The 57671-nt window shown below is 37.9% G+C and carries 51 protein-coding genes, 1 tRNA gene and 4 pseudogenes (1 of these 56 running past the window's edge); 33 read left to right on the forward strand and 23 right to left on the reverse strand.

Annotated elements, in window-relative coordinates; translation table 11 throughout:
• A pseudogene (locus QT74_RS08500) lies at positions 1–549 on the reverse strand (DUF3519 domain-containing protein); the annotation flags it as partial.
• Here QT74_RS08500 and QT74_RS08830 point away from each other — a divergent pair.
• Positions 518–718, forward strand: a complete 201-nt coding sequence (locus tag QT74_RS08830) for a hypothetical protein (protein WP_033764324.1) — start codon at positions 518–520, stop codon at positions 716–718. The pseudogene QT74_RS08500 and the gene QT74_RS08830 overlap by 32 nt on opposite strands.
• 230 nt (positions 719–948) lie before the next feature.
• Here the strand turns inward: QT74_RS08830 and hofD are convergent.
• Positions 949–2344: pseudogene (gene hofD / locus QT74_RS02240) on the reverse strand (outer membrane beta-barrel protein HofD).
• A 71-nt stretch (positions 2345–2415) separates the two neighbouring features.
• Positions 2416–4002, reverse strand: coding sequence for an outer membrane beta-barrel protein HofC (gene hofC, locus QT74_RS02245; RefSeq protein WP_033764327.1), 1587 nt, complete (start codon positions 4000–4002; stop codon positions 2416–2418).
• A 287-nt stretch (positions 4003–4289) separates the two neighbouring features.
• Here hofC and QT74_RS02250 point away from each other — a divergent pair, with 287 nt between their 5' ends.
• Positions 4290–5234: a catalase family peroxidase gene (locus tag QT74_RS02250; RefSeq protein ID WP_033764330.1), complete on the forward strand. Its 945-nt coding sequence runs from the start codon at positions 4290–4292 to the stop codon at positions 5232–5234.
• 233 nt (positions 5235–5467) lie between these two features.
• On the opposite strand, the pseudogene QT74_RS02255 reads toward QT74_RS02250, so the two are convergent.
• The 6 genes and pseudogenes from QT74_RS02255 to hopJ all read right to left on the reverse strand — a co-directional run bounded on the left by QT74_RS02255 (position 5468) and on the right by hopJ (position 12667).
• Positions 5468–6221, reverse strand: a pseudogene (locus QT74_RS02255) (restriction endonuclease).
• 1 nt (position 6222) lies between these two features.
• On the reverse strand, positions 6223–7269 hold the full coding sequence (locus tag QT74_RS02260) for a DNA cytosine methyltransferase (RefSeq protein WP_033764332.1): 1047 nt from the start codon (positions 7267–7269) through the stop codon (positions 6223–6225).
• 5 nt (positions 7270–7274) lie between these two features.
• Entirely contained in the window at positions 7275–9074 is a 1800-nt protein-coding gene (gene typA / locus QT74_RS02265; protein ID WP_000790220.1) for a translational GTPase TypA, read from the reverse strand.
• 45 nt (positions 9075–9119) lie between these two features.
• Positions 9120–9962 (reverse strand): glycosyltransferase family 9 protein, encoded by an 843-nt coding sequence (locus QT74_RS02270; protein ID WP_033764335.1) that lies wholly within the window; start codon positions 9960–9962, stop codon positions 9120–9122.
• Positions 9928–11564 (reverse strand): annotated as a pseudogene (locus tag QT74_RS02275) (class I SAM-dependent methyltransferase). The gene QT74_RS02270 and the pseudogene QT74_RS02275 overlap by 35 nt, the downstream one beginning before the upstream one ends.
• An 8-nt stretch (positions 11565–11572) precedes the next feature.
• On the reverse strand, positions 11573–12667 hold the full coding sequence (hopJ, locus tag QT74_RS02280) for a Hop family outer membrane protein HopJ/HopK (protein ID WP_033764338.1): 1095 nt from the start codon (positions 12665–12667) through the stop codon (positions 11573–11575).
• A gap of 116 nt (positions 12668–12783) precedes the next feature.
• Between hopJ and gltX the strand changes: the two genes are divergently transcribed.
• Positions 12784–14175, forward strand: coding sequence for a glutamate--tRNA ligase (gene gltX, locus QT74_RS02285; protein WP_033764340.1), 1392 nt, complete (start codon positions 12784–12786; stop codon positions 14173–14175).
• 116 nt (positions 14176–14291) lie between these two features.
• On the opposite strand, the gene QT74_RS02290 is transcribed toward gltX, so the two are convergent.
• From QT74_RS02290 to modA, 3 genes are read right to left on the reverse strand one after another with little or no spacing between them, the layout of a single operon-like run.
• A complete protein-coding gene (locus tag QT74_RS02290) occupies positions 14292–15089 on the reverse strand; it encodes an ATP-binding cassette domain-containing protein (protein WP_033764342.1) in 798 nt (265 codons plus the stop codon).
• A complete protein-coding gene (gene modB / locus QT74_RS02295; RefSeq protein ID WP_033764344.1) occupies positions 15086–15760 on the reverse strand; it encodes a molybdate ABC transporter permease subunit in 675 nt (224 codons plus the stop codon). The genes QT74_RS02290 and modB overlap by 4 nt, the downstream gene beginning before the upstream one ends.
• Before the next feature lie 21 nt (positions 15761–15781).
• Positions 15782–16522 carry a molybdate ABC transporter substrate-binding protein gene (gene modA, locus QT74_RS02300; RefSeq protein ID WP_033764346.1) on the reverse strand — a complete coding sequence of 247 codons (741 nt, stop codon included), beginning with the start codon at positions 16520–16522 and terminating at the stop codon, positions 15782–15784.
• Between the two features lie 18 nt (positions 16523–16540).
• Between modA and QT74_RS08655 the strand changes: the two genes are divergently transcribed.
• The 26 genes from QT74_RS08655 to QT74_RS02425 all read left to right on the forward strand — a co-directional run bounded on the left by QT74_RS08655 (position 16541) and on the right by QT74_RS02425 (position 46027).
• The gene (locus QT74_RS08655; protein ID WP_033764348.1) at positions 16541–16702 is read left to right on the forward strand and encodes a hypothetical protein; all 162 of its coding nucleotides are present in this window, start codon (positions 16541–16543) and stop codon (positions 16700–16702) included.
• Positions 16703–16745: 43 nt separating this feature from the next.
• The gene (locus tag QT74_RS02310) at positions 16746–17306 is read left to right on the forward strand and encodes an outer membrane beta-barrel protein (RefSeq protein WP_000595776.1); all 561 of its coding nucleotides are present in this window, start codon (positions 16746–16748) and stop codon (positions 17304–17306) included.
• Positions 17290–17472 (forward strand): hypothetical protein, encoded by a 183-nt coding sequence (locus QT74_RS08660; RefSeq protein ID WP_080247149.1) that lies wholly within the window; start codon positions 17290–17292, stop codon positions 17470–17472. Before QT74_RS02310 ends, QT74_RS08660 begins: the two co-directional genes overlap by 17 nt.
• Positions 17473–17624: 152 nt before the next feature.
• On the forward strand, positions 17625–18875 hold the full coding sequence (locus QT74_RS02315; RefSeq protein WP_033764351.1) for a cation:proton antiporter: 1251 nt from the start codon (positions 17625–17627) through the stop codon (positions 18873–18875).
• Between the two features lie 97 nt (positions 18876–18972).
• Complete coding sequence (locus QT74_RS02320) at positions 18973–20709, forward strand: M3 family oligoendopeptidase (RefSeq protein ID WP_033764353.1); 1737 nt, start codon at positions 18973–18975, stop codon at positions 20707–20709.
• Positions 20694–21182, forward strand: coding sequence for a hypothetical protein (locus QT74_RS02325; protein ID WP_033764355.1), 489 nt, complete (start codon positions 20694–20696; stop codon positions 21180–21182). The genes QT74_RS02320 and QT74_RS02325 overlap by 16 nt, the downstream gene beginning before the upstream one ends.
• An 11-nt stretch (positions 21183–21193) precedes the next feature.
• A complete protein-coding gene (locus QT74_RS02330) occupies positions 21194–22681 on the forward strand; it encodes a DUF5644 domain-containing protein (RefSeq protein ID WP_033764357.1) in 1488 nt (495 codons plus the stop codon).
• 1 nt (position 22682) lies between these two features.
• The gene (locus QT74_RS02335) at positions 22683–22997 is read left to right on the forward strand and encodes a hypothetical protein (protein ID WP_033764462.1); all 315 of its coding nucleotides are present in this window, start codon (positions 22683–22685) and stop codon (positions 22995–22997) included.
• A gap of 9 nt (positions 22998–23006) precedes the next feature.
• Positions 23007–23774, forward strand: a complete 768-nt coding sequence (locus QT74_RS02340; protein WP_033764359.1) for a TerB family tellurite resistance protein — start codon at positions 23007–23009, stop codon at positions 23772–23774.
• A 25-nt stretch (positions 23775–23799) separates the two neighbouring features.
• Positions 23800–25695 carry a motility associated factor glycosyltransferase family protein gene (locus QT74_RS02345; protein ID WP_033764361.1) on the forward strand — a complete coding sequence of 632 codons (1896 nt, stop codon included), beginning with the start codon at positions 23800–23802 and terminating at the stop codon, positions 25693–25695.
• A gap of 47 nt (positions 25696–25742) precedes the next feature.
• On the forward strand, positions 25743–28871 hold the full coding sequence (locus QT74_RS02350; protein ID WP_033764364.1) for a type I restriction endonuclease: 3129 nt from the start codon (positions 25743–25745) through the stop codon (positions 28869–28871).
• On the forward strand, positions 28861–30492 hold the full coding sequence (locus QT74_RS02355) for an N-6 DNA methylase (RefSeq protein WP_033764366.1): 1632 nt from the start codon (positions 28861–28863) through the stop codon (positions 30490–30492). The genes QT74_RS02350 and QT74_RS02355 overlap by 11 nt, the downstream gene beginning before the upstream one ends.
• Positions 30485–31678 (forward strand): restriction endonuclease subunit S, encoded by a 1194-nt coding sequence (locus QT74_RS02360; RefSeq protein ID WP_033764368.1) that lies wholly within the window; start codon positions 30485–30487, stop codon positions 31676–31678. Before QT74_RS02355 ends, QT74_RS02360 begins: the two co-directional genes overlap by 8 nt.
• Positions 31679–32175: 497 nt before the next feature.
• Positions 32176–32253: transfer RNA gene (locus QT74_RS02365), tRNA-Pro, on the forward strand.
• Between the two features lie 92 nt (positions 32254–32345).
• Positions 32346–34373: an RNA degradosome polyphosphate kinase gene (locus QT74_RS02370; protein WP_033764370.1), complete on the forward strand. Its 2028-nt coding sequence runs from the start codon at positions 32346–32348 to the stop codon at positions 34371–34373.
• A gap of 36 nt (positions 34374–34409) precedes the next feature.
• Complete coding sequence (locus QT74_RS02375) at positions 34410–35465, forward strand: quinone-dependent dihydroorotate dehydrogenase (protein ID WP_033764372.1); 1056 nt, start codon at positions 34410–34412, stop codon at positions 35463–35465.
• The gene (gene pqqE / locus QT74_RS02380) at positions 35462–36796 is read left to right on the forward strand and encodes a zinc protease PqqE (protein WP_033764374.1); all 1335 of its coding nucleotides are present in this window, start codon (positions 35462–35464) and stop codon (positions 36794–36796) included. The genes QT74_RS02375 and pqqE overlap by 4 nt, the downstream gene beginning before the upstream one ends.
• 14 nt (positions 36797–36810) lie before the next feature.
• Positions 36811–37713 carry a 4-hydroxy-tetrahydrodipicolinate synthase gene (gene dapA, locus QT74_RS02385; RefSeq protein WP_033584842.1) on the forward strand — a complete coding sequence of 301 codons (903 nt, stop codon included), beginning with the start codon at positions 36811–36813 and terminating at the stop codon, positions 37711–37713.
• A complete protein-coding gene (locus QT74_RS02390) occupies positions 37710–38498 on the forward strand; it encodes an enoyl-ACP reductase (protein WP_033764376.1) in 789 nt (262 codons plus the stop codon). Before dapA ends, QT74_RS02390 begins: the two co-directional genes overlap by 4 nt.
• Before the next feature lie 9 nt (positions 38499–38507).
• Positions 38508–39116 carry a hypothetical protein gene (locus QT74_RS02395; RefSeq protein ID WP_033764378.1) on the forward strand — a complete coding sequence of 203 codons (609 nt, stop codon included), beginning with the start codon at positions 38508–38510 and terminating at the stop codon, positions 39114–39116.
• Positions 39113–39652 carry a CDP-diacylglycerol--glycerol-3-phosphate 3-phosphatidyltransferase gene (gene pgsA / locus QT74_RS02400; RefSeq protein WP_033764380.1) on the forward strand — a complete coding sequence of 180 codons (540 nt, stop codon included), beginning with the start codon at positions 39113–39115 and terminating at the stop codon, positions 39650–39652. The genes QT74_RS02395 and pgsA overlap by 4 nt, the downstream gene beginning before the upstream one ends.
• A 196-nt stretch (positions 39653–39848) precedes the next feature.
• Positions 39849–41291: an amino acid permease gene (locus QT74_RS02405; RefSeq protein WP_033764382.1), complete on the forward strand. Its 1443-nt coding sequence runs from the start codon at positions 39849–39851 to the stop codon at positions 41289–41291.
• A gap of 44 nt (positions 41292–41335) precedes the next feature.
• Positions 41336–42766 (forward strand): Do family serine endopeptidase, encoded by a 1431-nt coding sequence (locus QT74_RS02410; RefSeq protein WP_000976619.1) that lies wholly within the window; start codon positions 41336–41338, stop codon positions 42764–42766.
• Positions 42767–42787: 21 nt separating this feature from the next.
• On the forward strand, positions 42788–44008 hold the full coding sequence (locus QT74_RS02415; protein ID WP_033764383.1) for a bifunctional 2-C-methyl-D-erythritol 4-phosphate cytidylyltransferase/2-C-methyl-D-erythritol 2,4-cyclodiphosphate synthase: 1221 nt from the start codon (positions 42788–42790) through the stop codon (positions 44006–44008).
• A gap of 31 nt (positions 44009–44039) precedes the next feature.
• Entirely contained in the window at positions 44040–44936 is an 897-nt protein-coding gene (locus QT74_RS02420; RefSeq protein WP_000697567.1) for an OriC activity response regulator, read from the forward strand.
• A 224-nt stretch (positions 44937–45160) separates the two neighbouring features.
• A complete protein-coding gene (locus tag QT74_RS02425) occupies positions 45161–46027 on the forward strand; it encodes a 5'-3' exonuclease (protein WP_080247141.1) in 867 nt (288 codons plus the stop codon).
• A 105-nt stretch (positions 46028–46132) separates the two neighbouring features.
• On the opposite strand, the gene QT74_RS02430 is transcribed toward QT74_RS02425, so the two are convergent.
• On the reverse strand, positions 46133–47383 hold the full coding sequence (locus tag QT74_RS02430) for a hypothetical protein (protein ID WP_033741820.1): 1251 nt from the start codon (positions 47381–47383) through the stop codon (positions 46133–46135).
• Positions 47384–47551: 168 nt separating this feature from the next.
• On the opposite strand from QT74_RS02430, the gene QT74_RS02435 reads away from it, so the two are divergent.
• The 4 genes from QT74_RS02435 to fur all read left to right on the forward strand — a co-directional run bounded on the left by QT74_RS02435 (position 47552) and on the right by fur (position 50583).
• Positions 47552–48418: a DnaJ family protein gene (locus QT74_RS02435; RefSeq protein ID WP_033764384.1), complete on the forward strand. Its 867-nt coding sequence runs from the start codon at positions 47552–47554 to the stop codon at positions 48416–48418.
• Between the two features lie 9 nt (positions 48419–48427).
• Complete coding sequence (locus QT74_RS02440) at positions 48428–48799, forward strand: heat shock protein transcriptional repressor HspR (protein ID WP_000332997.1); 372 nt, start codon at positions 48428–48430, stop codon at positions 48797–48799.
• Positions 48796–49971 (forward strand): replication-associated recombination protein A, encoded by a 1176-nt coding sequence (locus QT74_RS02445; protein ID WP_033764387.1) that lies wholly within the window; start codon positions 48796–48798, stop codon positions 49969–49971. Before QT74_RS02440 ends, QT74_RS02445 begins: the two co-directional genes overlap by 4 nt.
• Positions 49972–50130: 159 nt before the next feature.
• Positions 50131–50583: a ferric iron uptake transcriptional regulator gene (gene fur, locus QT74_RS02450; protein WP_000824996.1), complete on the forward strand. Its 453-nt coding sequence runs from the start codon at positions 50131–50133 to the stop codon at positions 50581–50583.
• Between the two features lie 19 nt (positions 50584–50602).
• Here the strand turns inward: fur and QT74_RS02455 are convergent, their stop codons facing one another.
• The 10 genes in view from QT74_RS02455 to QT74_RS02500 are tightly spaced (at most 28 nt apart) and all read right to left on the reverse strand, a layout consistent with a single transcriptional unit that may run on beyond the window.
• Complete coding sequence (locus QT74_RS02455; protein ID WP_033741828.1) at positions 50603–51100, reverse strand: DUF2147 domain-containing protein; 498 nt, start codon at positions 51098–51100, stop codon at positions 50603–50605.
• Positions 51097–51633, reverse strand: a complete 537-nt coding sequence (locus QT74_RS02460) for a YhcH/YjgK/YiaL family protein (protein WP_033741830.1) — start codon at positions 51631–51633, stop codon at positions 51097–51099. The genes QT74_RS02455 and QT74_RS02460 overlap by 4 nt, the downstream gene beginning before the upstream one ends.
• A 28-nt stretch (positions 51634–51661) precedes the next feature.
• Positions 51662–52525, reverse strand: coding sequence for a flagellar motor switch protein FliY (gene fliY, locus QT74_RS02465; protein WP_033764389.1), 864 nt, complete (start codon positions 52523–52525; stop codon positions 51662–51664).
• Positions 52526–52528: 3 nt separating this feature from the next.
• A complete protein-coding gene (fliM, locus tag QT74_RS02470) occupies positions 52529–53593 on the reverse strand; it encodes a flagellar motor switch protein FliM (protein ID WP_000763575.1) in 1065 nt (354 codons plus the stop codon).
• A complete protein-coding gene (locus QT74_RS02475) occupies positions 53586–54353 on the reverse strand; it encodes an RNA polymerase sigma factor FliA (protein ID WP_033764392.1) in 768 nt (255 codons plus the stop codon). Before QT74_RS02475 ends, fliM begins: the two co-directional genes overlap by 8 nt.
• Positions 54331–54645 (reverse strand): hypothetical protein, encoded by a 315-nt coding sequence (locus QT74_RS02480; RefSeq protein ID WP_001265941.1) that lies wholly within the window; start codon positions 54643–54645, stop codon positions 54331–54333. The genes QT74_RS02475 and QT74_RS02480 overlap by 23 nt, the downstream gene beginning before the upstream one ends.
• A 4-nt stretch (positions 54646–54649) precedes the next feature.
• The gene (gene ylxH / locus QT74_RS02485) at positions 54650–55534 is read right to left on the reverse strand and encodes a flagellum site-determining protein YlxH (protein ID WP_033764394.1); all 885 of its coding nucleotides are present in this window, start codon (positions 55532–55534) and stop codon (positions 54650–54652) included.
• Complete coding sequence (gene flhF, locus QT74_RS02490; protein ID WP_033764396.1) at positions 55531–56904, reverse strand: flagellar biosynthesis protein FlhF; 1374 nt, start codon at positions 56902–56904, stop codon at positions 55531–55533. Before flhF ends, ylxH begins: the two co-directional genes overlap by 4 nt.
• Positions 56901–57389, reverse strand: a complete 489-nt coding sequence (gene folK, locus QT74_RS02495) for a 2-amino-4-hydroxy-6-hydroxymethyldihydropteridine diphosphokinase (RefSeq protein WP_033764398.1) — start codon at positions 57387–57389, stop codon at positions 56901–56903. The genes flhF and folK overlap by 4 nt, the downstream gene beginning before the upstream one ends.
• Positions 57389–57671, reverse strand: partial view of an aminopeptidase gene (locus tag QT74_RS02500; RefSeq protein ID WP_033764400.1) — the 3' end only. 791 nt of this gene lie beyond the right edge of the window; 283 of the gene's 1074 nt are visible here — the last part of the coding sequence; its start codon lies off the right edge, out of view; it ends in the stop codon at positions 57389–57391. Before QT74_RS02500 ends, folK begins: the two co-directional genes overlap by 1 nt.

The raw sequence follows: 57671 nt of genomic DNA on the forward strand, positions 1-57671 counted from the left end.
ATTCTCCCATTCGTAAGCGTATCTAAAGCCGTTTTTAAGGCTTTCAAAACTTTCTAATAACACGCTTCCGTTTTTGATCACTTCGCTCATGTTGATTAGCTCGTCGTTAGTTAGTCCTCCGGTGCTATCTTCTCCGTAATGTTTAATGAGTATCTTTTTAGCGCCTGCATTCCTTGATCCTTGTTCTAAAATATAAAGGTCGTTTAAGTCTATGCCTTTGATTTCTGCTTGATCTAGCTCGCCTTTAAACACTTTTAAAACTTGTTGCTGTTCTTTAGTAAGCTTGCTTTCATCAATCTTTTGTAATTCTTGTAAGGCTTTTTCGTATTTAGTCGCTTTCTCTTTGATTTCTTCGCTCGCTTGTTTAACGCCGTTATTAAGCTCTTCAATGATTTTAAGCGTGTTGTTTGAAAATTTAGCGTTTTTGGCGCTTAATTCTAAATTCTTACTAAAATCGCTTATTGAGTGGCTTCTCTCAAGCGCTCTTTTAATGTGATACTTTAAGGCCGCTCCTGCGGTGGCTTCGTTTAGCGCTTTGGGTAACTTCACTCCTAAAATACGATCGGGCGCGTTGCGGTATAAAGTCCCTAGCGTGAATTTAGTCCACTGGTATTTTAACGCTCCGCTTAAAGTGGTCGCTAAACCTTGGCTTAAATTTTTCGTTGTGGCTGGCTTTAGGCTTAAAGCGATCTTAGCGTCGTTTTTAAAAAGCTTATGAAAACCGCTCGCTATGTCAATGTATTCTTTAGCCTTAGGGGTTGTAAAAACATCATCTTTAAACTCGTTTAGCTTGTTGAAAAACTGCGTAGGGTGTGGTGTTTTGTTTTAGTGTATTAAATGTTGAATAATAAAGTCAAATAAGGCTTTTTGAGTATTAATATTTGATTGGAGCAGAGCCTTTTAATATTTTAAAAAGGCTAATCAAAAATATCCATTAAGGATAAAATGCTAGTAAATCCTAAAACCATAAGTAATGTTAAACATTATATGGCTTCGGTCAGAATACACATTGTGCGTTAAAGGCTGTGTCCCAGGCCCGTTAGGATCGGTTGGAACATACATGCCACAATACCCAATACAATAGCCTTTTTTGGTGATATTGCCATAATATTCTAGTTTCAAATCCATTCTAATATTATACTTATTAGAAAAATAACTCAAAAAGAGCGCGAGACTCCTTTCATCAGCCCTTGGGCTATCCGTCCAACGGCCTAAAATTTTCCAACTAAACCCTCTATATTGTGAGCCTACATATAAAAACCCGTTGATAACATCAGCGCCAACAATATTGTTAATTTCTGCGTCATAAATACTATTCGTCCAAATGTTATACCCCAAAGGATCCCCATAAATACCTATATCACCATTAGCGTTACCGATATTTTTATAGACACTGCCCCCAAATTGCCACTTATTATAGTAAAAACGGGTGCGGAAGAAATAAGTTTGCCCGCTCTTTCCTAACGGCACTTGTTGGAAGAGGATAATATCATTTTGATTAGCCGGAGTGGCAAAAATGGGGAAAAACCCCACGAAAGTGCCTACAAAACGAAAACCCTTATTGTTGAAATTAGGGTTGGTGTCATAAGTGATATTAATGCCTGGCGCATACATTCTTTGAAAGATCGCATAAAAATAAGGGTTGATTTTTAGGTTGTCTTTTTCATATTTCAAATCCGCTATCATTAGAGCCTTACCGCTTGTATAGTAGCGCCCAAAATACCAAAACCAGTCGCTTGACGCTGAAGCCCTAGCGTCTGAATACATCACCCTTAACCTAGTGTCTTTATATTTGACAAAGCCTTCAACCCCTTGAGTGTAAGAAGTGAACCAATCATACTCTTCAGCATCATAGCGCCCCCCTTTCACGCCAAAACTGAATTTGTCTTTTTTGTAGTTGTAGCTCAAAAAAGCGTTATGCACCATGGCTAAACGAGGTTTTTGCACTTGCAAACCACTATGCCCCGCATACCAACCAATATATTGCCAAAAGATACCCGCCCCAAAAGGATCCGTCCTAGAGCCGGGCTGGCCGTTAGGGATATTGTTGCCTTGATAGGCGGTAGAGTCATAGGGGAGCGCTGCCATCATCGCCCCTACTTCTGCCCTCAAGCCCTTGTATAACCCCATGCTCAAATTCAATTCGCCGAGCAAAGAAGTGTAGCTACCTGTAGGATAAATGTCTTTAGAAGGCTGGTATCTTTGGTTGTTAAAGCCAAACTTGGTATAGCTGCTCACCTTTCCAACAATGCTCATGTTGAATTTATAAGCTTGAAGTTTGGATAAAAAAAGACTAGAAAAAAGCAAAAAAATAGAGCATAAAAAAATATTTCTTAATTTCCAAAGCCCTAACTCCCAAAGATATTAAAATAAAAATACAAAAGAAGGCATATCTAAGAGAATAGGGAAACTCCCTTAGAAACTATAACTGATGTGTGTCATCAAATGGCTTCTATCTTGGGTAATACTCTTTTTAATGCCACCCATGTCTTGAGGACCTTGCGCGAATGCAGAAGATTCAAACAAACCATTATTCAAGTTGAGCGGCTGACCGTTTGGCCCAAGGAAACCGGTTCCAGGGTTGTAACCCGCACGAATTTGGAACTCTAACCATACGAGTTTGAGACCCGCTTTAACATGTTTGCTGAACTGATAGTCTAGATACATACCAATACCATATTCCAATGCCCTTGGAGCGGTAGTGAAGCGTTGGTAGAGACTCCAACTGAACTTACCATGCTTGCCTCCACCTTTAACATACTCAGTGAACGCGTCAGCATCGGTAATGTTGTCAATCCCTGCAAACCCTAAGCTATAGATACTGCCGACCCATTGTTCGATACCATCCACAGCGATGATGTTACCCCAAGTACCTAAGTTCATGTTAGGGTTACCAATGTTGAGATAAGCACCACCAACCACAAAGTAGTTGTTAATGTCTATATGGTGGCGTAAAAAGAGCGTCGCACCACCAGGACCTTGCAAGCCACGCCACTTACCATTGTCCAAGAACGGATCCCAAGTGTTATAACGAGCGGGTGCGTAACGACCGTATTCAGCGTTATTCCAACGATAGTCATACAACACATAAAAAGTCGTTCTGTTCCTCATGCCCATACCGCTAAACTCAGGATTGGTATCGTATTCTATTTTAGCACCAGGCAACGTACCTACCTCTGGGATGAGATACACATAAGGGTGAATCATTAGATTCTTTGTAGGGCGATAAATAATACCGGCTTTATGAATACCCCAAGGCTTTTCACGATAAATGGGGAATAACCATTGACCATCAGCGATACCACGACCCCAAGAGCTAAAGAGCAAGAATTTCATCTTATTCGTAAGCTTGAAAGTCCCATAAAAACCTTGGAACAATTGGTAAACCCAATCCATTTGCTCCTGCTCGGTAACATCAAAGCGCCCCATTACCATATGGACTCTGTCGCTATCATAGGTAAGATTCGCTTTATAAACTTCATAGCGCCTTGAACCCCCAGGCAAGTAGGCGTTAGCCGGATAGTAGTTAGGGAACAAGCCGTTCCACTCACCCATATACTCCCAACCAATACCTCTAGGGTTAATGACGCCACCTGGCCCTGATTGCTCCCACATTTTAGTCGCATTCATACAAAGGCTCATAGAATCAGTGCCGCAAGAAGTTTTATCCCAATAGCTTGGGGGAGTAAAATCCTTTGCCCACCTATCATACCTAGTGCTATCATAAACTTGTCCGCCCAAAACACCACCTAAATTCACGGTCCATCCCCTACCCAAATGTATAGACCCCTCTAGCTTACCTGTAAGGTTAACAAAAGTCTCTGTAGGATAGATACCTTTAACAGGGTTAATGGGCGAGTGGTTAAAACCCACCTTGGAGAAGTTAATAAAGTCCCCATGCACTTCATAAGTAACCGCCCCTAATGACCCTGTCGTGAACAATAGTGGCAAGGTAAAACGCTTTAGCAATGTAGCCGCAACTTTTCGTTTCTTTAATTTCATTCCTCTTCCTTACTCTACCTGAGAATAGATAAATTACTCTGTAAAAGTAATTCTAGCATAAAAGAATATAGATTTAGTTTAAAATCAAGCTAGTTTTTCTCAAAATTTACAAAATTTAAATTTTCAAACGCCAGTTTGCTAGTGAAAAAGCTTCTATTTTACATAGTTTTACATAGTCGCTTTAAAAACTATCTGCATTGATAGTGATATAATATGATAATATTTTAAAGCTAAAAATGGTTTTTACATCAATACATAGATTAAAAAAATGACAATAAGGAGCAAAAATGAAAAAAATTGGTTTGAGCTTGTGTTTGGTTTTGAGTTTGGGTTTTTTAAAAGCCCATGAAGTGAGTGCTGAAGAGATCGCTGACATTTTCTACAAACTCAACGCCAAAGAGCCTAAAATGAAAATCAACCACACGAAGGGGTTTTGCACTAAAGGCGTGTTCCTCCCTAACCCGCAAGCAAGAGAGGATTTAGAGGTGCCATTACTCAATGAAAAAGAAATCCCTGCGTCTGTAAGGTATTCTTTAGGGGGCGTAGCGATGGACGATAAAAGCAAGGTTAGGGGAATGGCGTTAAAACTAGAAAATCAAAACGCTAGTTGGACAATGGTGATGCTCAATACAGAAATCAATTTTGCCAAAAACCCTAAAGAATTCGCTCAATTTTTTGAGATGAGGATTCCTAAAAATGGCAAGGTAGATGAAGCAAGAATCAAAAAGCTTTATGAAGAAGTCCCCTCTTATAGGAATTTTGCCGCCTATATGAAAACGATAGGGATTAGCTCAAGCGTGGCTAACACGCCTTATTATAGCGTGCATGCGTTCAAGTTTAAAGATAAGGGAGAGAAATTATTGCCTGCGAGGTGGAAATTTGTGCCTAAAGACGGCGTTAAATACTTAAATCCTCAAGAGTTAAAGCAAAAAGATTCAAATTATCTGCTTTCTTCATTCCAACAACACCTTAAAACTAAGCCCATAGAATACCAAATGTATCTAATCTTTGCGAATCAAAATGATGCCACCAACGACACGACCGCGCTTTGGAAAGGCAAACATAGAGAATTATTGGTGGGGACATTGAAAGTTGAAAAATACGAAGGAATGGGTTGCAATAAAGACGTGTATTTCCCAGCTGATCTCCCTAAAGGCGTAGAAGCCCCTACTGATCCCTTGTTTCAAATCAGGAATGAAGTTTATGGGATCACTTTTAGCAGAAGGCAATAAAAAAGATAGGGTGGATCAATATAAGTTGGTTGAGAAAGATGCGTTTTTATGGGTTTAGGGAAGTAAAATTTTTGTTTAAAACTTTTAAGCGTGCCCACTAAAATCACTCGCTCTCTCATTTGAGGCGCACACACTCATGCTGAATGTCAGGCAAAAAATAACAAGCATTCAATCCATCTACCACCTTTTTAATGCTCTTATCTTGTGTTTTATTTAGGTTGTATTATGGGTTTTTATGAAAGCGACTTATTAGGTATTTCTGTAATTTTGTAATCAAAAAAGTTTTGCGAAATATTAAAAACGCTCTGCCCTTCCATTTGTTGGCGGGTTATCCAAATTCAAATCATTGTCTTTGATTTTAGAAATTTCTACGCACGCCACTTGCCCGTTAAACAGATCAAAATGCACCACAATAGTAGGAATTTTATCTGTTATCAAACGCCTTTTAGCTTCTAAAACTTTATGTTCTTTAATATCATTGATTCCTTGAAAGTCGCTTTGAACTTCTAGCAATAAATGATTGTCCAACAAAAAATCGGCTTTAGGACTTCTTTTAAAGCTTTCTATGCTCTCAAAATTATCCCCACCAAAAAATTTGATGGTTTCTTTTTGTGCGCCAAAAAGACAAGCGATAAAATCCTTAAAAAACTCCGCTACTAAAAACCCACGCATCCAAGAAAAACAAACTTCTTCAGGTCTTCTGCCTTGATTATTCAGCTTATAAATAATATGAGTATCCACTATCTTTGAAAACACTCGCTCTATGGAATTTTTAAAAAAGCATTCCAATTCATACTCATTATATTTAAAACAATAAATACTATTGATAGCGCTAAAAATTTCAATAAGCCTTTTTTTGAGCGCGTTTAAATAATTGAAATCAACGCAAGGTTGTATGTCTTTAGCGCCTAAAAATTCCTTAAACGCATTTTGCGAACCAAAACCCAGTAATTTTCTGTAATCCTTAAAGTCATTATTGTTAAACATCTTACCCCTTTAAAAAGTCAAAAACCGCCTGTGCGAGCGCTACACTCAATAAAGGCGGCACGGCATTGCCAATTTGCAATCTTTTAGCGCTACCACTCCCATAGAATTTATAATTATCAGGAAAGCTTTGCAATCTTGCCCCCTCTCTAATGCTTAACGCTCTAGAGTCCCTTGGATGGATACACCTAGAACTGCTTGGGGTAGAAAAATTTCTCGTAATGGTGGGGGCTGGTTTTTCCCACCACATTTTGGCATAGGTATTGGTATAACCACTTTTGGGGCACAGACTTTCTGGCAAATCGTCTTTACTCTGTCCGTCTTTTAGCGTTTGCATGATTTTTATCAGTTTTTCATTGTTTTTAGGGCTGCTATGCTCGCTTAATTCTTTAGAATTTCGCACAAATTCCAAAAAAACATTATCCGCATTTTTAAGATAATCTAAAGCATCACCATTTTCACCGCTTTGAATGGGCGGTAAATCCCCTAAAGCGTCTTTTAAAGAAAAATATGTTTTTATGGGTTTAGGGAAGTAAAATTTTTGTTTAAAGCGTTTAAGCACGCCCACTAAAATCACTCGCTCTCTTATTTGAGGCACACCATAATCTAGGGCGTTTAAAATGGCATGCTCTAAAATATAACCTCTCTCTTTAAAAGCGTTACAAATTTGTTGGAACAATTGCCCTTTTTGCATAGACATTAAACCCACCACATTTTCAAAAACAAATATTTTTGGTTTCACTAAGTCTAAAAGCCGCAAATATTCTCTAAACAGATTCGCTTTTTCATCCATTTTTCTTTTGCCAAGCGTGGAGTAGCTCTGGCATGGTGGTCCGCCTAGTAGAATGTCAATTGGAACGCATGGCAAGTTGTGGCAATGAAGTTGCATAATATCGCATAAAATGGTTTGCGCCTCTTTATGATTGGCTTGATAGCTTAAAATGGCGTCCTTGTCTATATCGTTAGCCCATATCAATTCAAAATAAGGGTGCTTAGAAAAGCCATAGCTCAATCCTCCAGCACCACAAAAAATATCTGCTACCTTATACAAATTACCTATTTTTTCGCCCTTTTTCTCATGTTAGGGTCTAAAATCTTTTTTCTGATCCTTAAATTCAAGGGGGTAACTTCTAAAATCTCATCTTCTTCAATCCATTCTAACGCTCTTTCTAACACCATAGTCCTAGGTGGGGTGAGTTTGATCGCATCATCGCTCCCGCTCGCTCTCATGTTGGTTAAGTGCTTGGATTTGATAGGATTGACATCTAAATCATTATCCCGGCTGTGCTCGCCAATGACCATACCCACATAAACCTTCGTTTGGGGGTTGATAAAAAGCGCGCCTCTTTCTTGGATATTGAAAAGGGAAAAAGCGGTCGCTTCGCCATTTTCCATGCTAATGAGCGCCCCATTTTTACGCGATTCCACGCTCCCGCTAAAAGGGCGGAATTCTAAAAAGCTATGATTCATCACGCCTTCGCCCTTAGTGTCGGTTAAAAACTCGCTCCTATAACCGATAAGCCCTCTTGCAGGAATTTCAAATTCTAATCTTGTATAGCCGTCGCTCATGGGATTCATCGCTTTCATCTCGGCTTTTCTTTTGCCCAATCTCTCAATGATAGCCCCGCTAAAATCTTGGGGCGTGTCAATCACTAAATGCTCAAAAGGCTCGCATTTAACGCCATTTTCTTCTTTAATGATGACTTCAGGGCGTGAAATGCTAAATTCAAACCCTTCACGGCGTAAATTTTCAGCTAAAATAGTGATTTGCAATTCCCCACGCCCGCTCACTTTAAACTTACCTTCGCCCATTTCTTCGCATTTCATAGCGATATTGGTTTGCATTTCTTTTAAGAGCCTGTCTTTCAACTTATTAGCAGTAACATGCTTTCCTTCTAACCCGGCTAAGGGCGAATCATTGACAGCAAAATACACGCTCATCGTAGGCTCTTCTAAATGCATGGGATCTAAAGGCATGGGGTTAGCAGGATCAACGACGCTATCGCCCACATCCATCGCATTAAACCCAGCAATCGCTACAATATCGCCCGCATAAGCGTTTTCAATCTCAGTCCTAGCCAGCCCTAAAAAACCTATAAGCTTAGTGATACGGCCATTTTCTTTACTCCCATCGCTTTTCATCAACAGCACGCTTTCATTCTTTTTAACCGAGCCATTAAACACCCTAGCGATACCGATTTTGCCTACATAATTGTCATAATCAAGCGTAAAAATTTGCATTTGCAAAGGCTCATCCACGCTCCCGCTAGGGCTTGGCACATGCTCTAAAATCGTTTCAAATAAAGGCTCTAAATTTTTCTTTTCATCGTCTAAACTTTTCATCGCATAGCCATCTCGTGCGGCGGCATACACCACAGGGAAATCCAATTGTTTATCGCTAGCCCCCATGGCTACGAACAAGTCAAAAACTTCATCCACCACTCTGTCCGGTTCAGCGGCAGGCTTATCAATTTTATTCACCACCACAATAGGGCAAATCCCAAAACTCAAAGCCTTTTTAACCACGAATTTAGTTTGAGGCATGACCCCTTCTTGAGCGTCCACTAAAAGCAACACCCCATCCACCATTTTTAAAACGCGCTCCACTTCGCCCCCAAAATCAGCATGCCCGGGAGTGTCAATGATATTGATTTTAGTGTCTTTGTAATAAATAGCGGTGTTTTTAGACAGGATAGTGATCCCTCTTTCTCTTTCTAAGTCGTTGCTATCCATCACCCTTTCATCCACTTTTTCCCTCTCACTAAATGTGCCAGATTGAGAAAGTAAACCATCCACTAGAGTGGTTTTCCCATGATCAACATGCGCGATTACAGCGATATTTCTAATATTTTTCATGAATGTCCTAACAAGCAAAATTGAAATTAGAAGTATAACACAATATTATAATAGCCCCAAATGGCGGAATTTTTTAGCTAAATCCTGTTCTATCAAATGGCTTTTATGGGCTTTTAGAAAATTTTCATTCTTAGGCGGCATGAAATCGTCATTATCCCTATAAAAAAAGATAAAATAATTTTTTTTTAAATAGTAAGCCAAATGGATTAAAAACGAATCCCCCCCTATATACAAATCGCTTTCTAAAATCAGGTTTTTAACTTCTTCTAGACTGGTTTTAGTGCGATAATGAGCGACTTTATCTTTTAAAAAAGCGTATCGTTCTTCAAAATCTAAAAGCGTAACACAAAAGGGTTTTAAGAGTTTTAAAACGATTTTTAAATGCTCTAAAGGGATACTTCGGTCTATGGATCTTGTGAAAGGATTGATTAAAATCTTTTTAGGGTTTTTTACACTCATGGGATATAAAGGGTTATCAAAAACATGCCCATAAATTTGAGAAAACAACTCCTGGCGGTTTTGATAAACATTTTTAATTTCTTTATTTGGAGTGGTTATGGAAACAAATTTGGCTAAAAGAAAACTTCTAAAATCTTGTTTTTCTAAAATCAAATGTTTGATTTTGTGCTTTTTAATCGCTTTTAACAACCATAAAAAATCCTTCATCGCTAAAAAAACGCCTTGTTTTTTAAGATCGTAAAAAGCAGGGACATTTTCAAAAAGAGGAATGATTTCAAAATGTTTTTCGCATTCTAAAAGCTTGGCGATTTTTAAAGTCAAACGAGTGCCTAGGATTTTAAGGGGCTGTTGCTGTTTGAAAGCGATTTCTTTTAAAAGGCTAAGCGTGATGAGGTTATCCCCTAAAGCCAAAAGACAAGCGGTGTGCATGGTTTTTCCTGATGGTAAAATGTTTAGGGTCTTTTTTTCTATCCCCAAATTTTTTAAATAAAATTTTTCATCAAAACTATTGTTAATAAATTGCGCAAATAGGGGCAAACATTCCAAATCTTTTCTTAAGATTTTATGCGTTTTAAAAAGCGATTCAAAAATAAATTGCATTAAATCGCTGTTTAACAATTCTTTTAACGCATGAGCGTTGATAGGGAAATTTTCTTTTAAAACAAACATGTTCGCGCTGTTTAAAAAAAGGCGTTGCTTATTGTCATAAAAAAAGACAAGCTTTGAAGAAATGAATTTATACACGATTTTTTCTCTAGCCTGATAAAGGCTTAAGGGAGCGACTTGCTGGCAGTCTTTCAAATCAGCGTTAATGAATTGGCTAGGGGCTTTTAATCTGTCTTTTAAAATATCTGAACCTCTAAAAATAGGAATGGTATTTTTTTCTTGTTTGGAGTGTAATTTTTCTTTATTGTTGCCTGTAACAATCCCTAAAGCAAAATGAGCGTTATTTTTTAAAGTGATATGAGGAAGGGAAAAAAGGTGGTCTAAAATTTTATTTTTTTGGTGAGAGCAATGGATATTAAAAATCTTTTTAGGGTTGTTTAAAAAAGAATAGGGCGAGCGTTTGAACTTGCTATTTTGATAAAAGCATGAGATTTTTTGATCCTTATTAGGGGTTTTTTTAAGCACCAAACCCACAGCCTTAGTCATTAGATTTTTAAAAGGTTTGTTAAAATCAATCAAGCTTCTGATTTGAAACTTTAAAGCCACTTCTCGCATTTTGCTAAACGCATCAATATTCAAACAACTTTCGGGTAATAATAGCCCCAAATGAGCGTTTTCTTTTAAACAATTCAAACTCGCTATAAAAAAGAGCGACGCGCTATCTAGGCTTTGAGAGAGGTTGAATTTCTGTTTGAAATTTTCTTTTTGGTTTTGATTGTATTTCTTGCCCCATGGCGGGTTAGTGAAAATGCAATCAAATTGTGGGGTGTGTTTTAAATTTAAAAAATCTTTTTGCACAATATTAGGGCAATCTAAATGATAACGCTCTTTAATACGCTTTTTAGTCAAAGCGATAGCGAAAGCGTCCGTATCATAGCCATAAATATTTTCAACCTTAAAACCCAGTTTTAAAGCATGCATGATAAAATTCCCGCTCCCCACAGCCGGATCGCAAAAAATCGCTTGAGAGGCATCAAAATCTTTAGGGAGAGTGAAAAGTTGTTCTACTATTTTATTAGGAGTGTAGTAAATGCCTTCCAAATTTCTGGTGGTGTTAGAAAGTTCTTCTTCATAATAAGAACCCAGCTTTTCTAAATCAGAGCTATTTTCTAATATTTGTAGGTATTTTAAAATCAATTCTTGATGGTTATGCGTGCCTTTTAAGGATTTGTTAGCGTATTTGTTAAGCTTGTTTTTCCCTAAATGGTTGCGGCAAAAATCTAAAAAAGAGCTTGTTTTCACATAAATTTTATGATCAATCTCTAGTTTCTCTAAAAGATTGGTTTTGATCCAGTTATGCACGCTGCTATGAGAAACATTGATTAGGCGAGCGATTTCTTCAATCAAAAGAGCGTTTGAAGGCATTTACCCCCCTAAAAACTATAAACATAACTCACATTAAACACCACAAGGCGTTTGAAAAAGAGGGAAGTGTTTAGCCCTTTGCCATGCGTTTCATAAAAGGAATTCACCGCTAAAGGGATTTTCAAGCCCATTTCAAAGCCGTTATGCCTATTGACATTCACACGAACCCCAAAATTCAAAGGGATCTGGAAAAAACTCGTGTGCATTTTAGCTTGATAGCCCGTCAAGTAATTGTTGATAAAATCCGTTTGGCTCACCCACATGCCTAAACCACTCCCCACCCACGAACTCCCCGCTAAAGCAAAGCCCGCATAAAAACCCACGCTAGAATGTTTTTTTGCATTATCAATGAAATTATAAAGATAGTCTATCCCAAGCCCATAGAGATGGTTATTCATTTTGCCCAAACCATCAAAGCCGTTGCCCACAAAACCAAAATTGGTGTAACCATAATCATAGAACAAGTAATAGCGCAACCCTTGATTTTTTTTCTTGGTGAAGAAATGCTTATAACCCACATTCAAACTCACCCCATACATGCTTGAAACGTTTTTAGAATAAGAGGTGGGATCAAGCGTGTTCAAAGAATTTGAAATTTGAGCGATTTGAGAAGATAAAGAAGAAAGCATGCGGTTTTGAGATTGGGCAAATTGCGATTCTAAATTTTTTAAGTTCTCTTCAAATTCTAAAGGGTTAGTAATGGGTTCTTGCATTTTTTCTAACGCTTGGGCTAGTTTAGGGTTAGATGCAACGCCACCGCTAAGCGTGACTATTTTTTCAATATTTTCAAAGCTGGATTGGAGGTAGTATTTTTCAGCTTGCATTTCAGTGGGGGTTAATTTGGAATGGTTTTTTAAAGCGTTGTTGATATATGCAAAGGTTTTAGGCATGTTGGTGATTTCATTTTTGACTTGATGGAGTTTATAGATCTTATTTTGAGCGTTAGAAATGATTTGGATGCGTTCTTGATTTGAAAAAGGGTCATTGTGTTGGATCGCATGACTGATAGAATATTCAAAACCCACGCTCGCATACGCCCCATTTTCTTCAGCGATACAAAAAGATAAAAATAATAAGGGTAAAGGAAATAAGGTTTTTTGCATGGGTGATCCTATTAAAAATAATCTCAATGATACACTAATTTTAATAGAAAAAAGTGAAACCATTTTTAAGCCATTTTTGAATACAATAAGAGCATTTTATTTTTAAGGTTAGAATAATGAGTTTGATCGTTACGCGCTTCGCCCCGTCGCCCACTGGTTATCTCCACATAGGAGGCTTAAGAACAGCCATTTTTAATTATCTTTTTGCACGAGCCAATCAAGGAAAATTTTTTTTACGCATTGAAGACACGGATTTGAGCCGTAACTCGATAGAAGCGGCTAACGCCATTATAGAGGCTTTCAAATGGGTGGGGCTAGAATACGATGGAGAAATCCTCTACCAATCCAAACGCTTTGAGATTTATAAAGAATATATCCAAAAACTCTTAGACGAAGACAAAGCCTATTATTGCTACATGAGTAAAGATGAGTTGGACGCTTTGAGAGAAGAACAAAAAGCTAGGAAAGAAACCCCACGCTATGACAATCGTTATCGTGATTTTAAAGGCACGCCCCCTAAAGGCATAGAGCCTGTAGTAAGGATTAAAGTCCCGCAAAATGAAATCATTAGTTTTAATGACGGGGTTAAAGGCGAAGTGAGAGTGAACACTAACGAATTAGACGATTTTATCATTGCCAGGAGCGATGGGACGCCCACTTATAATTTTGTGGTTACTATTGATGACGCTTTAATGGGGATTACTGATGTGATTAGAGGCGATGATCACCTTTCTAACACCCCTAAACAAATCGTTCTCTATAAGGCTTTGAATTTTAAAATCCCTAATTTTTTCCATGTGCCGATGATTTTGAATGAAGAAGGGCAAAAATTAAGCAAACGCCATGGGGCCACTAATGTGATGGACTATCAAGAAAGGGGCTATCTTAAGGAAGCTTTAGTGAATTTTTTAGCGCGTTTGGGGTGGAGCTATCAAGATAAAGAAATTTTTAGCATGCAAGAATTATTGGAATGTTTTGACCCTAAAGATTTGAATTCTTCGCCCAGTTGCTTTAGCTGGCACAAGCTTAATTGGCTCAACGCTCATTATTTAAAAAACCAAAGCGCACAGGAATTATTAAAGCTTTTAAAGCCTTTTAGTTTTAGCGATCTTTCTCATTTAAACCCCGCTCAATTGGATCGCTTGTTGGACGCTCTCAAAGAAAGATCTCAAACTTTAAAAGAATTAGCCCTTAAAATAGATGATGTTTTAATCGCTCCTGTGGAGTATGAAGAAAAGGTTTTTAAAAAACTCAATCAAGCGCTCGTTATGCCCTTGTTAGAAAAGTTTAAGCTGGAATTAAAAGAAGCCAATTTCAACGATGAAAGCGCGCTAGAAAACGCCATGCACAAAATCATTGAAGAAGAAAAGATTAAAGCGGGTAGTTTCATGCAGCCTTTAAGATTAGCCCTTTTGGGTAAGGGGGGCGGGATAGGCCTTAAAGAAGCGCTTTTCATTTTAGGCAAAACAGAGAGCGTCAAAAGAATAGAGGATTTTTTGAAAAACTAAAAGATTGGCTCTGTTTTCATTGAACGCTAATCATAAAAGAGCTTGATTTTAGCGGTTGTTCTAAACAACTCCTTTTGAAAAATAAGAGGGTTTTAAGAGAAAATGAAAAAATATTTCTAAAATTTTTTGTTTTGATTGAAATCAAGCTTAAAAGTTGGGTTCAGACAATCTTTGGGCAAACTAATCGTTTGAGGAATGACCTCATAATGGCAATAATTTTCATCTTCAAAGAGAGGTTTTATCAATAAGCGGTTTGAAAAAAGCCGATTTTCTTGATTAGGATCAATAACGCCATTGTTTAAAAAGAGGAAAGTTTGCGCGAGTTTGGTTATTTCATTGGGGTTATGACTCACCAATAACACGCTTAAATTTTCACGCTTGATAAAATCAAGCAAACCTTGTTGCACTTCGTTTTTTAAGGTATTATCTAGGGCGTTTAAAGGCTCATCTAAAAGCAATAAATTCTTGGCTGCGATTAAAGCTCTTGCTAAAGCGACTCGTTGGGCTTGCCCGCCAGAGAGTTGAGAAATTTTTTGCTGGCTTAGATTTTCTAAACGCATTAAGCGTAACACTTCGTGGATTTTATTTTTATCTTTAGGGTGAGCAAAAGCGATGTTTTGATACACATTTAAATGAGGGAATAGGGCGTAATCTTGAAACACAAAGCCGATTTTTCGTTGTTGTGGTTTTAAAAAAATCTTTTTTTGAGTGTCTAGCCATACTGAATGATTGACTTCAATATAGCCGCTATCCACCGCTTCAAGCCCTGCTAAAATGCGTAAAATCGTGCTTTTACCCGCTCCCGATTCTCCTAATAAAGCGACAACTTCCGCTTCTTTAATTTCTAAGTCTATATTCAAATCAAACGCGCCCCTAGATCCTAAAAGGTGTTTTTTAAACCGCGCTTTTATCATAAAAACGAGCTTTGTTTTTTATTCAAAAATAGGGTAACAAATAAGAGGCTAAAACTGATAAGCGTGAGCGTTAAGGCGTATTGATGGGCTTTAGAATAATTGAGCGCTTCAGTTTCGTTAAAAATCGCAATACTCGCCACTCTTGTTTCCCCTAATATATCACCCCCAAGCATCATCACCACGCCAAATTCACCTATAGTGTGCGTAAAAGTTGTGATGATAGCCATCAATAAACTGGGTTTGATGTTAGGGAGCAGGACAAAAAAAAGGGTGTAATATTCCCCTTTTCCCAAACTATAACTGGCTTCTTTTAAAGAAGTGGGCAAGGAAATTAACGCGCTTTTAATAGGGCTTACCATAAAGGGTAAGGAAAAAATCACACTCCCTAAAATAAGCCCTTGAAAACTGAAAACAAGTTTCACGCTGAAAACATCTTGTAAAAACGCTCCCAAAAAAGAAGAAGGCGAAAACATTAAAAGAAGATAAAACCCTAGCACGCTTGGGGGTAAAACTAAAGGCATATACACAAGCGTTTCTGTGAAGCTCGTTAAAAGATTGCGTTTAAGGCTTAAAAAATAGCCTAAAAAAATCCCTATAGGGAGTAAAATAAGAGTGGTAATAAAAGCTAAAGAAAAGCTCAAACGCATGGTAATCAAAAACTCATGATCCATTGCTCGCCTTTTTTATGCGTTTTAATCCACAATATAGCCGTATTCTTTAAAGATAGCTCTAGCTTTAGGGCTGAATAAAAAATCTTTAAAAACTTTGGCTAAAGGGTTATTAGCCCCATTTTTAGTGATGATCAAGGCTTGTTCAATGGGGTGATAAAGGGTTTTATCAATGATGAAATAAGAAAGGTTTTTATCTTTTTTATCCATCAAGGATAACGCTCCAAAGCCTATTTGAGCGTTTTTAGTAGCGACAAATTGATGGGCTTGAGAAACAGAAGCGCCATAAATGATTTTAGATTTAAGGCTAGAAGTGAGTTTTAAACGATCTAAGACTTCCATGCTGGCTTTTCCATAGGGGGCTAATTTAGGATTAGCCATAGCGATACGCTTAATTTTAGGGTCTTTAAGGATCTCTAAAGAATCTATTTTTAGATTTTCACTCCATAAAACCAACACGCCCTTAGCATAAACTTCTTCTTTAAAAGGGGTTATTTTTTCTTCATAAAGCTTTTTAGGTCTAATCATATCTGCTGAAATGAATAAATCAAAAGGGGCGTTTTGAGTGATTTGAGCGTAGAGTTTGCCTGAAGAATTAAAACTAATACTAATAGCGTCTTTTGGGTGTTCTTTTTGAAATTCTTTAACAAGAACTTTTAAAGCGTGCGTGAGATTAGCAGCAGCAGCGATTTTTAAATCCTGTGCCAACAGAGCGCTTGAAAAAAATACGATTAAAAAGGCAAACGCTTTGAAAGTATTTTTCATAGAACTCCCTTTGATTAAATGATTGAAGTTGGTGATTATACCTATTTGTATCTTAAAAATTTGCATTTTAAAAGTTTGAGATGGTTTTGTAGGTCTATCCCGCTTATCCATGATTTAATCAATATTTTCACTCTAAAACCCTCAATCTTTGATAAAAAATTAAATCTTTTAGAAAAATAACCGATTTTAAGGTGTAACTTTAATTTAACAAGAAGGATTTATTATGATTAAAAGAATTGCTTGTATTTTAAGCTTGAGTGCGAGTTTGGCGCTGGCTGGCGAAGTGAATGGGTTTTTTATGGGTGCGGGTTATCAGCAGGGTCGTTATGGCCCTTATAACAGCAATTACTCTGATTGGCGCCATGGCAATGACCTTTATGGTTTGAATTTCAAATTAGGTTTTGTAGGCTTTGCCAATAAATGGTTTGGGGCTAGGGTGTATGGCTTTTTAGATTGGTTTAACACTTCAGGGACTGAACACACCAAAACCAATTTGCTCACCTATGGCGGCGGTGGCGATTTGATCGTCAATCTCATTCCTTTGGATAAATTCGCTCTAGGTCTCATTGGTGGCGTTCAATTAGCCGGAAACACTTGGATGTTCCCTTATGATGTCAATCAAACGAGATTCCAGTTCTTATGGAATTTAGGCGGAAGAATGCGCGTTGGGGATCGCAGCGCGTTTGAAGCGGGCGTGAAATTCCCTATGGTTAATCAGGGCAGTAAAGATGTGGGGCTTATCCGCTACTATTCTTGGTATGTGGATTATGTCTTCACTTTTTAATCCGTTCTTTCATTCGCTCTTTCTCATCAAATTAAACCCTAGCCGACTCTTAAAAGGTTGGGGTTCAAAAATTTTTTTCATAAACAGAAAGTTTGCCTTAACGCAGTATAATCCTAGCGTTTTAATTTTTATTTTACTCAATAGAGTGTTTGGTGTTTGCGTTTGAATATGGGTTTAGTAAGATTTAAATAATAAATTACTTATATATATTTGATAGATATTATTTTATTCAATAGTGTTATTTAATGGCTCAATTTAATAGGATAGTTTCGCTTTTATTTCTTTAAAACAAATTGATTCTACTGGGGAAAGGTTTTTATGGAAAACAGCACACTTTATATTGTTATTGCTGGCTTATGGCTTGCTGTGGGCTTTGGAATCTTTTTAAAGAAATTAGACATGCCTGTTATCATTGGTTACATTTGCACAGGAACGGTCTTAGCGGCTTTTTTTAAAATTAATGATTTTGATTTGTTGTCTGATATTGGCGAATTTGGTATCGTCTTTTTAATGTTTATGATAGGCATTGAGTTTAATTTTGACAAGCTCAAATCCATCAAACAAGAAGTGCTGGTTTTTGGGCTTTTACAAGTCATTTTGTGCGCTTTAATCGCTTTTTTATTGGGGTATTTTGTTTTGGGTCTTTCACCCATTTTTTCCCTTGTTTTAGGCATGGGGCTTTCGCTCTCTTCAACCGCTATTGTGCTGAAATTCTTTGAAGATTCCAAACAGCTTAGCACGCCTATGGGAAAGAGCGCGGTGGGGATTTTGATTTTCCAAGATATTGCCGCCATTCCCATGCTTTTAATCCTCACTATTCTAGGCAGTAAAGATTCTAATGTTAATTTACTCATTCTTAAAACCTTTATTTCAGCAGGGATTATTTTAGTTCTTTTGTTATTGCCTGGAAAAAAAGGGGCTAATCTCATCTTAGAGCAAGCAAAAGACACGCGCCTGCCTGAAATTTTTATAGGCACGATTTTAGTGATTGTTTGCAGCGCGGCGGGGTTGAGCCATTTTTTTGGGTTTTCTATGTCTTTGGGAGCGTTCATTGTGGGCATGGCGATTTCTAAATCGCGCTATAAGATCAATGTCCAAGAAGAATTCGCGCAATTAAAAAATCTCTTCTTAGCCCTTTTTTTCATCACGATAGGGATGCAAATTAATGTGAGTTTCTTTATGGAGAAGTTCTTTGTTGTCATCTTTTTGCTCATTTTAGTGATGGGTTTTAAGACTGCTATCATTTATGCGCTTTTGCGTTTTTTTAGAGACGCTAAAACTGCCATAAAAACCGCTCTTTCTTTAGCGCAAATCGGGGAATTTTCTTTTGTTATCTTTTTAAATTCAGGCTCGCACCAGCTCTTTAATTTGCAAGAAAAAAAAGGGATTCTTGGTTTTTTGCACCAAAAAAATATCTTAAGTATCGCTCAAAATGACATCCACCAGCTCCTTATTCTTATGGTGGTCTTTTCTATGTTAGCAACCCCTTTTATTTTAAAATACCTAGAATCCATCGCTCAATTTATTTTGCACCAAAAGAGCCAAGAAAATGAGCCGGCTAAAAAATAATGGCGCAAAAACCAAATGATAAGTTTGCTTGTGTTGTCAGTGTTATGTTAAAATACAAGCGTATTTTAACTCCAAATTAATATAAAAAGGGGATTTCATGAAAGAGCAAGAATGGGATTTAAGTGCTTTATTTGAAAATAAAGAAAGCGCAGAAGAATTTTTAAAAACCTTACAAACAGAAGTGCAAGAATTTGAGAACGCTTATCAAAATAACCTTAAGAATTTAGACGCTACAGGATTTGCCAACGCTCTTAAACATTACGAAAATTTGTTAGAAAAAATCTCTAGGGTAATGACTTACGCTCAATTACTTTTTGCTAAGAACACCAAAGAAGCGAAGTTTTATTCGCAATGCGAAATGGCTTGTGCGAATATCCAACAACACCTTTTATTCTTTGAAATTGAATTTAAGAATTTGGACGCCAAAAAACAACTCGCTTTCATTAAAAAATGCAAAGACCATGCTTTTTATCTAAACAATCTCATAGAAAAGAAAAAGTACACCTTAAATTTAGATGAAGAAAAGATCGCCCTAGCCCTTTCGCCTGTGGGAGTGGGCGCGTTTAGCCGTCTTTTTGATGAGCATTTTTCTTCTTTGAAAATCCCTTTTGAAGAGCAAAATTTAAGCGAGGAAGAAATTTTAGCCCTCTTGCACAACCCCAAACGCAAGATCCGTAAAAAATCTCAAAAAGCTTTCAGCAAAGCGTTAGAAAAATCCCGCCCTTTGCTCACTTACATTTTAAACATGGTGCGTAAGGATTTGCTCATTGAAACTAGGCTGAGAAAATACGATAAAAAAGAGAGTTTCCGCCACATTGACAACCAGATCTCCCAAGAGAGCGTGGATAGCATGATAGAGATTGTGAACGCTAATTTTTCTTTAGTGCATCGTTACTACCATCAAAAAGCGCAAATTTTAGGGCATAAACTCAAAGATTACGATCGCTACGCCCCTTTAAGCGATGAAAACACCACCATGACTTACTCTCAAGCTCTAGAAGAAGTGCTTAAAACCCTTAAAGCCTTTAGCCCAGAATTTCACAAAATCGCTTCTAAAGCGATCAAAGAGGGTTGGGTGGATTCACACCCTAAAGACTTTAAGCAAGGTGGGGCTTTTAGCCATGGCGGGGTGCCTAGCGCTCACCCTTATGTGTTGTTAAACTACACAGGAAACCGCCGAGACGCTTTCACTATCGCTCATGAATTTGGGCATATGATCCACCAAGAATTGTCCAAAAAACAAGGCGTATTGAACATGGATACGCCCTTAACCACCGCAGAAACCGCTTCTGTCTTTTCTGAAATGCTGTTTTTTGAGCATTTGAAAAAGGGTTTGAAATCTGACGAACTCCTTTTCATGCTAGCAGGCAAGCTAGAAGATATTTTTTCTACCCTTTTTAGGCAAGTGGTGATGACTAATTTTGAAAGAAGAATCCATGAAATAGATGAAGAATTAGACACCAAAGATTTTGATCGAATCTGGTTTGAAGAAAATCAAAGAATGTTTGAAAAGAGCGTGAAACTCACTAAAAACTACCATTTGTGGTGGAGCTATATCCCCCATTTTATCCATTCGCCCTTTTATTGCTACGCTTATAGTTACGGGCAGCTTTTGACTTTAGCGCTTTATGGGCTTTATAAAAAAAGCGACGCTAAAGAATTTGTTAAAACTTACACGGAATTTTTGAGCTTAGGAGGGTCAAAAAGCCCTAGGGAATTGGTGCTGATGTTTGGTTTTGACATTGATAGCAAAGAATTTTGGGAAATTGGCATGCAAGAGGTGCGCCATTTGTTAGAAGAATTTGAAAGGCTGCTCGCATGCAAAGAGAATTAAGGCTTTTAAACAACAAACATTGCATGGAATACTTGCAATTTTTGTCTAAACACCATTTGAGTTTTAACCTTTTGTGTGAAAGAGATGCGATTGATTTTTCCCCCAAGCTCCCTGAAGAAATCCAAGAAAAATTTGGTCCATTGGTGCTGTTTGTTTTAGCCGGATACACTTTAGAAAGCTTGATGATTGACACACAAAGCGTGCAATTTGAAGCCGGGTTTGGCCCTAATAATATCGGTAGCGTGGTTCAAGTCAAGCTTCCTGGCGTCATTCAAATCCTCATCAAAGAAAAAAATGAAAACATCGTTTTATTCAATCGTTGCGATTCATGTGAAGTGTTTCAAAAAGAAGAGCCACCCTTTCAAGAGCCAAAGAAAGACGAACTAGAGTCTAAAGAATGGTTAGATTCTAAAGAGGCTCTGTTTTCTAACTCCAAAAATCGCGCGATTTTAGAAAATTTACACAAAAGCTAAAGGAAAAATTGATGAGCGTTTTGAAATTGCATTTAAAAGTCTTTCGTTTTGAAGCCAAAAAAGATTACAACCCTGCTTATGAGTCTTATTTTTTAGAATACCAAGAAGATCAATACCTTTTAGATATTTTAAAACAACTCAAAGGCGTGAGCTATAATGAAAACATCGCGCTTAAGATCAACCAAATTGCAGTGTTTGAAGACGCTAAAGTGAGCGATTTGGTGGCGTTTTTTTCTAAAGAGTGGGTGTTAGAGCCTTTGTCTAAACGATACGCTTTAAAAGATTTGACGATTGATGAAAAGGAAGTTTTAAAAAACTATGAAGATTTTTTCAAACAAGTCCCCTATATCACTAAAGGCGAAAAAGAAGAGTTAGAAAAATTCATTCAAATCAATTTCATCAACCCCCAAACCAACCCCAAGTATTTAGGCGATGGCTTTTTCTTGTATGTTAAATGGCTGATGAAACGCTACCCCACAGAGCGGAACCGATTGTTAGAAATGATTTCTAAGCCTGAAAGCGGTGTGATGAATTTTTTAAGCGTGGCGCATTACCTCTATAAAAACGATGATAATATTGACCATGAAATCTATGAATTGCAAGAAATACTCACCAATTCCAAAATCAAGCCATGGAAAGATTTTGCTAAAAACCTTTTAAGCCTTTTTCAATACAACCCTAACCCCCCTAAAACGCCCAACCCCCCCAAAACTTACGTGCTCTTTAACGCTTATGCAAAACATTTAAATACGCAACCTCTTTTAAAAAGCGCTAAGCTCTATTTAGAAAAAATGGGACAAAAAACCATTGATCTGCCTTTTTGTTATGATGGGGGCTATTATGGGAAGATTATCAGCACGCATGATTTTCTCACGGCCTCTGCGTATAATCTGGCTCTAGCTAAAGCCAATGGCGTTTCACTCATTTTTTGCGAAGAAGATGCGTATTTAAATATCTTGCATGCTAAAGAAATTTTAGACAACAACCCTGAAATCATCAACTCTGTTAATGAAAAATTGAAAAAATACCAGCTCGTTTATGAAAAAGGCGTTGAGGTAGTCTATCTTAATGAGTGGGTTAATGCGTTTTTGGCATGGGAATTGAAAAGCCCTTTTGATGCGTTTTTAGGGGCTGAATTTTCTCGTATTAAAAAAAGCGATCATTTTTTCAATAAAATCCATTTAAAAAGCCCTAATTTTTTAGAGTCCTTTCAAAATTACGCCCCCCTTTTAGAAACCAATGAAACAAGCGGCTTATCCCAATGTGCGCATTTACGCTATTTGGGGATTGATTTAGGGGCGGATTTTTTAATTACGCATTCTTTAGGGCTTTTTCACGCTTTTGAAAATTTGAGCCTTAAAGCTTCAAAAATTTATAAAAGAGATAATGACAACACCCCTACCTTATTTTTACCCCAAATCGCGCTAATGGCTATGGGGGAAAAAAACAAGCAAGCCCTAGGGCTTGAAGAGCATTATCATCAAGTTACTTTCATTTAAAATGAACGCTTTTTTAAAACTCGCGCTCGCTTCTTTGATGGGCGGACTTTGGTATGCTTTCAATAGCGAAGGCTCTGAAATGATCGCTTTAGGGATCTTTATCTTAATCTTATTTGTCTTTTTTATCCGCCCTGTGAGTTTCCAAGACCCAGAAAAACGAGAAGAATACATAGAACGGCTTAAAAAAAACCATGAGAGGAAAATGATCTTACAAGACAAACAAAAAGAAGAGCAGATGCGTCTTTATCAAGCCAAAAAAGAGCGAGAGAGCAAGCAAAAACAAGACCTTAAAGAACAAATGAAAAAATACTCATAAAGGAAAAAAATGGAAATCATTTTATTAATTGTTGCGGCGGTTGTGTTGTTTTATTTTTACAACACCCTCAAAGAATATTTGAAAAACCCCCTAAACCCTAAAACCAAAACCGAAGAATACGACTTGAAAAATGACCCCTATTTGTTAGCGCAATCTAGCCCCCTAGACAAATTCAAGCAAACCCAAATAGGCGCGTATATGCGTCTTTTAAAATTTTTAGACATTCAAAAAAACGCTTTGGATAACGCTTTAAGAACGCTTTTTATCCATGAATTAGAGCAGTCCTTAAACAACGAACAGCAAAATTTAGCCAAAGAGCTTCTCAATGAGCCTGTGGATCAAAAAGAAAATTTTGAATCCTTATGCCAAGAAATCGCCGATCACACGCATGGGGAATACGCCAAACGCCTGAAATTAGTGGAATTTCTTATGTTATTGGCCTATGCTGATGGGATACTAGATGGCAAAGAAAAAGAATTGTTTTTAGATGTGGGGGCGTTTTTGCAGATAGACAATCAGGATTTTAACGAGCTTTATGATAATTTTGAACGCTTCAATGCAATAGAAATCCCTATGTCTTTAGAAGAAGCAAAAAACCTTTTTGAAATCCAAACTCACACCACCAAGCAAGATTTAGAGGAAAAAGCCTTAGATTTAAGCACCCCCTACTACCACAAAATGAATGACAACAAACGCTACAGCGAACAAGATTTTATCTCTTTGAAAAAAATCGCCCTCGCTTCCCAACTTTTAGAAAATGATTTAAAAGACTCATAAGGGGTGTGATGAAAAAGGCCATTACATGCCCTTTTTAAAAGCCCTAGAATCTTTTAACGCGCCCTATTTAGAAAAAGAAATTTCAAAGCGTTTTAGGGATAATTTAGTTTTTTTCAAATCCTATCACCCCAATCTGTTTAACGCCCTCAATACGCCTTTTAAAAATTACCAATTGCTTTTTGAAAAAAATCATCTTAATCTCTTACACACGCCCACAAACGCCTTAAGCTACCCTAAAAATCAAATGATAGAAACCGCTTTCAACATGGCTTCTAACCCATTGAATAATCCCAGATACTCATTAGACAATAACCACCTCTCTTTACATTATTTAAAATCTCAAAACAACCCCAAACTCCCCCTAACCCTTAAAGCCACGCATGCGATCTCAAACTTTTTAGATAATCATCAAACGCCTTGCTCTTTAAAGAAATTCTTACCCCCTACCATGATTTATGGCGTTTTAGACGGCTTGTTTTTGGCTATTTTACAGGCTCAAAATTACCGCTTCCATTCGCTTTATTTGTTTGAAGAAAATTTAGATTTGTTTAAAATCAGCTGTTATTTTGCGCGTTATGAAGATTTGATCATAAAAGGGGCTAAACTCTTTATTCAAGGGTTTTTTAACCCCAATGAATTAAAAATGGATTTTTTGAAACGCCCTGTCACGCATTCTTTTTTAAAGCTAGAAATCATGCCCTATAAAAGCGCTTTCAATATGCGCATGCGAGAAAACATTCAAAGCTATTACAAACAAGCCTTAAGGGGTTGGGGGAGTTTTGAAGATGAATTACTGGGATTAAAGAACACGCTCAAAAACTTACCCCTATACCAAACCCTAAAAACCAAACCCAAAAAGATTAACGCCCCCATTTGCGTGGTGGGTAATGGGCCAAGCTTGGATTTATTGTTGGATTTTTTAAAAGAAAATGAAGACCATTTTATTATTTTTTCATGCGGAACCGCTTTAAAGCCTTTAAAAGCGCACGGCGTTAAAGTGGATTTTCAAATAGAAGTGGAGCGCATAGACTATCTTAAGGAAGTTTTAGAAAACGCCCCCCTAGAAGACACCCCCTTAATGGGGGCTAACATGCTCAATCCTAACGCTTTTAATTTAGCTAAAGAAGCGTTAATGTTTATGCGTGGGGGGAGTGCTTGCGCGTATATAAGCCCTTTAAGCATAGAATACGCAGCGCCTTTTGTGGGCAATGCCGGGGTGGCTTTAGCGGGTTTGATGAGCGATGAAATCTATTTGTGCGCTTTAGATTGCGCTTATATCAAAGGGTTTAAAAAGCACGCTCAAAATTCCTATTATGGGGACGAAAAAGAAATTGACACTTCGTCTTTAATCAGCGTAGAGGGTAATGTTGAAGGTTATGAAACTTTTAGCGACTCGCTTTTTTTGCTCTCTAAAGAAAGGATTGAAGAAGCCCTTCATCATTACCAGCCTAAAAAAGTCTATAATTTAAGTTATGGGGCGAAAATCAAGCATGCTGTTAGCCTCAATCACTCTCAAGTGAAATTGAAACAAATCAACAAACAAGACGCTATCGCTCGCATTAAAAGCATGTTTAGCCCTAGAAGTAACCATGCTAAGGATTTAAACAATTTACAAAAAAATCTGATGAGTTTTAAAGAGGATTTTTTCACGCGTTTAAACACGCCCCATAAAACCAAGCAAGAAATATTTGAATGGGTGGATAGCTTGAGTGGGTTTTGCCAAACAGCCAGCGCTAAAACCCCCACTATCGGCATTTTATTTGAAGGGAGTGTCGCTCATATTTTACAAAGCGTCTTAATCGTTTCATTGCATCTTAACGAAAATGAGCTGACGCATTTTATCAAATTCTCTCAAAACACCTTAAAACAATTCCTTAAAGAAGCTTGTTTGTTATTGCAAATGCAACTCAAACAACCATGATTTTCACTTTTACACTATAATAACAACCTTAAATCAAAGGGGTGTGCATGCCATACAATGAAATCACAAGGGTTCAAATCCCTGCCTTAATGCATTTAGCCAAGTTGGGCTATAACTTTATTTCTCAAAAAGATAAGCCTAACCTAGACACCGCCACCAATATTCTAACCGATAGCTTCACTCAAGCGTTTGAGTGCTTAAACCCCACTAAAAACGCACAAGATTCACTGACTGAAATCAAAAAACGCTTGAATTACGATGATTTAGGCAAAAGATTTTATGAATACTTGCTCAAAAGCGAGCATCAAATCATAGACTTTGATAACCCTAACAACAACCTTTATGAAATGATGACTGAATTACCCTACAAATCCTTTAGGCCTGACATCACCCTTTTTATCAATGGCTTGCCTTTGGTGAATATAGAAGTTAAACAGCCTTTCGCCGAAAAAGGCATTAAAGAAGAAAGAGATCGCCATATCAAACGCTATGAAAACCCTGAAAACAAAGTTTTTTATAACCTTGCGCAAATCTGGCTCTTTAGCGATGACTTACCCTATGATGAAAACAACCCCAATCAAGGCGTGTTTTATAGCGCTTCTTATTCGCCCATTTTCCAACGCTTTGTTGAAGCTCATAAGCTAGATATTACCCCCCCCCCCCCGAAAACCCATCAAAACCATCAAAACCATCGATCGCTTGAAGAAATTCAAAAAAAGATCTTAAACGAATTCAATCTCAAAGACACCGACACCCCAAAAAGCCCTGAAGACACCCCCACAAACTCCCTTTTAACTTCGTTTTGCTCTCCAAAAAGGCTTTGCTTTATCCTAAAATACGGCATCAGTTTCTTAAAAGAAAAATCAGAGTTTAAAAAACACGTTTGGCGTTACGCACAGATGTTTGCGAGCTTGAATGTTTTAAAAGAATTGCAAAAGCATTATGAAAATAACCCCAAAGACCCTCTAAAAGGCATCATCTGGCACACGCAAGGCAGCGGTAAAACCGCCTTAACCTATCATTTAACCAAACTCATCAGAGACTTTTTTAGCCCGCTAAACAAAAAGACTAAATTTTATTTTATTGTGGACAGACTGGATTTATTAGAACAAGCCAAAAGCGAGTTTTTAAAAAGAGGCCTTTGTGTGCATGAGGCAGAAAATAAAGAGGATTTAAGCCAAAAATTAAAAAACTCTAGCGTTTTTGAAGGCCCTCAAGGGAATGATGAAATCATCGTTGTGAATATCCAAAAATTCAAAGCCCCCAATGAAGAAAAAGCCCCCAATGAAGACCCTTCTAGCACTCCTAAAGAAATTATTTCTAAAACAGAATTACAAGAAGCGACAAAAAATAACCACGATTTACAAAGGGTGTTTATCATAGATGAAGCCCACAGGAGCTATGATCCTAAAGGTTGCTTTTACGCTAATTTGATAGAATGCGACAAAACAGCGGTTAAAATCGCTCTCACAGGCACGCCCCTATTAGAAGACAACGCGCAAGATAAAGCCACTAGAAACACTTTTGGCAACTACTTGCACACCTATTCTTATACAGAATCCATTAAAGACAGACACACCCTAAAACTCCAGTTAGAAATCATTGAAAAGAGTTACAAAGAAAAATTACAAAAAATCTATCGCCTTTTACAAGAAAGCATCACTATTGAAGACATAGAGGTTAAAAAAGAATTTATTTTTAATCATGAAAGATACATTAAAGAAATGCTCTTTTATATCATCAGAGATTTATTGAATTTCAGGCGTGTAAATAATGATGAAAATTTAAAGGCTATGGTAATTTGTTTTTCAAACGCCCAAGCCAGATTAGCTAATTTATTTTTTAATGAAGTCCAAGAAAAAGTCTTACAAGAAAACCCCAACCTAAGGATTTTAAGAAAACTCCAATCCAGCCTGATTTTGCATGACGAACAAGAAGTCAAAGAAAAGATTTATTCTTTCAAACATAAAGATACGGATATAGTCTTTGTGTTTAACATGCTTTTGACCGGCTTTGATTTACCCAGTCTCAAACGCCTTTATATCCACAGAGAATTAAAAGATCACAATTTGCTCCAAGCCCTAGCCAGAGTGAATCGCTCCTATAACAACATGTCTTTTGGCTACCTTATAGATTTTGTAGGGATTAAAGAAAATTATGACAAAACGACTGATGATTATTTGAAAGAATTAAACCAATTCAATCAAAGCGATTCTAATATCAAAGACAATCTCAAAGACATGTTTGCGGATCGTAAGACTTTAGAAAAAGACATTAAAAACGCCTATAACGATCTTTTTAATTACCCCATTGACGATATAGAGGCCATGACTAGCACCATTGTCAATATCAGCAAAATGAGTGAGCTTTTAAAAGTTTCACAAGCCATTAACACGCTCAAAGAGCGCTACAATTTAATCCGCACTTCTAGTGATGAAAAAATCCTTTCACTAAAAGAAAAAATTGATATTGAAAAGATCAGCAAAATCTCTTCAATGCTTCATAAAAAAGCCAAACAACTCCATGCGTTAAAAAATATCAATGAGCCTAAAAACCCAAACGATTTAATGATTTTAGAAGACCTCATCGCTCTTTTAGACTTTAAAATAGAGTTTAAAGAACGCGAAGAATTGCACTTCAAAGAAAAAGAAGAAATTACCACCAAACAAAAGCAAGCTAAAGAGATTTTAGAAAAAATCCCAGATCAACAAGATAAAGAAATCCAAAAGTTTTACAAAGACTTTTCAAAACTACTCCAAACGCCCGCAACAAGCCAGAATTTTGAGGAAATTTCTCATTCCTATGATGCGATCATTTCACAACTAAAACAACATAAGGAGCAAACCACCAACCTATTAAATAAATACAATAATGATCGAGCTTATGTGATCACGCATAAACGCCTTCATGATCGCCTTATGGAAGAAAACATTTCTAAGGGGATTTTCACGCTTTTAAGTGTGCTCAAAAAAGCTCTTGATGCGCGCATTTCTAAGCGTCAAGAAATCTTAAACGAAGAATATACCCTAAAAAATGCCATAAAAGTAGAATTAAGGGACGCTTTCAACAAAAACCCCTCCTTAAAAGATTTACAAAAAGAAAAAGAGTTTATTACTCAAACCCTTTTTAACGAACTCATGCAAAACCACCATCAAGGAAATTTGAATGCCCAATAACGCTTTATTACAAATCAAACAAGACACTCTCAAACTCATTGACGATTTAAAAGTCATTTGCAATGATGCTGGTTTAGCGGGCGACGGCAACGAATACAAGATCATCACGCAATGCTTTTTGTATAAATTCTTATGCGATAAATTTGAATTCCTTTTTGAACAAGAATTCCCTAACAAAACGATACAAGATTACAAAGACTTTAACGAAGAAGAAAAAGAAGATTTCTTTATTACCTTAACCGATAAAAGACTCCCCAAACTCGCTTATGATGAGCTTTTAAACCATCTTTTTGAAAAACATTTTTACGATAACGATTTACACCTAAAGCTAGATACTATTTTTAATCGCATTTCTAGCAATAATGCCGAGCTTTTCAACACCACAAGCACGGACAAAACCACTATCGCCTTATTTGAAAGCGTCTCACAATACATTAATGAAGAATCCAAAAGGGCTAATTTTACAAGATCTTTATTAGACAAACTCAAAAATTTTAATTTCAAACAAGCTTTTTTAAACCTACAAAACCAACAAGGCTATGATTTTTTCGCCCCCATTTTTGAATACTTAATCAAAGATTACAATAACAACAGCGGAGGGAAATACGCCGAATACTACACCCCTTTAAGCATCGCTAGCATCATTGCTAAGCTTTTAATTAATGAGCCAACTCAAAGCGTTAAGATCTATGACCCAAGCGCTGGCACAGGAACGCTTTTAATGGCATTAGCCCACCAAATAGGCACAGATTCTTGCACCCTTTATGCCCAAGACATTTCGCAAAAATCCTTAAGAATGCTCAAACTCAACTTGATTTTAAACGACTTGACCCACTCTTTAAGATACGCCATTGAGGGAAACACATTGATTAACCCCTACCATTCTAAAGAATTTAAGGGGAAAATGGATTTTATCGTGAGTAACCCCCCTTTCAAGCTGGATTTTTCCAACGAGCATGCCGAGATTTCGCAAAACAAAAACGATTTTTTCTTAGGCGTTCCTAATATCCCCAAAAATGATAAAAGCAAAATGCCCATTTACACGCTCTTTTTCCAGCATTGCTTGAACATGCTTAGCCATAAGGGTAAGGGGGCTATTATCGTGCCAACGGGATTCATTAGCGCTAAAAGCGGGGTAGAAAATAAGATTGTCCGGCATTTAGTGGATGAAAGGCTCGTTTATGGGGTGGTTTGCATGCCCAGTCAAGTTTTTGCCAACACCGGCACTAACGTGAGCATCATCTTTTTTCAAAAAACGCCAAGCGCAAAGGAAGTGGTTTTGATTGATGCTTCCAAACTCGGCGAAGAATACACCGAAAACAAAAACAAAAAAACGCGCTTAAGAACAAGCGATATTGGTTTGATTTTAGAAACTTTTCAAAATAAAACCCCAAAAGCGGATTTTTGCGCTCTGGTTTCTTTTGATGAAATTACAGAAAAAAATTATTCTCTAAACCCCGGGCAGTATTTCACTATAGAAGACACGAGCGAGAAAATCAGCCAAGCGGAGTTTGAAAATTTAATGCAACAATATTCAAGCGAACTCACAAGCCTTTTTGATGAAAGCCAGAGCTTGCAACAAGAAATTTTAGAAACTTTAAAAGGGGTTAGGTTTGAGTGAGCATGTCAAATTAAGTGAAGTATGCGAAATTCTAAATAGCAATGTAGATAAAAAAACAAAAGAAAACGAACAAAAAGTTAAACTCTGTAATTTTACAGATGTATATAATAATTGGGCGATAACAAAATATACAAGTAAAAAATTTATGAAAGCAACCGCCACACAAAACGAAATTAATAAATTTTCATTAAAAAAAGGTTATGTTGCTATTACAAAGGATAGCGAAACAAAAGATGATATAGGCATTTCTACCTATATTGCAGATAATTTTGATAATGTGTTACTAGGTTATCATTGCACTTTGCTTAAACCTAATCAAAAGGTTTTAAATGGAAAATTTTTAAATGCTTATTTAAATTCTTTTTATGGCAGAAAATATTTTTCTAATTGTGCAAGTGGAAGCGGTCAAAGATACACACTAACTATTGATACTATTAAGGATTTAAATATACCTTTAATTAACATAGAAACACAACAAAAAATCGCCCGCACGCTTTCTGTTTTAGATCAAAAAATAGAAAACAACCATAAAATCAATGAGCTTTTACACAAAATCCTAGAACTTCTTTATGAGCAATACTTCGTTCGTTTTGATTTTTTAGATGAAAACAACAAACCCTATCAAACTAGCGGCGGAAAAATGAAATTCTCTAAAGAATTAAACCGCCTTATCCCCAACGATTTTGAAGTTAAAACGCTAGGGGAACTAACCCAATTAAAAGTAGGAAACAAAAACGCTAATCATTCATCTAATCAAGGAAAATATTCATTTTTTACTTGCTCAAACAATCCTTTAAGATGCGAAACATATCAATTTGAAGGAAAACATATTATTATTTCTGGGAATGGAAATTTTCATGTTACACACTATGATGGGAAATTTGACGCCTATCAAAGAACATATGTTGTAAATCCAAATAATCCAAATCACTATGTTTTAATATATCTATTTGTAAAATCATATACAAATTACTTAAAATTACAATCTCGTGGCTCTATTATTAAATTTATTACAAAATCAGATATTGAAAATATTAAAATCGTATTACCAAATTTAAAAACTTATACCAAATGGAACAATGTATTAAAAATGATTGAGAATAACAACCAATCAACCCAAACCCTAACCGCGTTCAGGGACTTCCTACTCCCCCTACTCTTAAAACAACAAGTCAAACCCCAATGAAAAATTTTAGAACAAAACTTTTTTAAGGGGTAGAGATAAAAACCCTTTAGTTACAAGAAAGAGAAGTTTTGTCATCAAAAGAAATTTTTTAAAGAAAAAGAAGTTTCAAAAATTAAAAGTTTGAGTCAAATCCGCTAGTAACCATAGATTTGACCCCAGCGCTCTTGCACCAGAGCCAAAATTTTAGTATAATGGCATTGCAGACACCATTAAAACTATGATTACTAATCTCATGTTAGGTTATCTCCTTTTCTGAGGTAACCACCCACTGTTACCCCCAACCCTAACATACTCCAAATACCGCAACCAAAGAGAAAACCAAGAGATTACTACTCGCGTCCGCTTATTATAGAAACAATCAACCCAAAAAACGCTAAAAAAAATTTAAGCGATCTTTTAGGGTTAAATGAAGTTTTATTCAAAAAATGAAGTTTTACAAAAAAGAGTTTTTAAACAACAACTAAGCAAATTCGCGCTACAATCTCCCTTTTTGATTGCGGAGTATGGCGCAGCCTGATTAGCGCGCACCCTTGGGGTGGGTGAGGTCGTGGGTTTGAATCCCGCTACTCCGACCATGACTTTTAAAAAAGCTTCAATGATTATCATTTCATTATATAATCACACCAAACAAACTGATTTTTAAACATGATGATTTAAAGGATTTCTATTGAATCGTTTCTTTAACCGCGAGCTTTCATGGTTAGCTTTTAACACAAGGGTTTTAAACGAAGCCAAAGATGAGAGCTTGCCTTTATTAGAGCGCTTGAAATTTTTAGCCATTTATGACACGAATTTAGACGAATTTTACATGATAAGAGTGGCAGGGCTTAAACAACTCTATGAGCATAAAATCGCCTCTAAAGGCATTGATGGTGCAAGCCCTGAAGAACAATTAGAAAAAATCAAGCATTATTTAGCACATGAAATTGAAGAAAGGGAGTTGGAATTCCAAAAAATCCAAGCCCTACTCTTTAAAAAAGGGCTTTGTATCACCCCCTATAATGAATTGAATTTAGAGCAAAAAGCGAAGGCTAAAACCTATTTTAAAGAGCAGCTTTACGCGTTAGTTTTGCCTTTTAAGTTGGATTCTTCGCACACTTTCCCGCCTTTAGCGAATTTGACTTTCGCGCTTTTTGCCCGCATTAAAGACAAAGAAACCCAAACCACCTCCTATGCGCTCATCAAACTCCCCTCTTTTATCTTCCGTTTTGTAGAGCTAGAAAAAGGCTTGTTTGTGTTAGCTGAAGAAATCGTAGAAGCGCATTTAGAAGAATTGTTTTTAGAGCATGAGATTTTAGACTGCATGGCGTTTAGGGTAACTTGCGATGCGGATATTGCTATCACTGAAGACGAAGCGCATGATTATGCGGATTTGATGAGTAAGAGTTTGAGGAAACGCAATCAAGGCGAAATCGTGCGCTTGCAAACCCAAAAAGGGAGTCAAGAGCTTTTAAAAACCCTTTTAGCGTCTTTAAGGAGTTTTCAAACCCACTCTTACAAAAAGCACAAACTCACTGGCATGCATATCTATAAAAGCGCGATCATGCTCAATTTAGGGGATTTGTGGGAATTGGTCAATCATAGCGATTTTAAAGCGCTTAAATCGCCCAATTTCACGCCCAAAATCCACCCTCATTTCAATGAAAACGATCTTTTCAAATCCATAGAAAAACAGGATCTGTTGCTGTTCCATCCTTATGAAAGTTTTGAGCCTGTGATTGATTTAATAGAGCAAGCCGCTAGCGATCCAAGCACCCTTTCTATCAAAATGACGCTTTATCGTGTGGGCAAGCATTCCCCCATTGTCAAAGCCTTAATTGAAGCGGCAAGCAAGATTCAAGTGAGCGTTTTAGTGGAATTAAAAGCGCGCTTTGATGAAGAAAGCAATCTGCACTGGGCAAAAGCTTTAGAAAGAGCGGGCGCGTTAGTCGTTTATGGCGTTTTCAAACTCAAAGTGCATGCCAAAATGCTATTGATCACTAAAAAAACAGACAACCAATTGCGCCATTTCACCCATTTAAGCACGGGCAATTACAACCCTTTGAGCGCTAAAGTCTATACCGATGTGAGTTTTTTTAGCGCTAAAAATGAAATCGCTAACGACATTATCAAGCTTTTCCATTCCCTGCTCACTAGCAGCGCGACTAATAGCGCATTAGAAACGCTTTTTATGGCGCCCAAACAGATCAAGCCTAAAATCATTGAACTCATTCAAAATGAAATGAATCACAAACAAGAAGGCTATATCATCTTAAAAGCCAACGCCCTAGTGGATAGCGAAATCATTGAATGGCTCTATCAAGCCTCTCAAAAAGGGGTTAAAATTGATCTCATTATTAGAGGGATTTGCTGTTTAAAGCCCCAAATCAAGGGATTGAGCGAAAATATCAGGGTGTATTCTATTGTGGGGAAATATTTAGAACATGCACGCATTTATTATTTTAAACATGAAAATATCTATTTTTCTAGCGCGGATTTAATGCCTAGGAATTTAGAAAGGCGCGTGGAATTGCTCATTCCAGCCACAAACCCAAAGATCGCTAATAAATTATTGCATATTTTAGAAATCCAATTAAAAGACACCTTAAAACGCTACGAGTTAAATTCTAAAGGCCGTTACGCTAAAGTTTCAAACCCTAACGATCCTTTAAATTCACAGGATTATTTTGAAAAACAAGCCCTTAAAACCTTTTAAAGGTTATCGTTCAAATCATAAAAGATAAGGATTTAAATGCTTTATTCGTTATTAAAAAAATATCTTTTTAGCCTGGACGCTGAAGACGTGCATGAAAAAGTTTGCAAGATTTTAAAAATGCTTTCTTCATCGCCCTTTTTGTGCAATTTGATTGATTCTCAATGGGGTTATAAAAACCCAAAGCTTGAAAATGAAATTTTAGGCTTAAACTTCCCTAACCCCTTAGGCTTAGCCGCCGGTTTTGATAAAAACGCTTCCATGCTTAGGGCGTTAATCGCTTTTGGGTTTGGCTATTTAGAAGCAGGCACTCTCACCAATGAAGCGCAAGTGGGGAATGAAAGACCAAGGCTTTTCAGGCACATTGAAGAAGAGTCCTTACAAAATGCGATGGGGTTTAATAATTACGGGGCGATTTTGGGAGCGAGATCGTTTAAGCGCTTTGCCCCTTATAAAACCCCTATTGGCATCAATTTAGGCAAAAACAAACACATAGAGCAAGCGCATGCCCTAGAAGATTACAAGGCGGTTTTAAATAAATGTTTAAACATTGGCGATTATTACACTTTCAACCTTTCTTCGCCCAACACCCCTAATTTAAGGGATTTACAAAACAAGGCGTTTGTGCATGAGCTTTTTTGCATGGCGAAAGAAATGACCCATAAGCCTTTATTTTTAAAAATCGCCCCGGATTTAGAAACAGACGGCATGCTAGAGGTTGTCAATAGCGCTATTGAAGCGGGAGCGCATGGGATTATTGCGACTAATACGACTATTGATAAAAGCCTGGTGTTCGCTCCTAAAGAAATGGGGGGCTTGAGCGGGAAATGCTTGACTAAAAAAAGCCGTGAAGTCTTTAAAGAACTGGCTAAAGCTTTTTTCAATAAAAGCGTTCTTGTTTCTGTAGGGGGGATTAGCGATGCGAAAGAAGCTTATGAAAGGATTAAAATGGGAGCGAGTCTGTTACAAATTTATAGCGCTTTTATTTACAACGGGCCAAATTTATGCCAAAATATTCTTAAAGATTTGGTAAAATTACTCCAAAAAGATGGATTTTTGAGCGTTAAAGAGGCTATAGGAGCGGATTTAAGATGAAACATTTTTCTGTTAAAAGACTTTTAGGGCTTAGTTCTGTCTTGTTAGTCACTTTAGGAGCGAGCATGCACGCACAATCTTACTTACCCAAACATGAGAGCGTTACCTTAAAAAACGGGTTGCAAGTCGTAAGCGTCCCCTTAGAAAATAAAACCGGGGTTATAGAAGTGGATGTGCTTTATAAAGTCGGCTCTAGAAACGAAGTCATGGGCAAGAGCGGGATCGCTCACATGTTAGAGCATTTGAATTTTAAAAGCACCAAAAACCTTAAAGCCGGCGAATTTGATAAAATCGTTAAGCGTTTTGGGGGCGTGAGTAACGCTTCCACGAGCTTTGATATTACGCGCTACTTCATTAAAACCAGTCAGGCTAACTTGGATAAGTCTTTAGAATTGTTCGCTGAAACCATGGGTTCTTTGAATTTAAAAGAAGATGAGTTTTTGCCTGAGCGTCAAGTGGTCGCTGAAGAAAGGCGATGGCGCACCGATAATTCCCCTATCGGCATGCTTTATTTCCGCTTTTTTAACACCGCCTATGTCTATCACCCCTACCATTGGACGCCCATTGGTTTTATGGACGATATTCAAAACTGGACTTTAAAAGACATTAAAAAATTCCATTCGCTCTATTATCAGCCTAAAAACGCTATCGTTTTGGTGGTAGGCGATGTCAATTCCCAAAAGGTTTTTGAATTGAGTAAAAAGCATTTTGAATCCTTAAAAAACCTTGATGAAAAAGCTATCCCCACCCCTTACATGAAAGAGCCTAAACAAGATGGAGCAAGAACAGCAGTCGTGCATAAAGATGGGGTCCATTTAGAATGGGTAGCGTTAGGGTATAAAGTGCCTGCTTTCAAGCATAAAGATCAAGTCGCCTTAGATGCGTTAAGCAGGCTTTTAGGCGAAGGTAAAAGCTCGTGGTTGCAAAGCGAATTAGTGGATAAAAAACGCCTGGCTTCTCAAGCTTTCTCACACAACATGCAATTACAAGATGAAAGCGTGTTTTTATTCATTGCGGGGGGTAATCCTAATGTCAAAGCCGAAGCCTTACAAAAAGAAATCGTAGCACTTTTAGAAAAGCTTAAAAAAGGCGAAATCACTCAAGCTGAGTTAGACAAGCTCAAAATCAATCAAAAAGCTGACTTTATTTCTAACTTAGAAAGTTCTAGCGATGTTGCGGGGCTTTTTGCGGACTATTTAGTGCAAAACGATATTCAAGGCTTGACGGATTATCAGCGACAATTTTTGGATTTAAAGGTGAGCGATTTGGTGCGTGTGGCCAATGAATATTTTAAAGACACCCAATCAACCACCGTGTTTTTGAAACCTTAAAAGAGCCTTATAACATGCAATTTCATTCATCTAGCGCGTTAATTACGCCTTTTAAAAAAGATTTGAGCGTTGATGAGGCCGCTTATGAATCCTTGATCAAGCGCCAAATTTTTCAAGGCATGGACGCATGCGTGCCTGTTGGCACGACAGGAGAATCCGCCACGCTCACCCACAAAGAGCACATGCGTTGCATTGAAATCGCCATAGAGACTTGCAAAAACACTAAAACGCCCTCCAATTCGCGCATGAAAGTGTTAGCCGGCGTGGGCAGTAACGCCACGAGCGAGTCCCTTTCTTTGGCAAAGTTCGCTCAAAAAATCGGTGCAGATGCAATTTTATGCGTAAGCCCTTATTATAACCGCCCCACCCAACAAGGCTTGTTTGAACATTATAAAACCATCGCTCAATCGGTGGAAATCCCTGTCATGCTTTATGATGTGCCAAGTAGAACAGGCGTGTCTATTGAAGTTCCAACCGCTCTCAAACTCTTTAGAGAAGTCCCTAACATTAAAGCCATTAAAGAAGCGTCTGGCTCTTTGAAAAGAGTAACAGAATTGCATTATTATGAAAAAGATTTTAAAATTTTTAGTGGGGAAGATTCGCTCAACCACTCTATCATGTTTTCAGGGGGGTGCGGCGTGATTTCAGTGACCGGTAATTTAATGCCTAATCTGATTTCACAGATGGTCAATTGCGCGCTCAAACTTGAATACCAACAAGCCCTAGAAATCCAAAATAAGCTTTTTAGTTTGCACCAAGCCCTTTTTGTAGAAACGAACCCTATCCCTATTAAAATGGCTATGCATTTAGCCGGCTTGATTGAAAACCCAAGTTACAGACTGCCTTTAGTGGCCCCAAGCAAAGAAACGATTCAACTTTTAGAAAAAACTTTACAACAATATGAGGTAATTGCATGAATGGTTCCAATCACATGAAAAATAAAACCCTAGTGATCAGCGGTGCGACTAGAGGGATTGGTAAGGCGATATTGTATCGCTTCGCTCAAAGTGGCGTGAATATCGCTTTCACTTACAATAAGAATATTGAAGAAGCCAACAAAATCATAGAAGATGTGGAGCAAAAGTATTCCATTAAAGCCAAAGCCTACCCCCTTAATGTTTTAGAGCCTGAGCAATACACAGAGCTTTTTAAACAAATTGACGCTGATTTTGACAGAGTGGATTTTTTTATTTCTAACGCTATTATTTATGGGCGTTCTGTCGTGGGGGGATTTGCGCCGTTTATGCGATTAAAACCTAAGGGGTTAAACAACATTTACACAGCCACCGTGTTAGCGTTTGTGGTGGGGGCTCAAGAAGCGGCAAAACGCATGCAAAAAATAGGCGGCGGGGCGATCGTGAGCTTAAGCTCTACCGGGAATTTGGTCTATATGCCTAATTATGCTGGGCATGGCAATTCTAAAAACGCCGTAGAAACCATGGTCAAATACGCTGCCGTGGATTTAGGCGAGTTTAACATTAGAGTGAATGCGGTTAGCGGCGGGCCTATTGATACGGACGCTTTGAAAGCCTTCCCTGATTATGTGGAAATCAAAGAAAAAGTAGAAGAGCAATCGCCCCTAAAACGCATGGGCAATCCTAACGATCTAGCCGGAGCGGCGTATTTCTTGTGCGATGAAACCCAAAGCGGTTGGCTTACCGGGCAAACGATTGTTGTAGATGGTGGGACTACTTTTAAATAAAGATTTTTCTTGCAAAATATTATCCACATCCACCACAGCAAAGAGTTGCAATTCATTAAAAAATGCTTGTTGGGCTATTTTTTCGCCCCTTTGTGTGGGGCTGTTTTGTTGGTGCTTTTTCTTGTTTCAAGCGGGGCGAAATCGTTTCAAATTTCTAACCTCTTTAACAATCAACTAGCTTATATCGTTTTATTGTCTCTTTTTTTGTGCGCGCTTGGGTTTATTGCCGGAGCGATTGGTTTTTACAGGCTTTCTAAAATCACACGCCATCTGAGTTTTTTTGAAAATTTCGCTTTCAGTTTTTTGGCGCTGATTTTATGCGCTCTTTTAAGCTATCTTGTCCCTAACGCCAGTAACGCTCTTTCGCTAATTGGTAATGGCGTTTCTCTTTTTTATTTGCACAAACTCTATAGAGAATTGAGCCTTTACACGCAAGAAAGGTTTTTTTTAAGCGGGTTTAGGTTGTTGCTTTTTAGTTTCATGTTGGCTCTTTTAGGGATTTTAGTGCAAGCGTTAGTTATCATTTTTTTAACGATCGCTGTGGTTTTAATGTGTGTGGCGCTGGGATTTTTAGGGCGCGCGTTTTTGAATTTTTCACAAGTCTTTTTGAAAGCATGAAAGTTTTAAAACTCCTGCCTAATTTTTTGACGATTTTACGCATTGTCTTATCCTTGTTTTTATTATTTTTATTGTTAAACACGCGCACTTATTTCAGTTTTTTAACCCCCTTTCACATTAACATGATCTCTTCATTGGTTTTTTTGTTTGCCGCACTCACGGATTTATTGGACGGCTATATCGCTAGAAGCTATAAAGCCAAATCGCGCTTTGGGGAAATCTTTGATCCTTTAGCGGATAAAATCCTTATTTTGAGTGCGTTTTTAGGGTTAGTTTATTTGGATCGTGTGAATGCGTGGATCCCGTTTGTGATTTTAGGGCGTGAATTTTTTATTTCAGGGCTTAGAGTCTTAGCCGCTAATGAAAAAAAGGATATTCCTGTCAATGCGTTAGGCAAGTATAAAACCGTTTCTCAAGTCGTGGCGATTAGCGCTTTATTGGCTGATGTAACTTACTCTTATGTGCTTGTGGCTATAGCGGTTTTTTTAACCCTTTATTCGGGGATAGATTACACCATTAAATATTACAAATCTTAATGTTTTAAAAGGAGTTTTTAGCGTTCTTTAAGAAAATACCTTAAAAATCCGCTCTCATCAAATATTGATAAACATTAACTTTAGCATTCTTTCGTTTTTTTAAAATTTTATTTTCAATATTCAATTAAAAAAATCATTTTATTTTATTTTTGTTATAATTCAAGCTATTTTTATTTTCAATCTAAGGAGGTGTCGCATGGACAATCAAAAGATAACGCATCAAAATACCACGCAAAAACAAGGCGAGCTTAAAAGAGACATGAAAATGCGCCATCTCTTAATGATTGCATTTGGGGGAGCGATTGGCACAGGGCTTTTTGTAGGCACTGGGGGTAATATTGCGAACGCTGGCCCTTTAGGGACCTTGATCGCTTATGGTTTTGGAGGGCTTGTGGTCTATTGTATCATGCTCTCTTTAGGCGAATTGGCTAGCGTTTATCCCACTACGGGAAGCTTTGGGGATTATGCGGCTAAATTCATAGGCCCTGGCACGGGCTATATGGTTTTTTGGATGTATTGGCTTGGCTGGGTGATCACGGTGGCGTTAGAATACATTGCTATAGGCATGCTCATGCAACGTTGGTTTGCGGATATTCCTATCCATTATTGGGTTATTTTATGCATTGCGTTAGTTTTTTTATTGAACTTCTTTTCGGTTAAAATTTTTGCCGAGGGCGAGTTTTTCTTTAGCCTGATTAAAGTTTTAGCGGTGATCGCTTTTATAAGCATTGGCGTAATTGGGATTATTTATCAAATCTATTTGCATGGGTTTAGTTCTATTTTTGATAATTTCCATTTTGGCGATAAGGGGTTTTTCCCTAACGGGAGTGCGGCGGTTTTTTCTGCTATGCTCGCTGTCATTTTTGCATTCACTGGCACAGAGGTGATTGGGGTGGCTGTAGGAGAGACTAAAAACGCTAGCGAGGTGATGCCTAAAGCGATTAAAGCGACCTTGTGGCGGATTGTCTTTTTCTTTTTAGGCTCTGTGTTTGTCATTTCTGTTTTTTTACCCATGAATGATTCCTCTATCACGCAAAGCCCTTTTGTGAGCGTTTTAGAACGCATTAATTTGCCCTTTATTGGCATGGGTATCCCTTATGTGGCTGATATAATGAACGCTGTTATCATTACCGCGATGTTTTCTACCGCTAATTCAGGGCTTTATGGAGCGAGCCGCATGATTTATGGGCTGTCCAAACAAAAGATGTTTTTTAAGGTTTTTTCCCAACTCAACCGACAAGGCACGCCCACTTATGCGATGCTTTTTTCCCTTTCTTTTTCTCTCATAGGGCTTTTAGTCCAAATTTATGCCAAAGAAAATGTCGTGGAAGCTCTGATTAATGTGATCAGTTTCACGGTGATTATTGTGTGGGTTAGCGTGTCTGTTTCGCAATATTCTTTCCGTAAGCAATACTTAAAAGCCGGGCATTCTTTAGAGGATTTGCCTTATAAAGCCCCCTTTCTACCCTTTTTGCAACTCATAGGGATCACTGGGTGTGTCATCGGCGTGATTGGTTCGGCTATGGATAAGGATCAACGCATCGGGATGATTTTAACGATTGTTTTTGCTGTTATTTGTTACATTGGATACTATTTTACACAAAAAGCTAATGAAAATAACAAAAAAGATTTGATATAATCTTTTCTTAATTTTGAAGTTTAGCACATTTTAAGGAAGTAACCATGATGAAAAAAACCCTTTTTATCTCTTTGGCTTTAGCGTTAAGCTTGAATGCGGGTAATATCCAAATCCAAAACATGCCCAAAGTTAAAGAGCGCATAAGTGTCCCCTCCAAAGAGGATACGATCTATTCTTACCACGATTCTATTAAGGATTCGATTAAAGCGGTGGTGAATATCTCTACTGAAAAGAAGATTAAAAACAATTTTATAGGTGGCGGTGTGTTTAATGACCCCTTTTTCCAACAATTTTTTGGGGATTTGGGCGGCATGATCCCTAAAGAAAGAATGGAAAGGGCTTTAGGCAGTGGCGTAATCATTTCTAAAGATGGCTATATCGTTACGAATAACCATGTGATTGATGGCGCGGATAAGATTAAAGTTACCATTCCAGGGAGCAATAAAGAGTATTCCGCTACTTTAGTAGGCACGGATTCTGAAAGCGATTTAGCCGTGATTCGCATCACTAAAGACAACTTACCCACCATCAAATTCTCTGATTCTAATGATATTTTAGTGGGCGATTTGGTTTTTGCGATCGGTAACCCTTTTGGCGTAGGCGAAAGCGTTACGCAAGGCATTGTTTCAGCACTCAATAAAAGCGGGATAGGGATCAACAGCTATGAGAATTTCATTCAAACAGACGCCTCTATTAATCCTGGAAATTCCGGCGGCGCTTTGATTGATAGCCGTGGAGGGTTAGTGGGGATCAATACCGCTATTATCTCTAAAACCGGCGGTAACCACGGCATTGGCTTTGCCATACCTTCTAATATGGTTAAAGATATTGTAACCCAGCTCATCAAAACCGGTAAGATTGAAAGAGGTTACTTGGGCGTGGGCTTGCAAGATTTGAGTGGCGATTTGCAAAATTCTTATGACAATAAAGAAGGAGCGGTAGTCATTAGCGTAGAAAAAGACTCTCCGGCTAAAAAAGCAGGGATTTTGGTGTGGGATTTGATCACTGAAGTCAATGGGAAAAAGGTTAAAAACACAAATGAGTTAAGAAATCTAATCGGCTCCATGCTACCCAATCAAAGAGTAACCTTAAAAGTCATTAGAGACAAAAAAGAACGCACCTTTACCCTCACTCTAGCTGAAAGGAAAAACCCTAACAAAAAAGAAACCATTTCTGCTCAAAACGGTGCGCAAGGCCAATTGAACGGGCTTCAAGTAGAAGATTTAACCCAAAAAACCAAAAGGTCTATGCGTTTGAGCGATGATGTTCAAGGGGTTTTAGTCTCTCAAGTGAATGAAAATTCCCCAGCGGAGCAAGCTGGCTTTAGGCAAGGTAACATCATCACAAAAATTGAAGAGATTGAAGTGAAAAGCGTTGCGGATTTTAACCATGCTTTAGAAAAGTATAAAGGCAAACCCAAACGATTCTTAGTTTTAGATTTGAATCAAGGTTATAGGATCATTTTGGTGAAATGATAGGGGTGGGTTGTTAGTCGCATGTCTTTGATTAGAGTGAATGGGGAAGCTTTTAAACTCTCTTTAGAAAGTTTAGAAGAAGACCCTTTTGAAACTAAAGAAACGCTAGAAACGCTTATCAAACAAACGAGCGTTGTTTTATTGGCCGCTGGGGAGTCTAAGCGTTTTTCTCAAACCATCAAAAAACAATGGCTACGCTCTAATCATACCCCCTTATGGCTCAGCGTTTATGAAAGCTTTAAAAAAGCCCTAGACTTTAAAGAAATCATTCTAGTCGTAAGCGAATTGGATTATATTTATATCCAACGCCATTACCCTGAAATCAAGCTTATAAAAGGCGGGGCATCAAGGCAAGAATCCGTGTGCAACGCTTTAAAAGTAATTGATAGCGCTTACACGCTCACCAGCGATGTGGCTAGGGGTTTAGCCAATATGGAAGCGCTTAAAAGTTTGTTTTTGACCCTCCAACAAACAAGCCATTATTGCATCGCTCCTTACTTGCCTTGCTATGACACGGCGATCTATTATAACGAGGCTTTAGATAGAGAGGCGATCAAACTCATTCAAACCCCGCAATTAAGCCACACTAAAACGCTCCAATCAGCCCTAAATCAAGGGGATTTTAAAGATGAAAGCAGCGCGATTTTACAAGCTTTCCCTGATCGTGTGAGTTATATTGAAGGCAGTAAAAATTTGCACAAACTCACCACGAGCGGCGATTTGAAGCATTTCGCGCTCTTTTTCAACCCAGCAAAAGACACTTTTATAGGCATGGGCTTTGATACGCATGCGTTTGTTAAAAATAAGCCTATGGTTTTAGGGGGGGTTGTTTTGGATTGTGAGTTTGGGTTAAAGGCTCACAGCGATGGCGATGCTTTGTTGCATGCGGTTATTGATGCGATTTTAGGAGCGATTAAAGGGGGGGATATTGGCGAATGGTTCCCTGATAATGATCCCAAATACAAAAACGCCTCCTCTAAAGAGCTTTTAAAAATCGTGTTGGATTTTTCTCAAAGCATTGGGTTTGAATTGCTTGAAATGGGGGCGACCATCTTTAGCGAAATCCCTAAAATCACTCCTTACAAACCGGCGATTTTAGAGAATTTGAGCCAACTTTTGGGTTTAGAAAAATCTCAAATCAGCTTAAAAGCCACCACAATGGAAAAAATGGGGTTCATTGGCAAACAAGAAGGGCTGTTAGTCCAAGCGCATGCGAGCATGCGTTATAAACAAAAACTTTAAATGTGATAAAATGCGATAAAAGGAAGAATGGATGAAAATCTTAATCATTGAAGACGATTTAGCGCTAGCTAGGAGTATCTCTCATAATTTGCATGATTTAGGGCATTTTTGCGAGATCATCTCTAGCATTTCAGAAGAAAATAAAGAGCCTTATGATGTGATTTTAGTTTCTTCTAAAGTTTGCACTCAAGGGCGTTGCGAACACTTTGTGCGTTATAATTCCAAGCAAATCATTATCATGATGGCTTCGCATGTCAATGAAGATGGCGTGAATAAACCCATTCAAGCGGGAGCGAGAGATTATATTCTAAAACCTTTTAAAATGGATGAATTGTTGCGCAAGATCCAATACCACAAAGCCTACCAAGAAATGACCGCTCGCTTGGGATTTTATGAAAATTACTTAGACTTTATCCATGCGGAATTGCCCTTGCCTAAAGATTTTTCTTACCGGCCGCCTTTCATCATCCACACGCCCTCTCAAGAGCTTGCGAACGCTTATTTATTGCAATACGCTAAAGAAAGGCAAATGGATTTTTCTTTTTTCTCTTTAAAGGATACCACTTGGAAAGAACTATACAAGAATAAAGACAAACTAGAACGCCCTTTTTACATCATGCATTTAGAAGAGCTTAAAAAAGATGAGCAATTGAAATTGTTAGAATTGGCCCGTTCATGCCCTATTGTTTTGTCCTATACCCATAAAGAACCCCTAGAATTTCCTAAAATTGTGAGCATTGAATGCGGCAATAGACCCCTATCTTTGTTTAGCGATAACACGACTTTCCTTTCCATTCAAGAGTATGAAAAAGAAGCCATTAGGCATTTTTCTTCTACCTGCACGGACACGGAATTAGCCAACAAGCTTGGCATTAGCCGCAAAAGCCTTTGGGAAAAACGCCGGAAATATAACTTACCGCGCAAATAACAGAAAATCCTTAAGCCCTGTTTTTTGTGGGCGTTTGATCATAAAATGCAAGAATGCCAAAAGCGTTTTTGCAATCAAAAGAGCTAAAACAAGCGGTGATCTCTTAAAATTTAGCGTATTTAATGAGAATAGAGCTAATTATTATTAAAATAACTTATTATTTGCTATATATTTACTATAATAGTTTAACTTTTGAAAAGAGAAATTCAACTTAAGGATTAACCATTAGACAAGCGTTTAACAAAACAAGATTCACGCATTCAAGAACTCTTTTACTAGACATCGATTGCGTGATCCCTAATATTGTTAGGCGTTTGCTCTCTAATAAAACGCTCCCTAAAAGATTCGCCGCTTATAGCTTGCAAGAAGTGGGCATAATCTTTCTTACCACTCAAATTTTATCTATCATGCGCAAAACCCGTTGCTCTAAAACGCTCTTTTTTATCACTAGGGGCAGAGAGAGTTTCCGCTACCAGCTGTGCGATCATTACAAACAAAAACGCCACCAATTTGATGAAGATTTTAGGTCTCTTTTAAAAGCTCTAAAGATCGCTTTAGTGGAAAAATACCCCCTAAAAAAAGGGGCTAAAATCCAGGGCGAACATTGTTTTGAATATGAAGCCGATGATATTATCTCTTTTTACAAAAAGAAAGACCCCAACAATTATGTGATAGCCAGCATGGATAAGGATATTTTGTATTCCAATAGAGGTTCTCATTTCAATCTCAAAACCAACGCTTTTTTTAATGTGAGTCAAAAAGAGGCTCATTTTTTTGCTTATTATCAGTGCGTTGTGGGGGATAAGGGGGATAATATCAAAGGGGTTAAAGGGATTGGCGGCTTCAACTATAAAGATTTTTTAAACGAAGACGCTAAAGAGCATGAATTGTGGGAGCAGATCATTCAAGCGTTCAAAATTAAAGAAGATTTGAGCGATAGCGAAGCTAAAGAAAAGGCTCTTTTAAACATGCGTTTAGTCAATATGCACCAGATGACCCACCATGGCGTGATCAAACTATGGGAGCCTGAGTTTAAAAAAACTTTTTTCCCTAAAAAAACACAAAAACCTGATTTCAAAAGAATTTCTTAAAACATTTTTAAAACAAAAACTTCTTTTAATGTTGATTTTTTAAAAAAGAAATTATCGCTTACTTTTGGCAAGCCCTTTGCTATTGATTGTAAAAACGGCATTTTTTTAAAACAAAAACTTCCCAAAAAAGACAAAAGAACTATTTCCAAGGCTTTTTCTCGTGGCTTTAGAATTGTAAGCATACACATACCCCCCACCCATATCAAAAGACAAACTCCTATAAGTCCAAACCCTAAAACTGCTCATTAAAGAATATTCTTGATAATCCCCAAAAGCCACCATCGCGTCTAAACGCACCCTTTTAGTCTTAAGCCCTAAAAAAACATAGCCTGAAATGCTAGAATTAGCAAAATAAATCGCTGGCACACCGGGCGCGTTGATCCCACGGCCATAGAATTTAGTCCTGTCGTTAAAAGTCCATAGATAGCCCTTATTGTTCCTTGCCGGAACGATATAAAAACCCGTTCCAAAATTAAAAATTTTGTATTTAAAAGTTTGATCGATCAAAAACAAGCCGGCATTTTTAGCGCTTGTAGCACTATCAGTGTTGCCGTATTGATACATGCCATGCACTAGAGTGTGCGAAGTGAAACCCTTAGCTAAAGAAGCGTCATACTCCAACTTACCCCCCACTTGCACTAAAACGTTTTGGGTGGGCAAAGGCAAGCGGGTGTCCGTTAAAATAAAAGGCACCACTTTAAGATTTTCATGCCTGTATTCTGCGCCCAAAACAAACACTTCCCCCCCTACATACAAGCGTTTAGACACAGGATCATAAGACGCTAGAGCGTTTAGGGAAGTAGCGATCCGTTTCCCTTGCTCTTTATTGATCTGATGCCCATTATAAAGCATGCTATCCATAAAAATCCCAAAATAACGCATGGAATTTTGCTTAAAAGCCACAGAGATCCCTTGAATATTGCCCCCTATCCAATCAAAATCCACAAAATCGGTATTGAAACGCCCTAAAGCGATTTTAAAACGCTGGTTAGCGTATTGAAGATACGCATCAGAAACATCGCCAGCACTCAAATAAGGTTTAACATTGTTAGGGTTACCAAAAAAATTCCCTAGACTGATGTAAAGGTTAGCCAAACGCTGTTTGTTATAAATATTCCAAGCCCCAATCGCTCCAATACCAAAGGACCACCCATTGCTATAAGAAAAATCCACCCCAAGACGCGCTAAAGCCCCCACATAGCTGTGAGGGTTTTTTTGCGCCCCTTGATTATACAATAGCCCCAGATAGCCAAAAGGTTTGACTGCGATTTCTAAAGCCTTCAAAGACAGACCATTTAAAAAAAGGATCCCTAACGCTAAATAATAATATCTTTTCTTATTTTTCTTATATTGCATTAAAAACTCATCGTGGATTTAAACTCAATATTTTAGTTAAAATTCCTTTTAATTGCGCTGAAACGGGTTTAAAATCTCAATTACCACTAAACATTATCAATAAACTTGATTGACTAACACTAAAGATTTATGATAGTATTCTAATAAAACTATTTTAAAGGTGATCCATTGAGTAAGAGTTTATACCAAACTTTAAACGTGAGCGAAAACGCCAGCCAAGATGAAATCAAAAAATCCTACCGCCGTTTAGCTAGGCAATACCATCCGGATTTGAATAAAACCAAAGAAGCCGAAGAAAAATTCAAAGAAATCAACGCCGCTTATGAAATTTTGAGCGACGAAGAAAAACGCCGCCAATACGATCAGTTTGGCGATAACATGTTTGGGGGGCAGAATTTCAGCGATTTTGCCAGAAGCCGTGGTCCTAGTGAAGATTTAGACGATATTTTAAGCTCTATTTTTGGGAAAGGAGGCTTTTCACAAAGATTTTCTCAAAACTCGCAAGGCTTTTCTGGCTTTAATTTTTCCAATTTCGCCCCTGAAAATTTAGATTTGACCGCCACTTTAAATGTCTCTGTTTTAGACACCCTTTTAGGCAATAAAAAACAAGTGAGCATCAATAATGAGACTTTTAGCCTTAAAATCCCTATCGGCGTGGAAGAGGGCGAAAAAATCAGGGTTCGCAACAAAGGGAAAACGGGGCGAACGGGTAGGGGCGATTTGCTCTTAGAGATCCATATTGAAGAAGATGAAATTTATAGGCGCGAGAAAGACGATATTATCCAAATCTTTGATTTACCCTTAAAGACGGCTCTTTTTGGAGGGAAAATTGAAATCGCTACTTGGCATAAAACCTTAACCCTAACCATTCCCCCTAACACCAAAGCGATGCAAAAATTCCGCATTAAAGAAAAAGGGATCAAAAACAGAAAAACTTCGCATGTGGGGGATTTGTATTTGCAAGCTCGTTTGATCTTGCCTAAAACGGAAACGCTTTCTAATGAGTTAAAAGCGTTATTAGAAAAAGAATTGTAAGGAGGAATCGTGTGCGATTATGATGAACCGCTTTATTTGATAAGCGTCGTGGCTAAAATCTTAGGCGTGCACCCTCAAACCTTGCGCCAATACGAAAAAGAGGGTTTGATAGAGCCTAGCAGGACTGATGGGAAAATGCGCTTGTATTCCCAACGAGACATGGACAAAATCAAAACGATTTTACGCCTTACAAGGGATATGGGGGTTAATCTAGCGGGCGTGGATATTATCTTGCGCTTAAAAGAAAAGCTTGATGAATTAGACAATCTCAATAAAGAATTGCAAGACGCTCTGCAAAAACACTCTAAAAACAACAAAACCCCAACGAAAAATTTAAACACCCCTACGAATTTTTACGAATTGATTTTATTTAAAAAATGAGCCTGACTTCGCTTTTAAACCCAAAAAGCCTAGAAGATTTTTTAGGCCAAGAGCATTTAATAGGGAAAGACGCCCCCTTATTTAAAGCCCTACAATCCAAACACTTCCCCCATGCCTTTTTCTATGGCCCTCCTGGCGTGGGCAAAACAAGCCTGGCTCAAATCATCGCCCACATGCTAGAGCGCCCCATTCTTTCATTCAATGCGACAGATTTCAAATTAGAGGATTTACGCCTTAAGCTTAAAAATTACCAAAACACCCTTTTAAAACCCGTTATTTTTATTGATGAAACCCACAGATTGAATAAAACCCAACAAGAATTTTTACTCCCCATTATGGAAAAAGATCACGCTTTAATCTTAGGGGCTAGCACGCAAGATCCTAATTACAGCCTAAGCCATGCGATCCGATCAAGAAGTTTTACTTTTGAATTAACCCCCCTAAAAAAGAGCGATTTAGACAAACTTTGCGCTAAAGCTTTAACATTGCTCAAAAAACAAATAGAGCCTAGCGCTAAAACCTATCTTTTAAACAACAGCGCTGGCGACGCCAGAGCGTTATTAAACCTTTTAGATTTGAGCGCTAAAATAGAAAATCCTATCACTTTAGAAACGCTGCAATCCTTACGGCCTCATAGCCTAAATGACGGATCTTATAGCGATGATACGCATTATAACCTCACTAGCGCGTTAATCAAATCTTTAAGGGGGAGCGATGAAAACGCTTCCATTTATTATCTGGCGCGCTTGATTGCTGGCGGGGAAAACCCGGAATTTATCGCCAGAAGGCTGGTGATTTTTGCGAGCGAAGATATTGGTAACGCTAACCCAAACGCCCTTAATTTAGCCGCTTCTTGCTTGTTTGCAGTCAAACAAATCGGCTACCCTGAAGCGCGCATTATTTTAAGCCAGTGCGTGATTTATCTGGCTTGTTCGCCTAAATCTAACACGGCTTATAGAGCGATCAATCAGGCTTTGGATTGCGTTCAAAAGGGCTTGCTCTACCCTATTCCTAAACACTTGCTGCCTCATTCTAAAGACTATCTTTACCCGCATGATTATAACGGCTATGTCAAACAAGATTATTTAGAAAAACCCCTCAATTTGGTTTCTTCTCAAGGCATAGGGTTTGAAAAAACCCTTTTAGAATGGCTTGATAAGATAAGAAATTGATCTTATAAGTTACATTAAAATGCGACAATGGTAATAAAAAATCAATATTTTTTGATTAAATTAAAATAATAATGAGTTTTATCTATGTTTCATCGCATTATTATTGTATAATAATATTCTAGTTATAAAAATCATTTTACGGATAAGGGAAATATCAGCATGAAAAGATTAGAAACTTTGGAATCCATTTTAGAGCGCTTGAGGATGTCTATCAAAAAAAACGGACTCAAAAATTCAAAACAAAGAGAAGAAGTGGTGAGCGTTTTGTATCGCAGCGGCACACACCTAAGCCCTGAAGAAATCACGCATTCTATCCGCCAAAAGGACAAAAACACCAGCATTTCTTCAGTCTATCGCATTTTGAATTTCTTAGAAAAAGAAAATTTTATCTGTGTTTTAGAGACTTCAAAAAGCGGTCGGCGCTATGAAATTGCGGCTAAAGAACACCATGATCACATCATTTGTTTGCATTGCGGTAAGATCATTGAATTTGCAGACCCCGAAATTGAAAACCGCCAGAATGAAGTCGTTAAAAAATATCAAGCCAAGCTGATTAGCCATGACATGAAAATGTTTGTGTGGTGTAAAGAATGCCAAGAGAGTGAATGTTAAAAGATTTTAAAGGAGAAGCTTAGATAGGGCTATCTTTAATAGTCTTAAGGACTTCATCCAGGTTAAAACGCTTGAGTTTTAGATTTTTGATTTCTTCATCGCTCAAGCGTTTCCAAGTGAAAGTCTTGCCGACATACCCCCATTTGTCATAGCTTGAAGTGAATTCTAAATCCCCGTTTGAATTTTGAGTAACCCTTACATAGTAGGTCTTGCCGTCATAAAAATTATACGCTTTACCGCCTTTATAAGATCGTTTTCCAACCTTAATCAAATCGCTTAAAAACACCACGCCTTTATCGCTGCGATTCCTTAGCTTTGGGTTAGGATTGAGTTTGTCTTTTCTGGCTTTAGAGCCATCCACATCAGAAATACCATAGGCATAGAACTTCCCATTATGCTCAAAAAACTCCACAAAAGAGCTTTTCATGTATAAAAATTCTTGAGTTTGATAAATTCCAGGCAACTCTACAGCCCCTAAAAAACAACAAAAAACTATAACAAAACTCACCAATTTCATAATTTTAATTTGATCAACCCTTTGGGTGCTTTAACGACCGCTTTAAAAATCGGCTCTTCCCTATATTTTTCAAAAGACTCTCCATAGAACCTCAACGCATGCACATCGCTTTCAAAAAAAATAGCCAGCATGCCCGCATCTAAACGCAAAAAAGAAGCTTCACTAACCGGCTCATAAACGATCAAATCTCTTTTTTCATCGTAAGGGTTTTTAATGGTGGCTTGATTGATGTCCACTACTTTAGCCCCCTCAACGCCTTTGACAATCAGCTGAAAATCCACATATTGTTGGTGGCTTTCAAAAAAGCCTTTCTCGCTTTCTTTGGCATGCTCTAAACAATAGCTCTGCTCTATGCTAAAGATGCCATGCCCTAAAGGCACTTGAAATTCTGTATTAGGATCGAGGTTTAAAACTCTTTGATTCGCTTTACTACCCTTTTGCATGACATCTTTTAAATACGCATGCAAAATTTCTAATTCTTGCGTTTTTTTAAACAAATGCCCAAGCGAGCCTAATTCCCCAAAAATAGCCATATTCCTTCCTTCTTTACTCTAAAATGGTTTAATTTTTCAGTTGCTCTAAGCGTTCCTTTTTAGTGCCAATATCCGTGATTTGAATGCCAAAATTCCCATCCACGATCACCACTTCGCCCTTAGCGATCACCTTGTCATCTACAAGAATTTCCAAAGGGTCATTCACCAATTGATCCAACTCTACCACGCTCCCTATATCCATAGAAACCACATCTTTTAAAATCATCTTTTTTTGCCCGATACGCACCTTAACATTCAATTTCACGTCTAAAAGCATGCTGATATTGCGGATTTCTATGTTTTCTAAAGACGCATCGTGGGTTTTAATCTCTTCAGTAGCGCTCTGTGTCGTTTCTTCTTTTTCTTCTTGATGCGTTTTTTCAAATTGGCGCTCAAAAGCCTCCGTAGTCAATAAAATGATTTGGCTTTCTTTGATGGCTTCCATTTTAAAAGAAAACACCATCGCTTTAGCGTAATCTTCTTTTTTAGGAAGCTCTTTAGCGATTTCAGCGTTCGTGGTAGTGAAATTGAGTTTAGGGAGCAATTCTTGAGATTTCAAGCTCGTAGCGATCGCGCCAAAAATATTAGAAGCCATTTCTTTAAAAGCGTCTAAATCGTCATTATCCATTTCTTCCTTACTCGCCCCCTCACCTCCTAGCATCAAATCGCTTAAAGCGGTAACTAAATCCACCGGAGCCAGTAATTCAATAGAGCTCTCTTCTTTTTCAATCGCGCTAATCTTAACCCTTGCATAAGGCGCGCTGATTAATTTCAAAAAAGATTCGTCGCTACTAGAAACTTCTTTTTCTAATCCCACGCTTGGAGCCTTACCCACTAACCCTTCTAAAGTAGAGACAACCTCTTGAATAAAAATCTTAATAAAGTCTTGCATTTCTCACTCTTCTTCTATTTTCATAATATCGCCCACTTTGCCTCTGCGCTGCTCTTCTAGCATTTCTAAAATTTCTTTAGTGCGTTCTTTTTCGCTATAGATCACTTCTTTAATTTGAATGGTTTTCCTATACCCTTGAAACCCCACGCTCGCTAAATAACGCTTTTTTTTATGCACATACACGCTCACTTCATCATTAGCGATCTTGTTCAACCGGATAGTATCCCCCACATCTAAATCCAACATTTCTTTCAGGCTCAATTCTACCGCACCCAAAAACACGATCATATCCACGCTCACCCCGCTCAATAGCGCTTGCAATTCCTTATTACGGCTCTTTTTAGAGTTCGTCTCTGAAAGCATCAAATCCCTACTCCCCATTTTAGAAAGAATGCTCTCAATGGAAATCACCGGGTAACAAATATTCATCATCCCACGGCTATGCCCAATGATAATCTCTAAAACCACCATGATAGAAATTTCATTTTGAGCGACGATTTGGACCACATTCGCGCTGGATTCTTTAGCGTCAATGGTAGGAAACATCTCCACCACAGGCGACCACACTTCTTTTAAAATTTGCATCACTTGGCGTAAAATCGTATCCAATAAATTCAATTCAATATCGCTAAACTCCCTGTTTTGATCATACGCGCTCCCCTTGCCCCCTAATAGTCTGTCAATCATGGGGAAAGCGATGCTAGGATTAATCTCTAAAACCCCTGTTCCTCCCATAGGCTTCATGGAAAAGACATTAAAACTTGTAGGGCTAGGCAAACTCATCAAAAATTCGCCATAAGTCATTTGATCCACGCTATGGAGCTGGATCTCTACAATAGAACGCATGATAGAAGAGACTTGACTGGAAAGATTCCTAGCCATTTTATCATGGATACTCCTAAAAGAACGCAGTTGCTCCTTACTCACACGATTAGGGCGTTTGAAATCATAGAGGGTTACGCTGCGCTGCGGGATAATATCCTTTTTTTGGACATTTTGAATATCCACATTTTCATCAACAACTTCTAAAAGCGCATCAATTTCTTCTTGGCTTAAAATATCAGCCATGATCCACTCCTAAGGATTTACGCACTTTTTTAATCACTTCTTTAATGATTTGAGAAATGCGCGATTCAGTAATGCCTAAAATCTCTTTGATCTCGCTCAGATTCAACTCTTCAAAGTAATAAAGCTGGATAAGGATTTGCTCTCTTTCGCTCATTTGATTCAATACTTTTTGGACATGCTCTAACAACTCCTCTGCTTCAATTTTTTTAGTGATTTCATCTTGCTCAATCGCATTGAATTGTTCATCTATTGGCACTAACGCATAAATATCTGAAGCCGTTTTGGCTTCTCTAATCTTTTCAATATTTTCGCCTAAAGTTTGCGCTAAATATGCATCGCTAGGCTCTTTCCCATGCTCATTAAGGTGTTTGGTAATTTCAATATCAATGCTTTTAATCAGCTTCCTATTGGAGCGAGAAATCACATCTAAAGAACGCAAATAATCTAACATCGCCCCATTGACACGAGTTTTAGCATACCCCCAAAAAGAATCGTTTAACGCGCTCTCATAACGCCTGGCTAATTTAATCAATTCTTCAGTGCCAATAGAAACCAGATCGTTAAAATCAATAGAGCTGGGCAAGCGCTCTTTTAAACGAAACGCCATCGCACGCACGGCCGGTAGATACTGGATAGCGAGATCGTCTTGATGGTGGTGTTGTTGCTTATCATAGGCGTTCAAAACCTTTTCTATATTTTTTTCGCTGGTTTCAGTTTTTTGAATTCCTTTGGGCATTCTATTTTCCATCATCAAAATCATAACTTCTAATGTATTCTAAAATACTAGCCACTTCTTTTTCTCTGTTCTTAAACTCATGGTTGAAACGAAGCAAGCTCTCTTCAGTGCCTTTTTTGTCAAAAAGACAAATATCTAAATCCGTGCAAGCGATAAAAATAGACGCAAACAACAATGCGATCAAGTATCCCCCAAGCGTGGATAACACCGTCCATAATAAAATGCTCTCTGGCTCATTGAATTTCAACACCGAAAACACTAACCCTAAAAAAAACCCTACCACAACAGAAAAATGGATAAAATTTTGCACTCTCATCAGTCTACCCCAAATACTTCAAAAGCCTTTTAAAAAAGCTTTTCAAACCTTCTTTTGGTATTTCTAAAGCGCCGGTTTCTAATTTAGAAATCAAAAGGCCCGCTATCTGATCAATGGATTGCGAAAACAAATCATTAGGGGCTATTTTTCTTAAAATCTTTCGCTCTCTCACATAGCGTTTCAATAAAGAGCTGTTTTCAATCGCTCCTAAGTAATGCAATTCTAATGAAGCGATATTGTTTTTAGCCACTTTAAACAACCTTTCATAAGTCGCCCTGCCCTCTTTAGGTTGGGCTACCATGTTAGCAATAAGAAACAATTCATCTTTATTTTTGGAGTTGATTTTAATGCATGCATACGCATCGGTAATCGCTGAAGGATCGGGTGTGGTAACAATCACCACGCAATCGCTCGCATTCAAAAACGCTTGTGTAGTAGCTCCAATCCCAGCGCCTGTATCAACCACAATATAATCCAAAGAGCTTAAAACCCCCTCTTCATCCACGAATTGATCTAAAGCTTCTGCACCGCTAATGTATTTTAAAATTTCTTCGCCGCTATCCCCAGGAATTAAGCAAAGCCCGGGTTCAATCTCGCAAATGATTTCTTGCAATTTGGCTTCACCTTTTAAGGCATGCAAGATATTTTTATGGGTTTTCACCCCAAAAATCACATCTAAATTCGCTAAACCAATATCCGCATCAAACACCCCTACCTTATAACCTTTCTTGTATAAAGAGTAAGCTAAATTAGCGCTAATGTTGGATTTCCCCACGCCTCCCTTACCGCTTGTGATAGCGATGAATTTGGTATTCCCTTTATTATCAAAAAAACTTTTAGGGTTTTTAAGATTCATCAAATTATCTAAGCGGCTCGCTTGATTGTTCATGCTTGTTCCTTATTAGGGTTACTAAAGCCATCTAGCATGCAATCCACTAAATATTCATTAGTAGCCACTTTCAAATCCATAGGCACTTCTTGCCCAACAGAAAGATAGCTGATAGGCTTTTGGCTTTCATGCACTAAAGAAAACAAATTCCCTAACCCCCTACTCTCATCTAATTTCGTAAAGATTAAAGTGTCAATCCCTAACACCCCAAAAGAATCATAAATATCTTTCATGTCTTCATACTTAGTGGTAACCGAAAGCACTAAGGACACATCAATATTATAACCCCCATCTATAAATTCCTTCAAACCGGCAATTTTTTCTTTATCGTATTGCGAATGCCCTGTCGTATCCACTAAAATAAAATCGCAGTATTCCAACGCTTCAATTTCTTTAGCAAAATCTTTAGCGTCAATCACCGCTTCTATACTCATTTTCATTTTATTAGCATACCAACTCAATTGCTCCAAAGCCCCAATGCGATAATTGTCTAAAGTGATAATGCCCACCTTGTATTTTTTAGCTAACATCCTAGAATAGCGCGCAGCTAATTTGGCTAAAGTCGTCGTTTTCCCCACGCCTGTTGGCCCTACAAGCATTAAGATGCGTTTTTGCCTTAAATTCAAATCTTCAGGGCGGCACAAAATCATTTTGCGCAACACTTCTCTAAAATAGCGCTTGATCGTTACGGAATTTTCTCTCATGCGTAAAGGCATCAATTCCAGGCTTAATTGCATGATTTCATCTAAATGGCTGGATTTCATCCCGCTTTGTTTGGCTAGTTTGTAAATTTCGGCAAATTCTTGAGGGATATTGATAGAATTGGGGTTTTTCTCATCCCAAAACATGTTTTGAATGAGCTTTAAGCTGTCTCTGATTTTGCTTAATTGCAGATTGATGTCTTTAATCTCTTCTTCTTGTTTAACTTCTCTTTTTTCTCTTTCTTTTTTATGGTTGGCTTCATCTTTTAAAGCTTGCAATAAAGCGTCTTGCTTATTAGCTTCTAAAGGCGTATCCTCTGGAGTGTCTTTTTCTAAAAGGGTCTTATTTTTTGAAAAACTATAGTTGCGCTGATTAGATGAAACCCCGGCGAGTTTGCGCATTTCTTCTACAGTGCTTGAAAGCTGCATGACCACATCTTCTTCATTCAATTCTTCATCATACAAACTTTCAGGAATAAGGGGGGCTTTAGAGGGTTTGTTTTCGCTTTCTTCTTCAACCGCCACAACGATTTCATAAAGCCCAGAAGAAGTGAGCGTTTTTTTACGGATTTCTTGCGTTTTAAACACTAGCGTATCCACCCCATGGTGGCTTTGAGCGATCTTTAAAGCTTCAGCAGCCGTCTCCCCACTATAGGTATAGAATTTCACCACTCCCCTTTTTTAAAAAGAATTTGTTGCAAAGTTAAAGGCACTAACACCGAATCCCTTTCACTCCATTTAGGGTGAGGTAAAGTCAAATCCTTCTGTCTTAAAATGACTTGGTTGAAAGCGATAATATCAATGTCTAAAGTTCTTGGAGCGTCTTTAAAATCGCGCTTCCTTTGGCGATCAAAACGCCTTTCTATATAAAAAACCAGAGCAAAAAAATGGCGTAAACTTAAAGATGTTTTAAGGATAATCGTAGCGTTATAAAAGTTAGGTTGCTTAGTGTAACCAAAAGGCGGATTGATATAAATGGGCGAAGAAAAAATTTTACCAATTTTACTATGATTTTTAAAATATAAAAAACAATTTTTTAATATTTTTAAAGGATTTTTAAGATTAGATCCCAACCCTAAAACCACCCTGTTAGAAAAATCAAGCCTTTTTTTAAAAAGGCTGGGGAAAAAGCGGTTAGTAAGGATCTCTCGCATCACAAAAGCTCAGCCCTAGAATTTTTGATCACCACTAAATCTTCAATGCGCACCCCAAAAAATCCAGGGATATAAATCCCAGGCTCTACAGAAAACACCATGCCCTCTTCTAAAATGGTTCCACTGCGCGATGAAATATAGGGAAGCTCATGAATGTCTAAGCCAATGCCATGCCCGGTGCTGTGAGTGAAATACTGCCCATAACCATAATCGCTAATCACTCCCCTAGCCAAGCTGTCCGCTTCTTTACCGGTCATGCCCGCTCTAATGCCTGTAATAGCC

Origin of the sequence: Helicobacter pylori SA213A, assembly GCF_000476275.1 — a bacterium.
Lineage (GTDB): Bacteria > Campylobacterota > Campylobacteria > Campylobacterales > Helicobacteraceae > Helicobacter > Helicobacter pylori_CL.

What these genes read in the sequence shown, in the direction of transcription:
- hofC (WP_033764327.1), bottom strand. Translation starts at nt 4,002, where the DNA reads ATGAAATTAAAGAAACGAAAAGTTGCGGCTACATTGCTAAAGCGTTTT.
- QT74_RS02250 (WP_033764330.1), top strand. Translation starts at nt 4,290, where the DNA reads ATGAAAAAAATTGGTTTGAGCTTGTGTTTGGTTTTGAGTTTGGGTTTT.
- typA (WP_000790220.1), bottom strand. Translation starts at nt 9,074, where the DNA reads ATGAAAAATATTAGAAATATCGCTGTAATCGCGCATGTTGATCATGGG.
- QT74_RS02270 (WP_033764335.1), bottom strand. Translation starts at nt 9,962, where the DNA reads ATGCACACCGCTTGTCTTTTGGCTTTAGGGGATAACCTCATCACGCTT.
- hopJ (WP_033764338.1), bottom strand. Translation starts at nt 12,667, where the DNA reads ATGCAAAAAACCTTATTTCCTTTACCCTTATTATTTTTATCTTTTTGT.
- gltX (WP_033764340.1), top strand. Translation starts at nt 12,784, where the DNA reads ATGAGTTTGATCGTTACGCGCTTCGCCCCGTCGCCCACTGGTTATCTC.
- QT74_RS02290 (WP_033764342.1), bottom strand. Translation starts at nt 15,089, where the DNA reads ATGATAAAAGCGCGGTTTAAAAAACACCTTTTAGGATCTAGGGGCGCG.
- modB (WP_033764344.1), bottom strand. Translation starts at nt 15,760, where the DNA reads ATGGATCATGAGTTTTTGATTACCATGCGTTTGAGCTTTTCTTTAGCT.
- modA (WP_033764346.1), bottom strand. Translation starts at nt 16,522, where the DNA reads ATGAAAAATACTTTCAAAGCGTTTGCCTTTTTAATCGTATTTTTTTCA.
- QT74_RS08655 (WP_033764348.1), top strand. Translation starts at nt 16,541, where the DNA reads ATGATTGAAGTTGGTGATTATACCTATTTGTATCTTAAAAATTTGCAT.
- QT74_RS02310 (WP_000595776.1), top strand. Translation starts at nt 16,746, where the DNA reads ATGATTAAAAGAATTGCTTGTATTTTAAGCTTGAGTGCGAGTTTGGCG.
- QT74_RS08660 (WP_080247149.1), top strand. Translation starts at nt 17,290, where the DNA reads ATGTCTTCACTTTTTAATCCGTTCTTTCATTCGCTCTTTCTCATCAAA.
- QT74_RS02315 (WP_033764351.1), top strand. Translation starts at nt 17,625, where the DNA reads ATGGAAAACAGCACACTTTATATTGTTATTGCTGGCTTATGGCTTGCT.
- QT74_RS02320 (WP_033764353.1), top strand. Translation starts at nt 18,973, where the DNA reads ATGAAAGAGCAAGAATGGGATTTAAGTGCTTTATTTGAAAATAAAGAA.
- QT74_RS02325 (WP_033764355.1), top strand. Translation starts at nt 20,694, where the DNA reads ATGCAAAGAGAATTAAGGCTTTTAAACAACAAACATTGCATGGAATAC.
- QT74_RS02330 (WP_033764357.1), top strand. Translation starts at nt 21,194, where the DNA reads ATGAGCGTTTTGAAATTGCATTTAAAAGTCTTTCGTTTTGAAGCCAAA.
- QT74_RS02335 (WP_033764462.1), top strand. Translation starts at nt 22,683, where the DNA reads ATGAACGCTTTTTTAAAACTCGCGCTCGCTTCTTTGATGGGCGGACTT.
- QT74_RS02340 (WP_033764359.1), top strand. Translation starts at nt 23,007, where the DNA reads ATGGAAATCATTTTATTAATTGTTGCGGCGGTTGTGTTGTTTTATTTT.
- QT74_RS02345 (WP_033764361.1), top strand. Translation starts at nt 23,800, where the DNA reads ATGCCCTTTTTAAAAGCCCTAGAATCTTTTAACGCGCCCTATTTAGAA.
- QT74_RS02350 (WP_033764364.1), top strand. Translation starts at nt 25,743, where the DNA reads ATGCCATACAATGAAATCACAAGGGTTCAAATCCCTGCCTTAATGCAT.
- QT74_RS02355 (WP_033764366.1), top strand. Translation starts at nt 28,861, where the DNA reads ATGCCCAATAACGCTTTATTACAAATCAAACAAGACACTCTCAAACTC.
- QT74_RS02375 (WP_033764372.1), top strand. Translation starts at nt 34,410, where the DNA reads ATGCTTTATTCGTTATTAAAAAAATATCTTTTTAGCCTGGACGCTGAA.
- pqqE (WP_033764374.1), top strand. Translation starts at nt 35,462, where the DNA reads ATGAAACATTTTTCTGTTAAAAGACTTTTAGGGCTTAGTTCTGTCTTG.
- dapA (WP_033584842.1), top strand. Translation starts at nt 36,811, where the DNA reads ATGCAATTTCATTCATCTAGCGCGTTAATTACGCCTTTTAAAAAAGAT.
- QT74_RS02390 (WP_033764376.1), top strand. Translation starts at nt 37,710, where the DNA reads ATGAATGGTTCCAATCACATGAAAAATAAAACCCTAGTGATCAGCGGT.
- pgsA (WP_033764380.1), top strand. Translation starts at nt 39,113, where the DNA reads ATGAAAGTTTTAAAACTCCTGCCTAATTTTTTGACGATTTTACGCATT.
- QT74_RS02405 (WP_033764382.1), top strand. Translation starts at nt 39,849, where the DNA reads ATGGACAATCAAAAGATAACGCATCAAAATACCACGCAAAAACAAGGC.
- QT74_RS02410 (WP_000976619.1), top strand. Translation starts at nt 41,336, where the DNA reads ATGATGAAAAAAACCCTTTTTATCTCTTTGGCTTTAGCGTTAAGCTTG.
- QT74_RS02415 (WP_033764383.1), top strand. Translation starts at nt 42,788, where the DNA reads ATGTCTTTGATTAGAGTGAATGGGGAAGCTTTTAAACTCTCTTTAGAA.
- QT74_RS02420 (WP_000697567.1), top strand. Translation starts at nt 44,040, where the DNA reads ATGAAAATCTTAATCATTGAAGACGATTTAGCGCTAGCTAGGAGTATC.
- QT74_RS02430 (WP_033741820.1), bottom strand. Translation starts at nt 47,383, where the DNA reads ATGCAATATAAGAAAAATAAGAAAAGATATTATTATTTAGCGTTAGGG.
- QT74_RS02445 (WP_033764387.1), top strand. Translation starts at nt 48,796, where the DNA reads ATGAGCCTGACTTCGCTTTTAAACCCAAAAAGCCTAGAAGATTTTTTA.
- fur (WP_000824996.1), top strand. Translation starts at nt 50,131, where the DNA reads ATGAAAAGATTAGAAACTTTGGAATCCATTTTAGAGCGCTTGAGGATG.
- QT74_RS02455 (WP_033741828.1), bottom strand. Translation starts at nt 51,100, where the DNA reads ATGAAATTGGTGAGTTTTGTTATAGTTTTTTGTTGTTTTTTAGGGGCT.
- QT74_RS02460 (WP_033741830.1), bottom strand. Translation starts at nt 51,633, where the DNA reads ATGGCTATTTTTGGGGAATTAGGCTCGCTTGGGCATTTGTTTAAAAAA.
- fliY (WP_033764389.1), bottom strand. Translation starts at nt 52,525, where the DNA reads ATGCAAGACTTTATTAAGATTTTTATTCAAGAGGTTGTCTCTACTTTA.
- fliM (WP_000763575.1), bottom strand. Translation starts at nt 53,593, where the DNA reads ATGGCTGATATTTTAAGCCAAGAAGAAATTGATGCGCTTTTAGAAGTT.
- QT74_RS02475 (WP_033764392.1), bottom strand. Translation starts at nt 54,353, where the DNA reads ATGATTTTGATGATGGAAAATAGAATGCCCAAAGGAATTCAAAAAACT.
- QT74_RS02480 (WP_001265941.1), bottom strand. Translation starts at nt 54,645, where the DNA reads ATGAGAGTGCAAAATTTTATCCATTTTTCTGTTGTGGTAGGGTTTTTT.
- ylxH (WP_033764394.1), bottom strand. Translation starts at nt 55,534, where the DNA reads ATGAACAATCAAGCGAGCCGCTTAGATAATTTGATGAATCTTAAAAAC.
- folK (WP_033764398.1), bottom strand. Translation starts at nt 57,389, where the DNA reads ATGCGAGAGATCCTTACTAACCGCTTTTTCCCCAGCCTTTTTAAAAAA.